At 69.1% G+C, this 56,387-nt stretch carries 49 protein-coding genes (1 of these 49 cut by a window edge); 21 read left to right on the top strand and 28 right to left on the bottom strand.

Features of this window, described 5'->3' with window-relative positions; all coding sequences use genetic code 11:
• Positions 1 to 488, top strand: the 3' portion of a protein-coding gene (locus EV147_RS21865) for a DUF1439 domain-containing protein (protein WP_130393304.1). The gene continues 76 nt to the left of window position 1, outside the view; 488 of the gene's 564 nt are visible here — the last part of the coding sequence; its start codon lies beyond the left edge, outside the window; its stop codon occupies positions 486 to 488.
• Here the strand turns inward: EV147_RS21865 and EV147_RS21860 are convergent.
• Complete coding sequence (locus EV147_RS21860) at positions 475 to 1,350, bottom strand: NAD-dependent protein deacetylase (protein ID WP_235844905.1); 876 nt, start codon at positions 1,348 to 1,350, stop codon at positions 475 to 477. The two genes, EV147_RS21865 and EV147_RS21860, sit on opposite strands and share 14 nt — an antisense overlap.
• Positions 1,347 to 1,544, bottom strand: a complete 198-nt coding sequence (locus EV147_RS21855) for an oxidoreductase-like domain-containing protein (protein ID WP_198680322.1) — start codon at positions 1,542 to 1,544, stop codon at positions 1,347 to 1,349. The genes EV147_RS21860 and EV147_RS21855 overlap by 4 nt, the downstream gene beginning before the upstream one ends.
• Positions 1,545 to 1,759: 215 nt before the next feature.
• Between EV147_RS21855 and EV147_RS21850 the strand changes: the two genes are divergently transcribed.
• Together EV147_RS21850 and EV147_RS21845 are read left to right on the top strand one after the other, a co-directional pair.
• Complete coding sequence (locus EV147_RS21850; protein WP_130393303.1) at positions 1,760 to 4,090, top strand: patatin-like phospholipase family protein; 2,331 nt, start codon at positions 1,760 to 1,762, stop codon at positions 4,088 to 4,090.
• 241 nt (positions 4,091 to 4,331) lie between these two features.
• Entirely contained in the window at positions 4,332 to 5,180 is an 849-nt protein-coding gene (locus EV147_RS21845; RefSeq protein ID WP_130393332.1) for an IclR family transcriptional regulator domain-containing protein, read from the top strand.
• 24 nt (positions 5,181 to 5,204) lie between these two features.
• Here the strand turns inward: EV147_RS21845 and EV147_RS21840 are convergent, their stop codons facing one another.
• The 3 genes from EV147_RS21840 to EV147_RS21830 form a co-directional block, all read right to left on the bottom strand.
• Complete coding sequence (locus EV147_RS21840; protein WP_130393302.1) at positions 5,205 to 5,999, bottom strand: flagellar brake protein; 795 nt, start codon at positions 5,997 to 5,999, stop codon at positions 5,205 to 5,207.
• A 239-nt stretch (positions 6,000 to 6,238) separates the two neighbouring features.
• Positions 6,239 to 6,727: a methylated-DNA--[protein]-cysteine S-methyltransferase gene (locus tag EV147_RS21835; protein ID WP_130393301.1), complete on the bottom strand. Its 489-nt coding sequence runs from the start codon at positions 6,725 to 6,727 to the stop codon at positions 6,239 to 6,241.
• Complete coding sequence (locus tag EV147_RS21830) at positions 6,724 to 8,241, bottom strand: Ada metal-binding domain-containing protein (protein WP_130393300.1); 1,518 nt, start codon at positions 8,239 to 8,241, stop codon at positions 6,724 to 6,726. Before EV147_RS21830 ends, EV147_RS21835 begins: the two co-directional genes overlap by 4 nt.
• 232 nt (positions 8,242 to 8,473) lie before the next feature.
• On the opposite strand from EV147_RS21830, the gene EV147_RS21825 reads away from it, so the two are divergent.
• A complete protein-coding gene (locus EV147_RS21825; RefSeq protein ID WP_130393299.1) occupies positions 8,474 to 11,365 on the top strand; it encodes a M16 family metallopeptidase in 2,892 nt (963 codons plus the stop codon).
• Positions 11,366 to 11,444: 79 nt separating this feature from the next.
• Complete coding sequence (locus tag EV147_RS21820; protein ID WP_130393298.1) at positions 11,445 to 11,816, top strand: PHA-granule associated protein 4; 372 nt, start codon at positions 11,445 to 11,447, stop codon at positions 11,814 to 11,816.
• Between the two features lie 8 nt (positions 11,817 to 11,824).
• Here EV147_RS21820 and EV147_RS21815 read toward each other — a convergent pair whose 3' ends face one another.
• From EV147_RS21815 to EV147_RS21805, 3 genes are all read right to left on the bottom strand, one after another.
• Positions 11,825 to 12,373, bottom strand: a complete 549-nt coding sequence (locus EV147_RS21815; RefSeq protein WP_130393297.1) for a hypothetical protein — start codon at positions 12,371 to 12,373, stop codon at positions 11,825 to 11,827.
• 51 nt (positions 12,374 to 12,424) lie between these two features.
• On the bottom strand, positions 12,425 to 13,582 hold the full coding sequence (locus tag EV147_RS21810) for an acyl-CoA dehydrogenase family protein (protein WP_130393296.1): 1,158 nt from the start codon (positions 13,580 to 13,582) through the stop codon (positions 12,425 to 12,427).
• Between the two features lie 126 nt (positions 13,583 to 13,708).
• Positions 13,709 to 14,026, bottom strand: coding sequence for a hypothetical protein (locus EV147_RS21805; protein WP_130393295.1), 318 nt, complete (start codon positions 14,024 to 14,026; stop codon positions 13,709 to 13,711).
• 381 nt (positions 14,027 to 14,407) lie between these two features.
• Between EV147_RS21805 and EV147_RS21800 the strand changes: the two genes are divergently transcribed.
• Positions 14,408 to 15,721, top strand: coding sequence for an MFS family transporter (locus EV147_RS21800; RefSeq protein ID WP_130393294.1), 1,314 nt, complete (start codon positions 14,408 to 14,410; stop codon positions 15,719 to 15,721).
• 83 nt (positions 15,722 to 15,804) lie between these two features.
• Positions 15,805 to 16,749 carry a LysR family transcriptional regulator gene (locus EV147_RS21795; protein WP_130393293.1) on the top strand — a complete coding sequence of 315 codons (945 nt, stop codon included), beginning with the start codon at positions 15,805 to 15,807 and terminating at the stop codon, positions 16,747 to 16,749.
• Here EV147_RS21795 and eutC read toward each other — a convergent pair.
• Positions 16,746 to 17,510 (bottom strand): ethanolamine ammonia-lyase subunit EutC, encoded by a 765-nt coding sequence (gene eutC, locus EV147_RS21790; protein ID WP_130393292.1) that lies wholly within the window; start codon positions 17,508 to 17,510, stop codon positions 16,746 to 16,748. The two genes, EV147_RS21795 and eutC, sit on opposite strands and share 4 nt — an antisense overlap.
• A 27-nt stretch (positions 17,511 to 17,537) precedes the next feature.
• Complete coding sequence (locus EV147_RS21785) at positions 17,538 to 18,920, bottom strand: ethanolamine ammonia-lyase subunit EutB (protein WP_130393291.1); 1,383 nt, start codon at positions 18,918 to 18,920, stop codon at positions 17,538 to 17,540.
• A 330-nt stretch (positions 18,921 to 19,250) separates the two neighbouring features.
• Here EV147_RS21785 and EV147_RS21780 point away from each other — a divergent pair, with 330 nt between their 5' ends.
• Positions 19,251 to 20,201 carry an AI-2E family transporter gene (locus tag EV147_RS21780; RefSeq protein ID WP_235844910.1) on the top strand — a complete coding sequence of 317 codons (951 nt, stop codon included), beginning with the start codon at positions 19,251 to 19,253 and terminating at the stop codon, positions 20,199 to 20,201.
• Between the two features lie 72 nt (positions 20,202 to 20,273).
• Here the strand turns inward: EV147_RS21780 and EV147_RS21775 are convergent, their stop codons facing one another.
• Positions 20,274 to 20,942, bottom strand: coding sequence for a FadR/GntR family transcriptional regulator (locus EV147_RS21775; RefSeq protein WP_130393331.1), 669 nt, complete (start codon positions 20,940 to 20,942; stop codon positions 20,274 to 20,276).
• Positions 20,943 to 21,127: 185 nt separating this feature from the next.
• Between EV147_RS21775 and EV147_RS21770 the strand changes: the two genes are divergently transcribed.
• The 4 genes from EV147_RS21770 to EV147_RS21755 are packed head-to-tail and all read left to right on the top strand — an operon-like array spanning position 21,128 to position 25,829.
• Entirely contained in the window at positions 21,128 to 21,901 is a 774-nt protein-coding gene (locus EV147_RS21770) for a (Fe-S)-binding protein (RefSeq protein WP_130393289.1), read from the top strand.
• Positions 21,898 to 22,614: a LutC/YkgG family protein gene (locus tag EV147_RS21765; RefSeq protein WP_130393288.1), complete on the top strand. Its 717-nt coding sequence runs from the start codon at positions 21,898 to 21,900 to the stop codon at positions 22,612 to 22,614. Before EV147_RS21770 ends, EV147_RS21765 begins: the two co-directional genes overlap by 4 nt.
• The gene (locus tag EV147_RS21760; RefSeq protein WP_130393287.1) at positions 22,611 to 24,056 is read left to right on the top strand and encodes a LutB/LldF family L-lactate oxidation iron-sulfur protein; all 1,446 of its coding nucleotides are present in this window, start codon (positions 22,611 to 22,613) and stop codon (positions 24,054 to 24,056) included. The genes EV147_RS21765 and EV147_RS21760 overlap by 4 nt, the downstream gene beginning before the upstream one ends.
• Before the next feature lie 60 nt (positions 24,057 to 24,116).
• On the top strand, positions 24,117 to 25,829 hold the full coding sequence (locus tag EV147_RS21755) for a lactate permease LctP family transporter (protein ID WP_130393286.1): 1,713 nt from the start codon (positions 24,117 to 24,119) through the stop codon (positions 25,827 to 25,829).
• A gap of 67 nt (positions 25,830 to 25,896) precedes the next feature.
• Here EV147_RS21755 and EV147_RS21750 read toward each other — a convergent pair whose 3' ends face one another.
• Genes EV147_RS21750 through EV147_RS21740 form a run of 3 tightly spaced genes read right to left on the bottom strand, consistent with a single transcriptional unit; the run spans position 25,897 to position 29,889 of the window.
• Entirely contained in the window at positions 25,897 to 27,036 is a 1,140-nt protein-coding gene (locus tag EV147_RS21750) for a CaiB/BaiF CoA transferase family protein (protein WP_130393285.1), read from the bottom strand.
• A 25-nt stretch (positions 27,037 to 27,061) separates the two neighbouring features.
• Entirely contained in the window at positions 27,062 to 28,051 is a 990-nt protein-coding gene (locus EV147_RS21745) for a Bug family tripartite tricarboxylate transporter substrate binding protein (protein ID WP_130393284.1), read from the bottom strand.
• A gap of 47 nt (positions 28,052 to 28,098) precedes the next feature.
• Positions 28,099 to 29,889 carry an acyl-CoA dehydrogenase family protein gene (locus tag EV147_RS21740; RefSeq protein ID WP_130393283.1) on the bottom strand — a complete coding sequence of 597 codons (1,791 nt, stop codon included), beginning with the start codon at positions 29,887 to 29,889 and terminating at the stop codon, positions 28,099 to 28,101.
• Between the two features lie 132 nt (positions 29,890 to 30,021).
• Here EV147_RS21740 and EV147_RS21735 point away from each other — a divergent pair, with 132 nt between their 5' ends.
• The 4 genes from EV147_RS21735 (at position 30,022) to EV147_RS21720 (ending at position 33,899) form a co-directional block, all read left to right on the top strand.
• A complete protein-coding gene (locus EV147_RS21735) occupies positions 30,022 to 30,933 on the top strand; it encodes a LysR substrate-binding domain-containing protein (protein WP_130393282.1) in 912 nt (303 codons plus the stop codon).
• Between the two features lie 392 nt (positions 30,934 to 31,325).
• Positions 31,326 to 31,628 (top strand): FeoA family protein, encoded by a 303-nt coding sequence (locus EV147_RS21730; protein WP_130393281.1) that lies wholly within the window; start codon positions 31,326 to 31,328, stop codon positions 31,626 to 31,628.
• Between the two features lie 50 nt (positions 31,629 to 31,678).
• Positions 31,679 to 33,538, top strand: a complete 1,860-nt coding sequence (feoB, locus tag EV147_RS21725) for a ferrous iron transport protein B (RefSeq protein ID WP_130393280.1) — start codon at positions 31,679 to 31,681, stop codon at positions 33,536 to 33,538.
• 37 nt (positions 33,539 to 33,575) lie between these two features.
• Positions 33,576 to 33,899, top strand: coding sequence for a DUF6587 family protein (locus EV147_RS21720; protein ID WP_130393279.1), 324 nt, complete (start codon positions 33,576 to 33,578; stop codon positions 33,897 to 33,899).
• 172 nt (positions 33,900 to 34,071) lie between these two features.
• Here EV147_RS21720 and EV147_RS21715 read toward each other — a convergent pair whose 3' ends face one another.
• Positions 34,072 to 35,460 carry a hypothetical protein gene (locus EV147_RS21715; protein WP_235844902.1) on the bottom strand — a complete coding sequence of 463 codons (1,389 nt, stop codon included), beginning with the start codon at positions 35,458 to 35,460 and terminating at the stop codon, positions 34,072 to 34,074.
• Positions 35,461 to 35,957: 497 nt separating this feature from the next.
• Between EV147_RS21715 and leuA the strand changes: the two genes are divergently transcribed.
• Both leuA and EV147_RS21700 read left to right on the top strand, forming a co-directional pair.
• On the top strand, positions 35,958 to 37,646 hold the full coding sequence (gene leuA, locus EV147_RS21705) for a 2-isopropylmalate synthase (protein ID WP_198680327.1): 1,689 nt from the start codon (positions 35,958 to 35,960) through the stop codon (positions 37,644 to 37,646).
• 348 nt (positions 37,647 to 37,994) lie between these two features.
• A complete protein-coding gene (locus EV147_RS21700) occupies positions 37,995 to 38,660 on the top strand; it encodes an OmpW/AlkL family protein (RefSeq protein WP_198680321.1) in 666 nt (221 codons plus the stop codon).
• A gap of 110 nt (positions 38,661 to 38,770) precedes the next feature.
• On the opposite strand, the gene EV147_RS21695 is transcribed toward EV147_RS21700, so the two are convergent.
• On the bottom strand, positions 38,771 to 40,261 hold the full coding sequence (locus EV147_RS21695; RefSeq protein ID WP_130393276.1) for an AMP nucleosidase: 1,491 nt from the start codon (positions 40,259 to 40,261) through the stop codon (positions 38,771 to 38,773).
• A 236-nt stretch (positions 40,262 to 40,497) separates the two neighbouring features.
• Between EV147_RS21695 and EV147_RS21690 the strand changes: the two genes are divergently transcribed.
• On the top strand, positions 40,498 to 40,884 hold the full coding sequence (locus tag EV147_RS21690) for a GNAT family N-acetyltransferase (RefSeq protein WP_130393275.1): 387 nt from the start codon (positions 40,498 to 40,500) through the stop codon (positions 40,882 to 40,884).
• 32 nt (positions 40,885 to 40,916) lie between these two features.
• Here EV147_RS21690 and EV147_RS21685 read toward each other — a convergent pair whose 3' ends face one another.
• A complete protein-coding gene (locus EV147_RS21685) occupies positions 40,917 to 41,678 on the bottom strand; it encodes an NADPH-dependent F420 reductase (protein WP_130393274.1) in 762 nt (253 codons plus the stop codon).
• 157 nt (positions 41,679 to 41,835) lie between these two features.
• Between EV147_RS21685 and EV147_RS21680 the strand changes: the two genes are divergently transcribed.
• On the top strand, positions 41,836 to 43,944 hold the full coding sequence (locus EV147_RS21680; RefSeq protein ID WP_130393273.1) for a ParB/Srx family N-terminal domain-containing protein: 2,109 nt from the start codon (positions 41,836 to 41,838) through the stop codon (positions 43,942 to 43,944).
• 91 nt (positions 43,945 to 44,035) lie between these two features.
• Here the strand turns inward: EV147_RS21680 and EV147_RS21675 are convergent, their stop codons facing one another.
• From EV147_RS21675 to EV147_RS21665, 3 genes are read right to left on the bottom strand one after another with little or no spacing between them, the layout of a single operon-like run.
• Positions 44,036 to 45,007: a Bug family tripartite tricarboxylate transporter substrate binding protein gene (locus EV147_RS21675; RefSeq protein ID WP_130393272.1), complete on the bottom strand. Its 972-nt coding sequence runs from the start codon at positions 45,005 to 45,007 to the stop codon at positions 44,036 to 44,038.
• 50 nt (positions 45,008 to 45,057) lie between these two features.
• On the bottom strand, positions 45,058 to 45,423 hold the full coding sequence (locus EV147_RS21670; protein ID WP_130393271.1) for an AtuA-related protein: 366 nt from the start codon (positions 45,421 to 45,423) through the stop codon (positions 45,058 to 45,060).
• A 12-nt stretch (positions 45,424 to 45,435) separates the two neighbouring features.
• The gene (locus tag EV147_RS21665) at positions 45,436 to 46,797 is read right to left on the bottom strand and encodes an acyclic terpene utilization AtuA family protein (RefSeq protein ID WP_130393270.1); all 1,362 of its coding nucleotides are present in this window, start codon (positions 46,795 to 46,797) and stop codon (positions 45,436 to 45,438) included.
• Positions 46,798 to 46,930: 133 nt separating this feature from the next.
• Between EV147_RS21665 and EV147_RS21660 the strand changes: the two genes are divergently transcribed.
• On the top strand, positions 46,931 to 47,884 hold the full coding sequence (locus EV147_RS21660; protein ID WP_130393269.1) for a LysR family transcriptional regulator: 954 nt from the start codon (positions 46,931 to 46,933) through the stop codon (positions 47,882 to 47,884).
• Here EV147_RS21660 and EV147_RS21655 read toward each other — a convergent pair.
• The 8 genes from EV147_RS21655 to EV147_RS21620 form a co-directional block, all read right to left on the bottom strand.
• Positions 47,835 to 48,632: an SDR family oxidoreductase gene (locus EV147_RS21655; RefSeq protein WP_130393268.1), complete on the bottom strand. Its 798-nt coding sequence runs from the start codon at positions 48,630 to 48,632 to the stop codon at positions 47,835 to 47,837. The genes EV147_RS21660 and EV147_RS21655 overlap by 50 nt on opposite strands.
• 56 nt (positions 48,633 to 48,688) lie before the next feature.
• Complete coding sequence (locus tag EV147_RS21650) at positions 48,689 to 49,831, bottom strand: ABC transporter substrate-binding protein (protein ID WP_130393267.1); 1,143 nt, start codon at positions 49,829 to 49,831, stop codon at positions 48,689 to 48,691.
• Between the two features lie 238 nt (positions 49,832 to 50,069).
• Entirely contained in the window at positions 50,070 to 50,582 is a 513-nt protein-coding gene (locus tag EV147_RS21645; protein ID WP_130393266.1) for a DUF1269 domain-containing protein, read from the bottom strand.
• 166 nt (positions 50,583 to 50,748) lie between these two features.
• Complete coding sequence (locus EV147_RS21640; protein ID WP_130393265.1) at positions 50,749 to 52,185, bottom strand: acetate kinase; 1,437 nt, start codon at positions 52,183 to 52,185, stop codon at positions 50,749 to 50,751.
• A gap of 71 nt (positions 52,186 to 52,256) precedes the next feature.
• On the bottom strand, positions 52,257 to 53,432 hold the full coding sequence (locus tag EV147_RS21635; RefSeq protein ID WP_130393264.1) for a hypothetical protein: 1,176 nt from the start codon (positions 53,430 to 53,432) through the stop codon (positions 52,257 to 52,259).
• A gap of 13 nt (positions 53,433 to 53,445) precedes the next feature.
• The gene (locus EV147_RS21630) at positions 53,446 to 54,144 is read right to left on the bottom strand and encodes a C39 family peptidase (RefSeq protein WP_130393263.1); all 699 of its coding nucleotides are present in this window, start codon (positions 54,142 to 54,144) and stop codon (positions 53,446 to 53,448) included.
• On the bottom strand, positions 54,141 to 54,533 hold the full coding sequence (locus EV147_RS21625; RefSeq protein WP_130393262.1) for a hypothetical protein: 393 nt from the start codon (positions 54,531 to 54,533) through the stop codon (positions 54,141 to 54,143). Before EV147_RS21625 ends, EV147_RS21630 begins: the two co-directional genes overlap by 4 nt.
• 174 nt (positions 54,534 to 54,707) lie before the next feature.
• Complete coding sequence (locus EV147_RS21620; RefSeq protein WP_130393261.1) at positions 54,708 to 56,249, bottom strand: hypothetical protein; 1,542 nt, start codon at positions 56,247 to 56,249, stop codon at positions 54,708 to 54,710.
• Between the last annotated feature and the right edge of the window lie 138 nt (positions 56,250 to 56,387).

Raw genomic sequence — 56,387 nt, 5'->3', positions numbered from 1 at the left:
GCTACAACGTCTGGACCGGCGAATACACATTCAGCAAGGCCGAACTGCAGAGCGCCGTGGAGAAGAAATTCCCGACCACGCTGCGCTATGGCGAACTGGTCAGCGTGAAGCTCTCGCGCCCACGCCTGGTGCTCGACGAGGCCGGCAACCGCATCACCACGCAGATGGATGCCGTGATGACCAACACGGTCATCCCCACGCCGCCTGTCAACGGCACGATGTCGCTGAACAGCGGCGTGCGCTACGACGCCACCCAGCGCGCCGTGCTGCTCGACAAACCCACGGTGCAGGATGTGCAGGTGCAGGGCATGGCCCAGTACGGCCAGCAGCTCAACGCCATCGGCGCCGTGGTGGCCGAGCAGTTGCTCAAGGATTACCCACTCTATACGTTCAAGCCCGAGGAACTGCGCTTCAACGGCAAGGAAGTGGAGCCCGGCGCCATCACCGTGGCGCCCGAGGAAGTGCGCGTCCAGCTCAACCTGAAGTAGCCCCGCCGTCGCCCAGCCCGAGCGCATCGGCCACGGCGGCCAGCGCCGGCCCGATGGGCGCGGACACTTTCAGGTCCAGCAGCGCGTCGGCGCGCGTGGTGCCGAGGTTCAGCGCCGCCAGCGGCAGCCCGCGTTCGCTGGCCCACAGGCAGAAGCGGTAGCCCGAGAACACGGTCAGCGACGAGCCGATGACGAGCATCGCGTCGGCGGACTCCAGCGCCGCCCGCCCGGCCGCCACGCGCTCGCGCGGCACCGACTCGCCGAAAAACACCACATCGGGTTTGAGCACGCCCTCGCAGCGCTCGCAGACCGGCACGGCGAAGTTGTCGAACAGCGGCGATTCGAGGTGGGCGTCGCCATCGGCGGCGGGCAGCGCGCTGATGTCGCGGAAGTCGGGGTTGTGTTGCCAGAGCCGGCGCTGCACCTCGGCGCGCGGATAGTGCGTAGCGCATGAGAGGCAAACCACCTCGCCGATGCTGCCGTGCAGCTCGATCACCGCGCGGCTGCCGGCACGCTGGTGCAGGCCATCCACATTCTGCGTGACCAGCCCGGCGATGCGGCCGGCGTCTCCGAGCCGGGCCACCACGCGATGGCTGACATTCGGCCGGGCCGCGGCGGCCACGGGCCAGCCCACCATGCTGCGCGCCCAGTAGCGCTGCCGCTCGGCATGCCCGCTCATGAACCGGCTGATCGTCATGGGCGCGGAGCGCTGCCAGCGGCCGTGCTCGTCGCGGTAGCCGGGGATGCCGGAATCGGTGCTGATGCCGGCGCCGGTCAGCACGAACAGGCGCGGGTGCCGGGCAACGAAATCCGCCAGCCGCTCGTCCCGCGCGCCCGGTGCGCCCGGCCCGGTATCGCTCACGGATCGACCTTCACGCGGCCAGCCTGCCGCGCTTCCCACGCCCGCAACTCCTGCCGGTAGCGCTCCATCTCGTCGTTGTAGAAATCGAACACGCAGGGGTCGCAGCCGCTCTGGCAGCACTCGTTGTCGCCGGGACGGTCCGGCGGCAGCGGCTTGGGGTCTTCGGGAAGCGGGAAGGAATCGTCGGCGGACACGGCACGGCAGCAGGGAAGCGGGAACCGCGCCAGTATAAGTCGGCCACGCCGGTGCGGTTCGCACCGTCACGGCGCCGGGCTGCGCCGCATCAATCTCTGCGAACGCCGTTATGCACGAATCCGCGCCCATGTTGAATTGTTTCGACTGCACGGCGCGCGGCGCGGCGCTGCTGCTAGTGTTGCGCGGAGCCGATTCCCGGCACGGTCCCCGACCCATGGTTCCTGCCCCGCGTTTCTTCGTCCGGGCCCTCCGACTGCTGGCCCCTTTGTCCGCGCTGCTGTGCGCGCAGCCGGCGCTCGCGTCCGAAGCCGGCGGCCAGTTGCTGCCGCGGCCGGACCCCGCACCGGTGGCGCCGCCCGTGCTGGCGCCCGCCACGCCGGCCAGCACGGTGGGCCCCACGGCGCTGCCGCCACTGGGCCGGCCCCGCGTCTGCCTGGTGCTCTCCGGCGGCGGCGCGCGTGGCGCGGCGCATATCGGCGTGCTCAAGGTGCTGGAGGAACTGCGCGTGCCGGTGGACTGCATCGCCGGCACCAGCATGGGCTCGCTCGTGGGCGGCGCCTACGCCACGGGCATGAGCACGGCCGACATGGAGAAGCTCGTCGCCGGGCTCAGTACCGAGGTGCTGTTCAAGGAACGGCCGCCGCGCCAGGACCTGGCCATCCGCCGCAAGATCGAGGACCACACCAACCTGGTCACGCCCGAGATCGGCGTGCGCCGCGACGGCCTGCTGCTGCCCAAGGGCGTGGTGTCGGGCGTCCAGCTCGAAACCGTGCTGCGCAAGCTGGCCAACGCGCCCGGCTATCGCGACTTCGACCTGCTGCCCATTCCGTACCGGGCCGTGGCCACGGACCTCGTGGCGGGAACGCCCGTGGTGTTCAGCCGGGGCGAGCTGGCCAACGTGATGCGCGCCAGCATGTCGGTGCCCGGGGCGGTGGCGCCCACCGAGTACGAGGGCAAGCTGCTCGTCGACGGCGGGCTGACCGACAACCTGCCCGTGGACGTGGCACGCCGGATGGGCGCCGATATCGTGATCGCCGTGAACCTCGGCACGCCGCTGATGAAGCGCGAGGAACTGACCTCGCTGATTGGCGTGACGGGCCAGATGCTCAACATCCTGACCGAGCAGAACGTGCGGACGTCGCTCGGCATGCTGCGGCCCACCGACATCCTGATCCTGCCCGAACTGGGCGATTTCTCGGCGGGCAATTTCGACGACCTGCCGCGCACGATACCGATCGGCGAGGCCGCCGCGCGGCGCGAAGCCAGTCGGCTGGCCGCGCTGGCGCTGCCGCCCGAACAGTACGCCCAGTTGCGTACCGCCCAGCGGGCACTCCCGCCGCCTGACCTGCGCCCAGTCGACGAGATCCGCTTCGCACCGCTGGAGCGCGTGAACCCGGGCTTTGCGGCGGCCACGATGGAGACGCGTCCCGGCGAGCCGATCACCCAGGCCACGCTCGACCGCGACATGCGGCGGCTGTTCGGCACCGGCGACTTCGAACACGTCAATTACCGCTTCCTCGAAGAGCCGGGCAAGCGCATTCTGGGCGTCAGCGCGGTGGAGAAGACCTACGGCCCCGACTACCTGCGCTTCGGGCTGGGCCTGAGTTCCGACTTCCGCGGCAATGCCTATTTCAACCTGCTGGGCAGCTACCGGCGCAGCTGGATCAATGCACTGGGCGCCGAGTGGCGCACTGACGTGCAGGTGGGACAGACATCGAGCCTGGTCAGCGAGTTCTACCAGCCGCTCGACACCCGCCAGTTCTTCTTCGTGGCGCCGCGCGTGGAACTGGAGCGCCGGCCCGTGAACGTCTTCAGCGGCACGACCAAGATCGCCGAGTACGACCTGCGCCGCACCGACCTGGCGCTCGATATCGGCAGCCAGTTCACCAAGTACGGCGAGGCGCGGCTCGGGGTGGTGATCGGCCACCAGAACATTTCGCTGGCCACCGGCTCCGTGGCGCAGCTACCCCCGGTGCCTGACGGCGGCATCGAACGGCGTGCGATAGCGGCCCGGCTGCTGGTCGACCAGCTCGACAGCACCAACTTTCCGCGCTACGGCTACGGCGCAACGCTGAACGTGTTCTCGTCGCAGGCCGCCATGGGCGCCACCAACACCTATCTGAAGGGCGAATTCAGCGCCACGGGCGCCTACTCGTTCGGCAACCATACGCTCAGCGCCAGCGTGCGGGCCGGCAGCAACCTGGGCGGGCCGGCCCTGCCCGACTACGACCTGTTCCAGTGGGGCGGCTTCCTGCAGCAATCCGGCTTCAACACCGGCCAGCTGATCGGCGGCAATGTGCAGTTCGGGCGGCTGGTCTACTACAACAAGGTGGTGCATCACACCTTCCTCGACGGGGTGTACGTGGGCGGCTCGCTCGAAGCGGGCCGGGTCGGTGCGCCGCTGGTGGCCGGCAGTCCCACGGGACTGCTCAAGTCCGCGTCGGTGTTCCTCGGCGTGGACAGCCCCATCGGGCCGCTCTACCTCGGCTATGGCCGCGCCTCGGGGGGCCAGTACGCGTTCTACTTCTTCCTCGGCAAACCCTGACCCGACCCGGCTCGGGCGGCGCCGCGCGCACTATCAGTGCACCACCCGAAACCCCACGGAAGCTGTATGTCATGCCTTTGTGCCGGTATCTATACTTGAACCGTCGCGAGAGACCCCTCTTGAACGACCCCTTGCCCCGTCGCCGACCCCGGCGACATTTTTTTGCCCCGAGATTGGCCAGCAGGCGGGTCGGAGCGTTAAGATGCGCGATTATCGAACGCGCAACGCCCCATTACGCTTCATGGACGCCCCCAGCCCCATCACGATCAAGCCGGCCCAGGCCGATACCGTACGCGCCGCGCATCCGCCGGCCGACATCCTCAACAGCTTCGCCGGCGATCCCAATTTCATGCTGTCGCTGGCGCGCGGCCTGACGGTGCTGGAGGCATTCTCCGAGCGCAAGCGCCCGCTGACCATCTCGCAGGTGGCGCAGCGTACGCAGTTATCGCGCGCCTCGGTGCGGCGCTGCCTCTATACGCTGGAGCAGCTTGGCTACGTGAGCCAGCAGGACGGACACTTCGCGCTGCGCCCGCGCGTGCTGCATCTGGGCCACGCCTATTTCTCGTCGACTTCGCTGGTCTCGCTTGCGCAGCCGATCCTCGACACGCTCAGCGACCGCGTGCACGAAACCTCGGCGCTGGCCATCCTCGACGGCATCGACATCCTGTACCTGGTGCGCTCCGAAGTGCAGCGCGTGCTCACGCATGCGCTGGGCATGGGCAGCCGGCTACCGGCCTACTGCACCTCCACCGGCCGCCTGCTGCTGGCGCACCAGCCCGAGGCGGTGCTCGAAGCGTTCTTCGAGCACGCCGAACTGCGCCCGCGCACGCTGCTGACCAAGGTATCGCGGCCCGAGCTGGAAACGGCTTTCCAGCGCGCACGCGAGCTGGACTATGTGTTGATCGACGAGGAACTGGAGCCCGGGCTGCGCGCGATTGCGGTGCCGGTGCGCTCCCAGGCGGGCGTGGTGGTGGCCGCCATCAGCGTCAGCGTGAAAGCCAACAAGGTATCGGAATCTGAAATGATCGCGCGGCTGCTCAGCCCCATGCGCGAGGCGGCAGCCGCGATCGGCAAGCTGGTCGGCACCTGAGCGGTGCCGGGCCGGGGTGTGGCGTCAGCCCCGGTGCGCCAGTTCCAGCTGGAACACCAGCCGCTGCAGGAAGTTCTCCATGCGGCCATCCGGGTTCAGGAACGCGCAGCCGTAGTGGTGCACGGTCTTGTCGTCGAAGCCCACCAGCCAGTGGCCCACCACCTGCATATCCACTTCGAGCCGGCCGAGTTCGCCGAAATCGAGCCGGCAACGCTTGATCGTGGTGCCGACCGGCAGTTGCTCGGCGCCCACCGCACGCGAGCGCAGGCCCACGCCGGACAGCGACAGATCGGCGATATCGAGCTGCATCACCGTCTTGTCGGCCGAATCGGGCAGCTGCACCTCGCAGCGGTAGCCCTTGGTCAGCAGCGTGCGCGCACGGAAGTGGCGGCGGCGCTGGAAGTGATAGAGCTTTTCCGGGAAATCGGCGATGAAGGCCGGCCCCCCCTCGAAGCGGGTGGCGCCGGGCGCACCGATCGTGAAATTCACGGGCACGCCGCGCAGCAGGCCCGAGAAGGCGTTTTGCTCCGACGACATCAGCGCCTGCCGCTCGCCATCGGCGCGGCACCAGTCGAAGATGAACGTGCGGTTGGCCGGATCGACGTGCAGGATCGACGTCACGATTTCCGAGCCCGAGCGCGAGCGCACGTTCAGCAGGCACTTCTGCCAGGCCATGTCGCGCAGCACGGTGCCGATCTGCGAGCTATGCGTCAGGCGGTAGCGCTCGTCGGAACGTCCTGAACCATGGTCGTCCGGCTCGCCCTCGACCTGGGATGGGGATCGGCCTGCCTGCGGCCCGCGGGGATCTTGAAGACTCATGGAAATACGCACTTCGAATGGTGGGTTGCGCCGCGCTCGCCGTGGCTACCCACGCGTTCCGGCTGAAATTGGGTCGGCGGCCAGCGCCGCATGGTAAGCGCGCCGTCAGGGCCGCGCAAGCGTATGCATGGCCTTCGGCAAAATATTACGCAACTTTAGCGACAGCACTTCAGTGGGGTAGCGTCCGCTAGGCTTTCAGCGCTGAAAACTTCACTCGAAGGGCGTGGACGGAGCGGCGTCTACAGCACGCCTTCGAGCGTGAGCAGGGTCCGCTTGCGGTCGACGCCGCCCGCGTAGCCGGTCAGCGCGCCCGAGGCCCCGACGATACGGTGGCACGGCACGATCACCGACAGCGGGTTGCGCCCCACTGCCCCGCCCACCGCGCGGGAATGGCTCGACGGTAGTCCCATGCCCAGCGCGAGCTGACCGTACGTAGCCGTTTCGCCAAATCCGATGTCGCAGAGCGCCTGCCAGATCCGTTGCTGGAAGGGGCTGCCGGCAAAGCGGAACGGCACCGTGAAGCGCCGCAGCGTGCCGTCGAAATAGGCGCGCAGTTGCTCGGTGGCCTGCGTCAGTACCCGCCCCTCGGTGCCTGACTCCGAAAACCCGGCGCCATCCTGCGCCGGGTAGTACTTCTGGCCCGCGAAGAAGACGCCCGTCAGCGCGCCGGCCTCGGCACGCAGCAGGATGTTGCCCAGTGGGCTGTCGATGATGCGATGTTGTGTCATGCCAACTCCTCTTGTCCGATATCGGCACCGCCCTGCACCGGCGCCTGCTTGAGCGCCTCGTAGCGGTGCCAGAGATGAATGGCCGCGTAGGCGCGCCACGGCGCCCATTGCGCGGTGCTGGCCTGCATCGCGCGGACCGTGCTGACGCCGAGCACCTTGCGCAGCGCGTAGTCGGTGCCGGGGAACGCGTCGGGCCAGCCCAGTGCACGCATCGCCACGTATTGCGCGGTCCAGTCGCCAATGCCCTCCACCGCGCGCAGCTTCGCCACGGTGTCATCGGGCGCCGCGTGCGGATCGAGCCGGATCTCGCCGGCCGCTACCAGACGCGCCAGCGCGCGGATCGTGCGGGTCTTGGCCATCGGCACGCCAGCCGCCTGATAGTCGGCATCGGGCAGCGCGGCCAGTGCCTGGGCCGTGGGAAACGCATGGGTCAGCGGCGCGGCGTGCGGCGCCGCTGCCAGCCCGGCCAGCGCGTCCCCGGGCAACGCCGCGCCGGCGATCTGCACCAGCCGCGCCAGGATACGCCGCGCCTGCACCACCGAAATGACCTGTCCGACGATGGCGCGCACGGCAATCTCCAGGCCATCGAACGCACCGGGCAGCCGGACCCCCGGCGTATCGGCGGCCAGATCGCCGAGGTGTGCATCGACGATATCGGGCCGGCAGCCAAGATCGCAGAGCCGCCGCACCTTGCCCAGCGCCTGTGGAATCACACACGCGAGCGACGCCGACAAGGTGACGCGCACCACGGTACGCTTCGGCACATGTTCGAGCCGCACCCAGCCAAGGTGCCGCCGGCCGTCGGCGTCGATGCCGAGCGTGCGCGTGTAGGCGCCGCCATGGCATTGCTCGATGCCGTCCACGACCCGCACGCCCAGGAATCCGAGCCATTGGTCCCACGCCAGGGGCGGCCGGTAGCCCAGTTCGAAGACGAGCCGGTCCGCCATGCCTTCGGCGGCACGCCGTCGCATCGCCAGCGGGGTCAGGCCGTAGCGCTCCTTGAGCACGTCGTTGAAGCGCCGCACGCTGCCGAAGCCGGCCGCCAGCGCCACCTGCGTGACCGGCAGCGTGGTGTCGGTCAATAGCCGTTTCGCCAGAAGGAGCTTCTGCGTCTGCGCGTACTCGTGCACCGAGACGCCAAACTCGGCATCGAACAGCCGGCGCAGGTGCCGCTCGGTCACGCCGATGCGCGCGGCCAGTTGCGCCACGCCGGCTTCGGCCATGAAGCCCTCGTCGATCAGCGTGGCCGCCGCCTGCGCCAGCCGCCCCGAGATATCGGCCAGCCCGTGGCCGGGCGCCAGTTCGGGACGGCAGCGCAGGCAGGGGCGGAAGCCGTGCTTCTCGGCGGCAGCGGCCGACTCGTAGAACGTGCAGTTCTCGCGCCGGGGGGTGCGCACCGCGCAGATCGGCCGGCAGTACACGCCCGTCGACGACACGCCCACGAAGAAGCGTCCGTCGAAACGGCGGTCATGCGAGGCGATGGCCTTGTAGCAGGTGTCGGGATCGAGTTCCATGCCGAGCATCGTACGCCTTTGCCGCCGATCAAATGCGCTGGAATCGGACATGCGCCTGAGCGCCCCCGCCGACGGCAGCGAGCCCTTGTCCAGCCTGGGCTGGCACCGATTCTCAAAGCCTCCGCGAAAAATGTCCCGAATTCTGAAAGTGCGTCCGCGCTCGTTTCACGGGGCAAGTCAGCGGCTAGAATCTGCTCGTTCGCGGCGCCCCGACGCCGCCCCTGGAGTCTGCATGTTCGGTACCCTCCTTTCCCTCGTTTCCCGCACTTCCCGCACTTCGCGCACCGCATGCGCCCTGCTGGCCGCGCTGGCGGCGCTGGCCGCATCCGCCGCCCAGGCCGCGAAGCCAGCCCCTGCGATGCCGGCCGCGCCGCTGGCCCGCGCCGCGCTGGTCACCACGGTCGAGGGCATCAGCGAGTACCGCCTGCCGAACGGCCTGCGCATCCTGCTGGCACCCGACGACGCGCAGCCGACCACCACGGTGAACATCACGTACCTGGTAGGCAGCCGGCACGAGAACTACGGCGAGACGGGCATGGCCCACCTGCTCGAACACCTGCTGTTCAAGGGCACGCCGTCGCTGCCGGGCCGCACGATTCCCACCGAGTTCGCGCGGCGCGGCATGCAGTACAACGGCACGACCAACCAGGACCGCACCAACTACTTCCAGACCTTCGCGGCCAGTGACGACAACCTCGACTGGGCGCTGCGCATGGAGGCCGACCGCATGGTCAACAGCTTCGTGGCGCGCCCCGACCTCGACAGCGAAATGACGGTGGTCCGCAACGAGATGGAGATCGGCGAGAACAATCCGATGCGGATGCTCCAGCAGCAGATGTACGCCGCCGCCTACCGCTGGCACAACTACGGCAAGGCCGTGATCGGCGCGCGCAGCGATGTGGAGCGCGTGGGCATCGACAACCTGCGGGCGTTCTACCGGCGCTACTACCAGCCCGACAATGCCGTGCTGGTGGTGACGGGCCAGTTCGACCCGGCGCGCACGCTGACCCGCATCGAGCAGGCGTTCGGGCCGATCCCGCGCCCCACCCGCGTGCTGCCGGCCGAGTACACCGTGGAGCCGCCGCAGGAGGGCACGCGCGAGGTGTCGCTGACCCGCTCGGGCGACAGCCGCATCGTGGCCGCGATGTACCACGTGGGCCCGGGTGCGCACCCCGACATGACCGCGCTCGACATGCTGTCGGTCATCCTCGCCGACACGCCCGGCGGGCGGCTCGAACGGGCGCTCGTGGATACGCGCAAGGCGGCCTGGCAGGGTTCGTATTTCTCGACGATGAAGGACCCCGGCGTGATCGTGTTTGCCGCCGGCACCAGCAAGGACCGCCCGATCGAGCCGGTGCGCGACGCGCTGATCGCCGCCGTTGAAAGCCTCGCCACGCAGCCCGTGACGCAGGAAGAGGTGGAGCGCGCGCGCATCCGGCTGCGCAACGGGTTCGAGAAGACGCTCAACGATCCGGCGGCCTATGGCGTGGCGCTGTCGGGCGCCATCGCCAAGGGCGACTGGCGCCTGTTCTTCATCTACCGCGACCGCGTGGAATCGACCACGCTGGCCGACGTGCAGCGCGTGGCCGAGAACTATTTCCGGCCCGCCAACCGCACGGTCGGCCAGTTCATTCCGGGGGACCGGCCGCAACTGGCCAGCATCCCGGCCGCGCCGGACGTGGCCGCGCTGACCCAGGGCTACGCCGGCAAGCCGGCGGCGCAGGCCGTGGCCGCCTTCGACCCGGCGCCGGCCAATATCGACGCCCACACCCGGCGCCAGACGCTGCCCAATGGCATGCAGCTGGCCCTGCTGCCCAAGCCGAGCCGGGGCGGCGCGGTCAACGGCACGCTGATCCTGCGCGTGGGCAACCTGGAAGCGCTGCAGGGCAAGTCGGCGACCGGTTCGCTGACGGCGGCCATGCTCGACCGCGGCGCCGGTGCCTTCAGCCGCCAGCAGATTGCCGACCGGCTCGAAGCCCTGAAAGCCAACGTGGCGATCTCGGGCAACGCCGAACGGCTGTCGGTGCGCTTCGAGACGCGCCGCGAGCATCTGCCGGAGCTGATGGCGCTGCTGCGCACGGTGCTGCGCATGCCGACCTTCCCGGCCAACGAACTCGAAACGCTGCGCGCCAGCAGCATCGCGGGCATCGAGAGCCAGCGCAACCAGCCGGGCGCGCTGGCCCCCAACGTGCTGGGGCGCCATGGCAACCCGTACCGCGACGGCGATCCGCGCTACACCCCCACGTTCGACGAAAGCCTGGCCGAGCTGCGCACGGTCACGCTCGACGACCTGCGCGACTTCCACGCGCGGTTCTACGGCGCCGGCCACGCCCAGCTTGCCCTCGTCGGCGATTTCGACGCGGACGACGCCGCACGGCAGGCGGCCTACCTGTTCGGCGACTGGCGGGCAGCGGTGCCCTTCGAACGGGTGGACCGGCCCTTCGTGGAGATTCCCGGCTCGCAGTTCACGCTCAACACGGCCGGCAAGGCCAATGCCGTGTTCGTGGCCTCGCAGCCGATCGACCTCGTCAGCGACTCCCCGGACTACCCGCTGATGCTGATCGCCAGCCGCGTGTTCGGCGGCACCGGCATGCGCAGCCGCCTGGCGGACCGGCTGCGCCAGCGCGACGGCATCAGCTATGGGGTGTCGAGTTCGGTCAACGTCGGCGCGCTGGATCGCGCCGGGCGCTTCGGCCTGTGGGCGATGTACGCGCCGCACAACCTGCCCCGGCTGCGCCGCGCCGTGGACGAGGAAATGGCGCGCTTCGTCCGCGACGGCATCACGGCGGAGGAACTGGCCGAAGCATCCAATGGCCTGCTGGAACAGGGAAAGATCAGCCGCACCCGTGACGGAGCGCTGGCCGGCGCGCTGGCCAACCAGGCGTACCTGGGCCGCACCATGGCCCATACCGCCGGGATCGAGGCGCGTATCCGCACAGCCACGCCGGAGGCGGTCAACGCCGCGATCCGCCGCTACCTGGGTCCGGCCATGCTGTCGCAGGCATTTGCCGGCGATTTCGATAACGCGGCCGCTGGCCAGCCGGCAGCCCCGGCCGGCGCGCAGGCCGCTTCGGCGCCCGCCGCGCAGGGCCCGGCCTCGGCCAGTCCTTCCGGCACGCCCTGAAGCCGACCGGCGCGAGAGCCTTGAGACAATCCACCGAACACTGTATATTCATACAGTGTTTTTGAGACTTGAGGTGGGGATGTCCATCGTGCGAGCAGGCAGCAAGGCAGAGGCGCTCAGGCTTCTGGGCGCGAGTCAGGGGCTTGCGCTGGAGCTGGATTACGAAACGGGATGGCAGGATGCCGTCGAACTCGGCCGGCTCGGCGAAAAGCGTGGGATCAGGGTGCAATACCGCGGGCAGGAAAGCATCGCGGTGCGGTCACGCGACGCCCTGCTGGAAGGGCTGGCCAGGCCCAAGACCACGTTCCGGCAACGCAATCTCTATTGCCAGTTCGATCTTGGGCTGCTGGCCGGCCTCGAACTGGAACAGCTCGAAGCCAAGGCGACGCGCCTCGGTGACTACATCCTCGCGGGCCACCTGCTGCGCGACGCCGATACCATCTGGTCCTGACCGGACTGCTACTGCCAGACCCGCGTGGCGCCCGCCCAGCGGGCGGCCGCCGAGCGGTGCATCATGGCGCAGCCCGCCTCGGTCGCGGCGCTCGACGCATGGTCGGTGCCGTCGATCGAGGTAGCGCACAGTACGGCCGTGACCAGCGTCTTGATATCGCCGCGCCCTGACGCCGCCAGTTCGGCCAGACGCTCGTGCCCGTCGAGCACGATCAGGCTGTCGCCGGCTGCGGGGCGCAGTTCCAGCGCGTAGAGGTGGTCGCATTCGCAACGCATGCGACCGCCCGACACCGCCACGACGATGGCGCTCGGCAGGGCCAGGCCGGAGTCGCGCACGGCATCGCGCAAGCGGTCCAGATGGGCCTGGGCGCGGTAGTCGCGGGCCGAATGGGCCGGCGCCGGGCCGTTGGTCAGCGCCGTCATTTCGTCGGCCGATACCACCAGCGTGTACGCCTGCACCGTGGTGCGGTACGTGGCCACCACGGCGCGCAGCCGGTGCACGGCCTCGCCATCGGCCACTGCCAGCCCTTGCGGGGTCGTTGCCTGGATCTTGCTCATCCTGTCTCCTGTCGCCGGTCCGATGTCCCGGTCTGTCGGGCTGGCTCGCGCTCAGTCGCGCAGCAGTTGCTTGGCGATGATCAGTTGCTGGATCTGCGTGGTGCCTTCGTACAGGCGCAGCAGGCGCACGTCGCGGTAGAAACGTTCGGCCTTGTACTCGGCGATATAGCCGGCGCCGCCGTGGATCTGCACCGCGCGGTCAGCCACGCGGCCCACCATTTCCGTACAGAACATCTTCGTGCACGATGCCAGCATGCTGACCTCGGGGTCGCTCTTGCCGGCCGGCTTGGCGTCGTAGCGCTGCGCGCAGTCGCGCACCATCGACAGGCCCGCGTACAGCTCGGCCTGGCTGTCGGCCAGCATGGCCTGGATCAGCTGGAAGTCGCCGATCGGCTTGCCAAACTGCTTGCGCTCCCTGGCGTACGCCACGGCATCGGTGATCAGGCGGTGCGCCATGCCGCAGGCCAGCGCCGAGATATGCAGGCGGCCGCGGTCCAGCACCTTCATGGCCGTCTTGAAGCCCACGCCCGGGACCCCGCCGATGATGTTGGCGGCCGGCACGCGCACGTTTTCGAGCACGACGTCGCAGGTCTTGGTGCCGCGCTGGCCCATCTTCTTGTCGGGCTTGCCCAGCGAGATACCCGGGGTGTCGGCCGGGATGATGAACGACGAGATGCCCGAGGCGCCCTGGCCGCCGGTGCGGGCCATCAGCGTGAACGCGCCGGCACGCGGGGCGTTGGTGATGAAGCGCTTGGTGCCGTTGATGACGTAGTGGTCGCCGTCGAGTTCGGCGCGGGTTTGCAGCGATGCGGCGTCGGAGCCGGCGTTCGGCTCGGTCAGCGCGAACGAGATCACCAGCTCGCCGCTGGCGATCTTCGGCAGGTATTGCTGCTTCTGCGCTTCGGTGCCGTCCATCAGGATGCCCTGCGAGCCGATGCCCACGTTGGTGCCGAACACCGAGCGGAACGCGAACGCCGTATGGCCGAGGTCATAGACCACATCACATTCCTGCGACATCGACAGGCCGATACCGCCGTACTCCTCGGGAATCGAGATCCCGAACAGGCCCATTTCCTTCATGTCGGCCACGATATCGGCCGGCACGTCGTCGGTCTCTTCGAGCGTGTCCTCGGCCGGCTTCAGCCGTTCGTCGATAAAGCGCTGCACGGCGGCGCGCAACAGGTCAAAGGATTCGGCGTCGAGGGCCATGGCAAATCTCCGGGTAAGGCGGTGCAACCACAATGGGCGTCCATACTACGCGGGCCGTGCTTTTTGACAATCCCCGGCAAGTTGGACAGAACCGACAGGAAAATTTGACAATCGATCTGGTGATACCTATCCGTCGCATTTGCGGCGGGCGAGCGATTCACGTGTGTAGCCATGCTTGACGCGCAGCTGGTGCTCGATGGCATCGGCCTGGTCGAGACAGGCAAACACCAGATCGTCCCTGAACTTCTGGGTCACGCCCTTGAGCCGGGGTGCCTCGTACGAAATCTGGCGGGCGCGGCATCGCATGGCGAGCAGGTGATCTTCCGAGGCGGTCCGCAGGTGTGCCTGGTCCACGCGGTCGCACTGCACGAGGTCAGGCTCGGCCAGGGCCAGTGCCGGCAGCCAGAGCAGCGGAAGGCTTAGGAGCAATCGGAACGGAAACATGTGACAAGGGAAATGAAAGGCTCGCCATGCAGAATCGACCTGCATGATTGCCCAGCCGGGCAGCCCGGCGCAAGTTATCCGGATGACGGCGCGCAGGACAGTGAAAGTTTTCGTGGCCGGCGCCGGTTGCAGGAAACTCTTTCCACCAGGCGGAACAATTCCTTGCAAAGCCCCGCCTGGCAAGGCCCCTGAAAAACCGCCAGCCTGCCACGCGACCCCGGCCCCTTGGGCGCCGCCCCGATCCGCGCTAGGCTAGCTGCGCAGACGGGCCCGGCCCGGAAGGCGCCCCCTCGCCCCGGTATCCGGGGCCGGCCACACGCCTTGCCCCCGCGCCCGTTCCCATTCAGCGGCACCCCCGCGCCGCCAAGTACAGAAGGTCCTATGACAGACATCGCCTCCCCCGCCCTCTCCGGCACGGCACCATCTCCCGAGGAAACCAGAAAGCGCGTCTTCGCCATCGTCGCCGCGTCGTCGGGCAACCTGGTCGAATGGTTCGACTTCTATATCTATGCGTTCTGCGCGATCTACTTCGCGCCGTCGTTCTTCCCCAAGGCCGATCCCACGGCGCAGTTGCTGAACACCGCCGGCGTGTTCGCGGCGGGCTTCCTGATGCGCCCGATCGGCGGCTGGCTGTTCGGCCGCATCGCCGACCGCAACGGCCGCAAGAACTCGATGCTGATCTCCGTGATCATGATGTGCTTCGGCTCGCTGCTGATTGCCTGCCTGCCCACCTATGAGACCATCGGCAACTGGGCACCGGCGCTGCTGCTGGCCGCGCGGCTGCTGCAGGGGCTGTCCGTGGGCGGCGAGTACGGCACCACGGCCACCTACATGAGCGAAGTGGCGCTCAAGGGCCGGCGCGGGTTCTTCTCGTCGTTCCAGTACGTCACGCTGATCGGCGGCCAACTGCTGGCGGTGCTGGTGGTGGTGGTCCTCGAACAACTGCTGACCGAGGCAGACCTCAAGGCCTGGGGCTGGCGCATCCCGTTCGTGGTGGGCGCCATCACGGCGGTGGTGGCACTGCTGCTGCGCCGCACGCTGCACGAGACCACCACGGCCCAGCAACGCAACAGCAAGGAAGCCGGCAGCGTGGCCGAGATCTTCCGCCACCACAAGGCCGCGTTCTTCACGGTGCTGGGCTACACGGCCGGCGGCTCGCTGATCTTCTACACGTTCACCACGTACATGCAGAAGTTCCTGGTCAACACGGCGGGCCTGCCGATCAAGACCACGAGCTACGTGATGACCGGCTGCCTGTTCCTCTACATGTGCATGCAGCCGCTCTTCGGCGCCCTGTCGGACCGCATTGGCCGCCGCAACAACATGCTGCTGTTCGGCGCGCTGGGCGCCCTGGCCACGGTGCCGATCCTGACCGCGCTGAAGACCGTCTCCAGCCCCGGGCTGGCCGGCCTGCTGATCTGCGTGGCACTGGCCATCGTCAGCTTCTACACCTCGATCAGCGGCATCGTGAAGGCCGAGATGTTCCCGCCGGAAGTGCGCGCGCTGGGCGTGGGCCTGGCCTACGCGGTGGCCAACGCCATCTTCGGCGGCACCGCCGAGTACGTGGCCCTGGGCCTGAAGTCGATGGGCCACGAGAACGCGTTCTACTGGTACGTCACCGGCATGATGGTGCTGGCCTTCCTGGTCAGCCTGCGCCTGCCACGCCAGGCGAAGTACCTGCATCACGAGCACTGAGCCGTACGGCTCCATGGCAAACTGAGGGGCCTTCGGGCCCCTTTGTCGTTTTCTGCCCGCCAACCTGCCGCGCCCGTCTTCTCATGGATCTCAACGCCCTGCGCCTGTTCGTCGATATCGTCGATGCCGGGAACCTCAGCGCCGCCGCGCGCAAGCTCAAGATGACGCGCGCCAATGTCAGCTACCACCTCAAGGCGCTGGAGGAGGAGCTGGGGGTGCAGTTGCTGCGGCGGACCACGCGGCACGTGGAGCCCACGCCGGTGGGGGCCGGGCTCTACGAGCACGGGCGCAATATCCTGGGCGAGGTGGCGGCTGCCAACGCGCTGATCAGCAGCATGGGCAAGAGCCTGCAGGGGCATGTGCGGCTGTCGGTGCCCACGGGGCTGGGCCACGCGATGCTGTCGCCGCTGCTGGTGCAGTTCAAGCAGCGCTATCCCGACATCACGCTCGACGTGGTGTTCGACAACCGCATCCATAACCTCGTCTCGGAGGATGTCGAGGTGGCGCTGCGTATCATCTCCACGCCGCCCGACTCGGTCGTGGCTACCGAAATCGGCACCGTGGACTGGGTCGTCTGCGCCGCGCCGTCGTATCTGGCCGGGCGCACGCCGCCCGTGGCGCTGGCGGACCTGACCGGGCACGACATCGTCTGCGCATCGCCGATTGGCCAGAAACTGAAGGCGTCGGGCTTGCGCGAGGGCGGCGCGGAGCGCGAGCAGGTGGTGCTCGATCCCACGCTGAGTTCGGAGAACTTCGCCTTCCTGAAGGACGCCGTCGTGAGCGGGCTCGGCATCGGCATCTTCCCGCTCTACGCCGTGGGGGCGGATCTCGCCACCGGCGCGCTGGTTCCGCTGCTGGCCGACTACCGCATCAGCGTCTTCGGCAGCAAGCTCTACATGCTGACCATGCCCAACCGTTACCAGACCATGGCCACGCGCTACCTGCTGACCTTCCTGAAGACCGAGCTGCAGGCAATCTGGCCCCGCGCCCACGCCGGCAGTGCGGTCAGCGAGAGCACCGGGGACTAGCCGGCCGGAAGCGCCGCCTCCGGCCCGGCGCTGTCATCCTTGAGGTCCACGCCCGAGCGGCCCAGCGCCGCCGCGCCGCGCAGCAGGAACACGAGCCGGTCCGCCGCCTGCGCGTACGGCAGCCCTTCCGGGCGCACGTTCGAGATGCAGTTGCGCTGCGCGTCGGTGCGCCCCACGCGCGGATCGAAAGTCAGGTAGATGCCGAGGCTGTCCGGCGAGCTGAGTCCGGGCCGCTCGCCGATCAGCATCACTACCTGCCGCGCCCGCAGGCGCTCGCCGATCTCGTCGCCCAGCGCCACGCGCGCCTGCTGCGCCACCACCACCGGGCCGATGCGCCATTGCCGCAGCCGTGCCAGCACCGCCTGCAGCAGCGGCACGCCGTGGCGCTGCGCCGCCAGCGCCGACAGGCCATCGGCGATCACGAACACCACGTCGAACGCGTGCGCGCCTGGCTGCAGCAGGGCGGCGCCGGCGGCGTCGAGGCGCCGCCCGAGGTCCGGCCGGCGCAGGTAGGTGTCGCGGTCGGGCGCGGCGCTGTGCACGTGCAGCACCGTCTGCCCCGCCTCGCGCAAGGCCAGTTCCACGGCACGGGTGTCGAGCGGCAGGTGCACGGCGTCGCGCGCCTGGGCGTGGGCCAGGCCGAACGCGAGCACCGTGTCGGTGGTCTGCGCATGGCCGGTGCGGCCGATCGCCACCCGGGCGCGCGTGAACTGGCGCAGGCGAGTCCAGGGATCGGCGGCGGCAGTGGGTTCCTGGGGCATCGGCAGCCTCCCGAATGGTTGCGTGGTTCAGATCGAGCCGGCCAGCGCGAGCAGGGGCTGCCGCGCCGCCGGCTCCAGCAGCCGCCCGGTGTCGTCGAGGATGCCCATGCCCTGGAGCCAGGCCTCGAACTCGGGCGCCGGGCGCAGGCCCATGGTCTCGCGCAGGTACAGCGCGTCGTGGAAGGCGGTGCTCTGGTAGTTCAGCATGATGTCGTCGGCGCCCGGCACGCCCATGATGAAGTTGATGCCCGCCGTGCCGAACAAGGTCAGCAACGTATCCATGTCGTCCTGGTCGGCCTCGGCATGGTTCGTGTAGCAGACGTCGCAGCCCATCGGCACGCCCAGCAGCTTGCCGCAGAAGTGGTCTTCCAGCCCGGCGCGGATGATCTGCTTGCCGTCATACAGGTACTCGGGCCCGATAAAGCCGACCACCGTGTTGACCAGCAGCGGCTCGAAGCGGCGCGCCACGGCGTAGGCGCGTGCCTCCATGGTCTGCTGGTCCACGCCGTGGTGCGCGTTGGCCGACAGCGCGCTGCCCTGGCCGGTCTCGAAATACATCACGTTCCGGCCCACCGTGCCGCGCTGCAGCGCCAGCGCCGCCTGCCGCGCCTCGTCGAGCAGCGCCAGCGAGATGCCGAACGCCTCGTTGGCGGCCTGGCTGCCGGCCACGGACTGGAACACCAGGTCCACCGGCGCGCCCTGCCCGATGGCGCGCAGCGTGTTGGTGACGTGGGTCAGCACGCAGGACTGCGTCGGCACGTCGTAGCGGGTGCGGATGTCGTCCACGAGCCGGAGCAGCGCCACGATGGCGCCCAGGTTGTCGCTGGCCGGGTTGATGCCGATCGTGGCGTCGCCGCAGCCATAGAGCAGGCCGTCGACAATCGATGCCGCGATACCGCGCGGATCGTCGGTCGGGTGGTTCGGCTGCAGGCGCACCGACAGCCGTCCCGGCAGCCCGATCGTGTTGCGCAGACGCGTCACCACGCGGCACTTGCGCGCCACGGCGATCAGGTCCTGGTTGCGCATCAGCTTGCTGACGGCAGCCGCCATCTCGGGGGTGATGCCGGGTGCCACGCGGGCCAGCGTGGCGCTGTCGGTCTCGTGGCGCAGCAGCCAGTTGCGCAAGCCGCCCACGGTCAGGCTGGCGATCTCGGCAAAGGCCCCGGCATCATGGCTGTCGACGATCAGGCGCGTGACCTCGTCGTCCTCGTACGGCACCACGGCTTCTTCCAGGCAGTGCGCCAGCGGCATGTCGGCCAGCGCCATGCGGGCGGCCATGCGCTGCTCCTCGCTGTCGGCGGCCAGGCCGGCCAGCGCATCGCCCGAGCGGGCCGGGCTGGCGCGGGCCAGCAGCGTGCGCAGGTCGGCAAAGACGTGCCGGCGGGCGCCGACGGTATGGGCAAAGGCCATGGCGAGGGGTCTCCCGGTGATTTGCGCCGTCCTTTCCACTTCAATATAGGTCACGGGCGACGCAAGGTTCACGCCCGGCGCCGGCCGCTGCCGCCGGCTTGTCCGGTCATCCTGACTTGCCATTGTTACGCGCCCACTCGACAATCAGCGCCTGTCGAAACCTTTTTTGCGCAACGCTTGCGACGCAGAATCCGCACAAATATGTCCCGGCTGGACCCAGAACACCCGCAAGACCGCGCCGAAACCGGCGTCCCCACCTTTTCGACCGCCGCGCCGGGGCCCCAGGGGGCGGCCCGCTGGTTCCATGTCACGGTGGTCTCCTACGTGCTGATGGCCGCTGCGCTGCTGCTGGTGATGCAGGCCAACCTCGTGGCCGCGCTGCTCTCGGGCCTGCTGCTGTACTCGCTGGTGGACGTGCTGGCGCCGCGCCTGACGCACTCCCGGCGCGACGCGATCGCCGTGGCCATCCTGTCGGCCATCATCCTGCTGGCGCTGACCGCCGGCATCTGGGCGCTGATCCGGTTCCTGAACGTCGACAGCGTCACGATCAACCGGCTGCTCGACCATGCGGCCGACATCATCGACCAGTCCCGGGCGCAACTGCCAGCCTGGATCAGCGACTACCTGCCCAACGGCGTCGAGGAACTGGCCACCGCGCTGATCTCCGCGCTGCGCGAGCACGCCCAGATGGCCCAGCGGCTCGGCACCGACATCCTGCGCACGCTGCTCCATATCGTGCTGGGGCTCGTGATCGGGGCGATGGTGGCGCTCTACCGCGCCATCGCGCGGCCCAACCGCCGGCCGCTGGCCGCCGCGCTGATCGACCGCTCCCGCACGCTGCAGCAGTCGTTTGCCCAGTTCATCTTCGCGCAGATCCAGATCTCGCTGATCAACACCACGCTGACGGCGGTCTACCTGCTGGTGGTGCTGCCACTGTTCGGCCAGCACCTGCCGCTGTCGAAGACGCTGGTGGTCATCACGTTCGTGGCCGGCCTGCTGCCGGTGCTCGGCAACCTGATCTCGAACACGGCCATCGTGGTGGCCTCGCTGTCGGTCTCGCTGCCGATTGCCATCGTGTCGCTGCTCTACCTCGTCATCATCCACAAGCTCGAATACTTCCTGAACGCGCGGATCATCGGCGCGCGTATACAGGCGGCCGCCTGGGAACTGCTGACGGTGATGCTGGTGATGGAAACGATCTACGGCATCCCGGGCGTGATTGCCGGGCCCATTTTCTACGCCTATCTCAAGCGCGAACTGGTGACGTCCGAGCTGGTGTAGCCGCCGGCAAGTGGTTGATTCCATTGGCTTGCCGTACGCAGCAATTGGTACGACCAATTTCGGACGGTACGCTCAGCTGTCGCCCTCGACGCGGCTGCGCACGAAATCGATGTGGGTCTGCATGGCCGTGCGGGCTTCCTCCGGCCGGCGCCCGAGAATGGCGTCGCACAGTGTCCGGTGCTGGAGCAGCAGCAGGTCCGACGACCCCGCGTCGGCCTCGCGCAGCCCGGTGCCATTGATCGTGATGTGCTCGCGCAGCATGCCGATCACGCTGGTGTGCAGGTGCAGGAACATCGTGTTGTGGGATGCCTGGGCGATGGCGTCGTGCAACTGGGCGTCGGCTTCGGCCTCGGCCGTCTTGTCATCTTCCTGCCGCGAGCGTTCGAGCGCCTTCATCAGCGCCCGGATCCGCTTCAGGTCGCCCGCGTCGGCGCGCAGCGCGGCGAAGTAGGCGGTGGCGCCCTCCAGCACACGGCGGAACTCCAGGATGTCATCGCGCAGCGCGGGATGGTCCGCCACGAGCTGCCCCCACGGCGACGCAATGCCGCTGCGGAGCTGGTCGGTGACATAGACCCCCGCGCCCCGCCGGCTCTGCAACAGCCCGCGCGCCGCCAGCCGCTGGATGGCCTCGCGCACCGTGTTGCGCGCCACGCCGTACTGGTCGGCCAGCACGCGCTCGGCGGGCAGGCGCGTGCCTGCCGCCCAGGTGCCGTCGAGCAGCGCGGTCTCGATCCTGCGCATGATGTCTTCCACGCGGTTGCGTGCGCCAGCCGTCTTCACCTCTTTTTCCCTCGATGTGGGCTTCCACCGCGCGATTGGTCCAACCAATTTGTGCTCCGGCGCGGGAGCGGGAATTATGCCTCCAAAAATGACGCCGCGCCCGGCCACCCTCCGGTGCGCGCAGCGCCGCCATCCGGAGGCAGACAATGCAATCCAGGCAGTACCCCACATCCGTCCCGTCCCAGGTGTATCTGTTCGGCACCTGCCTGGTCGACCTGTTCGTCCCGCAAGCCGGCCTCGACGCCGTGCGCCTGCTGGAGCGCGAAGGGCTGACGGTCCACTTCCCGCGCGGGCAGAGCTGCTGCGGCCAGCCGGCCTATAGCAGCGGCAACCCCGGGCAGGCCCGCAAGGTAGCACGCGCCCAACTGGAACTGTTCCGCGAGCCCTGGCCCGTGATCGTGCCGTCCGGCTCGTGCGGCGGCATGATGCGCCACCACTGGCCGACGCTGTTTGCCGATGACGCCAATGCCGCGCTGCTGGCCAGCGACATCGCCAGCCGCACCTACGAACTGGCCGAATTCCTGCTCAATGTGCTGCACGTGCGCTTCGACGACCTGCCGGCGGGCGACCACGAGCGTGTGGTGCTGCACACCTCGTGCGCGGCCCGCCGCGAAATGGGTACGCGCGGCCACGGTGTGGCGCTGGTCGATGCGCTGCCCGGCGTGACCCGCGTGGAGCACGAGCGCGAATCCGAGTGTTGTGGCTTTGGCGGCACATTTTCGCTGAAGCATGCCGACATCTCGGGCGCGATGGTGCGCGACAAGGTGGCCTCGGCCTGCGCCACCGGCTGCGACCGGCTGGTCTCCGCCGACTGCGGCTGCCTGCTCAACATCGGCCATGCGGCGGCCCATGCCGGCGCGCCGCTGCCCGTGGAACATCTGGCGTCGTTCCTGTGGCGCCGTACCGGAGGTGCGGCATGACCGCGATGAGCGCCCGCGAGCGCATGCTTGGCCGGCTGCGCGCCGCCGTGCCGACCTCGGGCAAGACGCTCGGCGCCGACACCGCCGCGCTGGACCGCCGCATCGACACGCATTTCGATACCCGGCGTGGCGACCCGCCGTCCATCCCGGCGATGGTGGCGGCGCTGGAGGCCAATCTGACCGCCTGCCATGCCGACGTGATCCGCGCCGATGCCGTCAGCTGGCCCGCCCTGGTTGCCGGGCGACTGGCCGCAGCGGGCGTCCGGCGCCTGCTGCTCGACACCGCGCGCCCCGAGGGCGCCGCACTGGCCGCCGCGCTGCCGCCCGGCACGGCCGCCATCACCTTCGGGCGCCCCATCGATGCCTGGAAGGCCGAGCTGTTCGATACCGTCGACGCCGGCTTTACCGTGGCCCGCTCGGGGCTGGCCGCCACCGGCACGCTGGTCGTGGCGCCGGACCCCGGCTCGCCGCGCACGATGTCGCTGGTGCCGCCGATCCATATCGCGCTGGTCCACGCCGCGACGCTGCATCCTGACCTGCACAGCGCGGTGCGCGCCGAACAGTGGGGCGGCGGCATGCCGACCAACCTCGTGATGATTTCCGGCCCGTCCAAGACTTCCGACATCCAGCAGACGCTGGCGTACGGCGCTCACGGACCGCGCCAGCTCTGGGTGGTGATCGTCACCGCCCCTGCCGGGGAGGCCGCGCAATGAGCCAGCAGACCCTGCATTTCGTCCCGTCGGCGGATTTCCGTGCCCGCGCCCGCGAGGCGCTCGACGACCCCAAGCTGCGCAAGAGCTTTCGCGGCGCGATGGATTTCCTGCAGCACAAGCGTGCCGTGCAGTTTCCCGATGGCGACGAGCTGGAGCACCTGCGCGATCTCGGCGAGGCGGTGCGCCAGCACGCGCTGGCGAACCTGCCCGACCTGCTGACCGAACTCGAAGCCAACCTGACCCGCGCCGGCGTGCAGGTGCACTGGGCCGAGACGGCCGGGGAAGCCAACGCGATCATCCACGGTATCGCCCAGCGCCACGCGGCAAAGCGCGTGATCAAGGGCAAGTCGATGGCCAGCGAGGAAATGGAACTGAACCATTACCTGGCCGAGCGCGGCATCGACTGCATCGAGTCCGACATGGGCGAGTACATCGTGCAGATGGCCGGCGAGAAGCCGTCGCACATCGTCATGCCGGCCATCCACAAGACCAGGGCCGACATCGCCACGCTGTTCGAGCGCAACATTCCGGACACGCCCTACACCGAGGACGTCGACGCGCTGATCCAGACCGGCCGCCGCGCGCTGCGGCAGGCGTTCGTGGAGGCCGACATCGGCCTGTCGGGCGTCAACTTTGCCGCCGCCGACACCGGCACGCTGTGGCTCGTGGAGAACGAGGGCAACGGCCGGCTGTCGACCACCGTTCCCGCCGTGCACGTGGCCGTCATGGGCATGGAAAAGGTGGTGGCGAAGCTCGCGCACATCGTGCCGCTGTCGAGCCTGCTGACGCGCTCGGCCACGGGCCAGCCGATCACCACCTATTTCAACCTGATTTCCAGCCCGCGCAAGCCCGGCGAGCAGGATGGCCCGCGCGAAGTGCACCTCGTGCTGCTCGACAACGGCCGCAGCCAGGCCTACGCCGACGCGCAACTGCGGGCCACGCTGCAGTGCATCCGCTGCGGCGCCTGCATGAACCACTGCCCGGTGTACACGCGCATCGGCGGGCACGCCTACGGCACCACGTATCCGGGGCCGATCGGCAAGATCATCTCGCCCCACCTGCTGGGCCTCGACGCCACGGCCGACCTCGCCACCGCATCGAGCCTGTGCGGCGCGTGCGGCGAGGTGTGCCCGGTGCGCATCCCGATTCCGCAACTGCTGGTGCGGCTGCGCACCGAATCGAATCGCAACCCCGGGGAAGCCGTGCCGCATCCACTCAAGGGACAAGGCGCGAAGTTCAGCCGGCGCGAGCATCTGGTCTGGCGCTTCTGGAGCGGCGCGTTCGCCCATCCGGCCGCCTACCGCGTGTTCCGCTGGGCCGCCACGCGGCTGCGGGCGCTGACGCCAGGCAGGCAGATGGGCTGGACGCAGCATCGCAAGCCGCTCACGCCAGCGCCGAAGAGCCTGTCGGACCTGCTTGCCGAGCGCAACCAGCCCGAATAGCAGGGCGCCCGGCCCACGCGGCCACACAAGAATTCGTACACCACATCAAGGAGACAACCCGTGCAAGCCTGGACCCAGATCTATACGCCGCTCGGCAGCCTGTGGCTGTCCGCGCTCGCGGCGGCCATCCCCATCATCTTCTTCTTCATCGCGCTGGCCGTGCTGCGCATGAAGGGCCACGTCGCGGCAGCCATCACGCTGGCACTGGCGCTGGCCGTGGCGATCCTTGCCTACGGCATGCCGGCCCCGCAGGCGCTGGCCGCGGCTGGCTTCGGCTTTGCCTACGGGCTGTGGCCGATCGCGTGGATCATCGTCACGGCGGTGTTCCTCTACAAGATCGTCGTCAAGACGGGCCAGTTCGACGTGATCCGCGCCTCGGTGCTGTCGATCACCGACGACCAGCGCCTGCAGATGCTGCTGATCGGCTTCGCGTTCGGGGCATTCCTGGAAGGCGCGGCGGGCTTCGGCGCGCCGGTGGCCATCACGGCGGCGCTGCTGGTGGGCCTGGGCTTCAACCCGCTCTACGCGGCCGGCCTCTGCCTGATCGCCAACACGGCGCCCGTGGCGTTCGGCGCGATGGGCATCCCGATCATCGTGGCCGGGCAGGTGACCGGGCTCGACCCGATGCACATCGGCGCGATGGCCGGGCGCCAGTTGCCGCTGCTGTCGCTGGCGGTGCCGTTCTGGCTCGTGTTCATGATGGATGGCTGGAAGGGCGTGCGCGAGACGTGGCCTGCCGCGTTCGTGGTGGGCGGCAGCTTTGCCGTGACGCAATACTTCACGTCCAACCATATCGGCCCCGAACTGCCGGACATCACCTCGGCGCTGGTCAGCCTGGTGTCGCTGGCGGGATTCCTGCGGGTCTGGCAGCCGCGCTCCGCGTCGCGGACGGCCGGTGGTTCGGTCGGGGCTGGCGGCACCATCGCCATGGCCGGCATGGGTGGCGGCATGGGTGGCGGCATGGGTGAGCCGTCGCGCCGCAAGGCCTCGCCGTACACGTTCGGCCAGACCGTGCGCGCCTGGGCGCCGTTCGGCATCCTGACGGCCATCGTCACGGTGTGGAGCCTGCCTTCGTTCAAGGCGCTGTTCGCCGCCAACGGCGCGATGGCCGGCACGGTGCTGAAGTTCAAGGTGCCGATGCTCGACCAGCTCGTGATCAAGGCCGCGCCGATCGTGGCCTCGCCCAAGCCCTACGAGGCGGTGATGAAGCTGGACCTGCTCTCGGCCGTGGGCACGGCGATCCTGCTGACGTCGATCATCTCGGTGATCCTGCTGCGCATGAAGCCGCGCGATGCCATCGCCACGTTTGGCGAAACGCTGCTCGAACTGCGCCGCCCGATCCTGTCGATCGGCCTGGTGCTGGCATTCGCGTTCGTGGCGAACTACTCGGGGATGTCGTCGACGCTGGCGCTGCTGCTGGCCGGCACGGGCGCCGCCTTCCCGTTCTTCTCGCCGCTGCTGGGCTGGCTCGGGGTGTTCCTGACCGGTTCGGATACCTCGTCCAACGCGCTGTTCTGCTCGCTGCAGCACACCACGGCCCACCAGATCGGCGTCTCGGACACGCTGCTGGTGGCCGCCAACACCACGGGCGGCGTCACCGGCAAGATGATCTCGCCGCAATCGATCGCGGTGGCCTGCGCGGCAACCGGGCTGGTGGGCAAGGAATCGGAGCTGTTCCGCTTTACGGTCAAGCACAGCCTGCTGTTCGCGTTCATCGTGGGCGTGATCACGATGGTGCAGGCGTACTGGCTGACGGGGATGATTCCGGGCTAAGCCTCTCCCGAATGTTTGCTCCCCTCTCCCATGAAGTGGGAGAGGGGAGACAACCAGCGGGTATCAACTAGTCGTTCGCCGCCTCTCTCGGCAGGAACGCATTCCCTTCCGTCAGCGGCGCGTACCGGTACGTTGCCGGCGTGCGGCTCAGCTTGACCGGGGCGCCCAGCCCCTTGTAGCCGCCCGCCATCTCCACCACCATCTCCCGATGCGCCGTGTGCGGATGGTTCAATGCGTCCGGCACCGACAGCACCGGGGCGCATGGCACACCGGCCGCGGCCAGTTCATCGGCCAGCGCCTTGCCGTCCCAGGTGGCCATCCTCGATTCCAGCGTGCCCTTGAGCATCGCCCGGTTCACCGAGCGCGCGCCAGCCGTGGCAAAGCGCTCGTCGTCGGCCAGTTCGGGCACGCCGATGTGCGCGCACAGGATACGGAACTGGCGGTCGTTGCCCACGGCCAGGAAGATCGGATCGGTGGCCGTGGCCACCGTGTCGTACGGATAGATGTTCGGATGGGCGTTGCCGGTGCGGCCCGGCGTCTTGCCGCTCATGAACCAGTTGGCCGCGTGCGGATGCAGCAGCGACAAACCCGAATCGTAGAGCGCCGCCTCGACGAACTGTCCGCGCCCGCTGCGCTCGCGCTCCTGCAACGCCAGCAGCACGCCCAGCGCCGCGTTCAGGCCGGTCACCATGTCCACCACGGGCAGCCCCACGCGCAGCGGATCGCCCTCGGGCTCGCCGTTGATGCTCATGATGCCGGCCATTGCCTGGATGGCCGCGTCGTAGCCCGGCAGGCCGCCCAGCGGACCATCGGCGCCAAAGCCCGACACGCGGCAGTGCACCAGGCGCGGAAAGCGCTGCGACAGCGCGTCGTAGCCGATGCCCCATTTCTCCATCGTGCCGGTCTTGAAGTTCTCCACCAGCACATCGGCCTCGGCCAGCAGTGCCATCAGCACCTCGCGGTCGGCATCGGCGGTCAGGTCGAGCTTCATCACGCGCTTGTTGCGGTTCAGCCCGAAGTAGTACGACGCCACGCCCTCGCGGAACGGGGGGCCCCAGGTGCGGGTGTCGTCGCCCTGCGGCGGCTCGATCTTGAGCACGTCGGCACCATGGTCGCCGAGGATCTGGCCGCAGAACGGGCCGCCCAGGATGCGCGACAGGTCCACTACGCGGATGCCGGCCAGCGCGCCGGTGGGGGTTGGCGTCATGTCTCTTCCTTGTAATTGTTGGCGATCAGTCCAGCTGCGCGCCGGACTTCTGCACCACGGCGCGCCACTTGCCCACCTCGGCCTTCACAAAGCTGCCAAGCTGTTCGGGCGACGTGGACGGCGCCATTTCCAGCCCCTGCGCCAGCAGCGTCTTGCGGACTTCAGGCTGCTGCAGCGCGTCGGCGAACGCACGGTTGAGCTTGCCGATCACGGCCGGCGGCGTGCCCGCCGGGGCCACCACACCGAAGAATACCGAAACGTCGAAGCCGGCAACACCCTGCTCGGCCACGGTCGGCACCTCGGGCAACGCCTGCGAGCGGCCCCTGGTGGTCACGCCCAGCGCGCGCACCTTGCCGCTCTTGATGAACGGCAGCGCGGTCAGCACGTCGGTGAACGTCATGCTGACCTGTCCGCCGAGCAGGTCGTTCAGCGCCGGGCCGGTGCCCTTGTACGGCACGTGCTGGAAATCGGTGCCGGCCAGGTTGTTGAACAGCACGCCGGCCAGGTGCGACGATGCGCCATTGCCCGACGAGGCATAGGTCAGCTTGCCCGGATGGGCGCGGCCATAGGCGATCAGCTCCTGCACGTTCTTCGCCGGCACGCTGGGGTTCACCACCAGCACGTTGGGCAGATGGCCGATCTGGATCACGGGCGCGAAGCTCTTGACCGGGTCGTAGTTGATCTTGCGGTACAGGCTCACGTTGATGGCCAGCGGCGCCGACGTGCCGAACATCAGCGTATAGCCGTCCGGCTCGGCGCGCGCTACCACCTCGGCGCCGATGTTGCCGCCGGCGCCGGCGCGGTTCTCCACCACCACGGGCTGGCCCAGGCTGTTCTTGAGCGCGGCGGCCAGCGTGCGGGCCATGGCGTCGGTGGGGCCGCCGGGCGGGTAGGTCACCACGAGCATGATCGGCTTGCTCGGGAAATCCTTCTGGGCGAAGGCGGGGGTGGCGGTGGCGCAGAGCGCGCAGGCGGCGAGCGCGGCGAGGGCCGCGCGGCGGTGCCATTGGGGCATGGTTGTCTCCGGGTGGGTCTGGTTTTATTGGGTTGGCTCGGGGGCGTTCAGAACACGTTGATCTGGTCGACGCGCTCCGCCGCCCGGACCGCGCCATCGGGCGGCGGCGCCACGGTCTCGGCCAGCCAGTCGGGTTCGGCGCCACCGGCCAGCGGATCCTGCGGCAGCACCCGGTGCGCCAGCACCAGTTGCGCCAGCCGCATGCGCCGGGCCGAGCCGATGCGGCCGGCTTCCCACGCCATCGCCACGGCGCTGGTCACGTGGTACAGCCCCGAGGCGGCCTGGCGCGCCAGCACGTCGCCATCGGCGCCAGCTTCCGCGGCGCGCGATGCCAGCGCGGCCGCGTTGGCGATGGCCAGTTCGAACGTGGCGCGCGCCCGGGCATCGAGCGGCGTGTCGGCCAGCAGACCCGCCAGATGCGCCTGCAGCACCGGCAGCGAGCCCTCGCGGCGGACCGCGCGCAGCACGTCGAGCGCCACGATGTTGCTGGTGCCCTCCCAGATCGACCCGAGGTGCGCGTCGCGCACCAGGCGCGGATCGCTCCATTCCTCGATGTAGCCACAGCCGCCGCGTATCTCCATCGCGTCGCCGGTCACCTTGCGGGCGTCGCGGCAGGCGCGGAACTTGATCAGCGGCGTCAGGATGCGCATCAGCGGATAGGCGCCAGCCTCGCCCGCATCGGCGCGGCGCAGTGCCTCGGCGGTCTGGAAGACCATCGTGCGCGCCTGCTCGGTGGGCAATGTCAGCTTGAGCAACTGGCGGCGCATCAGCGGCATGTCGGTCAGCCGCTTGCCGAACGCGCGGCGCTCGCGGGCGATGAACTGGCCCTCGGTCAGCGCGCGGCGCATCAGCCCGGCCGCCCGCACCCCGTTCGACAGCCGCGAGTTGTTGATCATGTCCGCCATCTGCACGAAGCCCCGGCCCGGCTCGCCCACCAGATGCGCGTGGGCGCCTTCGAGCCGGATCTCGCCGCTGGCCATCGAGCGCGTGCCGAGCTTGTCCTTGAGCCGGATGATGCGGTAGTGGTTGGCGCTGCCATCGGCCAGCGTGCGCGGCAGCAGGAACAGCGACACGCCCTTGATGCCAGCGACGCTCGTGCCATCGGCCTCCTCCATGCGCGCCAGCACCATGGCCAGCGCCGCGTCGGGATTCGAGCAGAACCACTTGTCTCCCACCAGCCGCCAGCCGCCCTCGGCCTGCGGGTCGCGGATGGCCCGGGTGGCCGTGGCAGCCACGTCGGAGCCGGCGCCCTGCTCGGTCATGAACATCGCGCCCTGGTAGAGATCGTCGAACACCTGCGTGGTCAGGTTCGGCAGGAAGCGCTCGACCAGCGCCGGCTCGCCGAACTTGCGCAGCGTGCGCGTCAGCGAATCGGTCATCGACAACGGGCAGCACAGCCCGAACTCGGCCTGCACGAACAGGTAGGTCAGCGCGTACTTGGCCGCCGGCGGCATCGGCTTGCTCCAGCCGAGCACACCGCCCCGGTGCGACGCGGCGGCCAGCCCGAACTCGGCAAACGCCACGCGCTCCAGTTCCACGTAAGACGGATGCTTGTGGATCTGCTGCGCGTCCAGCCCGCTGCGGGTGCGGTGCGAAAGCGTGGGCGGCGCGTGGTCGGCCTCGTTCGCCAGAGTGTCTAGTACGCCACCTGCGAGCGCCCCCATGCGTTCGAGGTGCGGCAACAGGTGCGCGAACAGGTCAGCCGGCAGGTACAGCGGCAGCAGCGCCCGGAGGTCCGGGTCGGCGGCGAACAGGCTGGCGCCGTGGCGGTCGGGAACGGGATGGGCGGAGGGCTGGGGCGCGCGGATCTCGGCCGCGGCAGGCTGGGCGGGGGTCATGGCAATCGTCTCCGGGATTCCGCCTTATCTATATGTAGCAACGCAGGCGGGATGGTTTGGGCCATTATTCGACCGGCAACGATTCGCGTCCAATTCTAAAATTGGCTTGATCCATACAAAATTCATATCGCCATGGAATTTCGCCACCTCCGCTATTTCCTCGTGCTGGCCGAGGAACTGCACTTTGGCCGCGCCGCCCGGCGCCTGTCGATCTCCCAGCCGCCGCTGTCGCTGAACATCCAGCAACTCGAAGCGTCGGTGGGCGCACGGCTGTTCGAGCGCGACAGCCGCGGCGTGAGGCTGACGGCCGCAGGCCGGGCATTCCGCGAATCGGCCTCGGCGCTGCTGGCGCAGGCCGAATCGGCGCGGCTGCTGGCGCGCGAGATCGAGGCCGGCGCGGTAGGCCGGCTGCGCGTCGGCTTCGTCGGGTCGATGCTGTATCGCGGGCTGCCGCAGCGCCTGCAGGAGTTCCAGGCGCGCTACCCGGGCATCCATGTGGCGTTGACCGAACTTAACTCGCAGGAGCAGATCGATGCGCTGCTGCATGGCGAGCTGGACGCCGGCTTTGTCCATACCAGCCGGGTGCCCGACGAACTGGCCACCACGCTGGCCCATTCCGAGCCGTTCGTCTGCTGCATGCCCGCCGGGCACCCGCTGGCGGCGCGCGACGCGGTGGCGCTGTCGGATCTGCGCGGCGAGCCGTTCGTGCTGTTCTCGCGCAAGGCGTCGCCCGACTACTACAGCCGGATCTTCGACATGTGCGCGACGCACGGCTTCTACCCCCGCATCCAGCACGAGGTGCGGCACTGGCTGTCGGTGGTATCACTGGTGTCGCAGGGGATGGGCGTGGCCGTGGTGCCGGCCGCAATGGCGCGCTCGGGCATGGCCGGCGCGGCCTTCCGGCCGCTGCGCGATGCCACGGTGCCGTCCGAGGTCTACTGCCTGTGGAAGACGGCGCCCGACCATCCGGCCCGCGACCATTTCGTCGAAACCGTCCGGGCGGCCGCGGCGCAATCGGCGCTCCAGGGCCCGATCTGGATCTAGAATGTGACGCCAAGAAAAAAGCCACCGGTCCTGGGACCAGTGGCTGTGAAGTACGCGTGGAACGGGGTGTTCAGCGTTCGCGTAGCTTATGCCCGGCGCGGCGCCGGACCAATACCGCAAATGCGTTATTCGGTGGGAAAGTGGCGCGAATCGCGCCGATTGATGCACGGGGCGGAACGAACCGCCGCCTGCCGGCAGACCTGCATACAGGCGTTGCCGCCGCATGGCCCGGACATGAAAATTCTGTCATCTGCCGCCAAGGAATGGCTTACGAACGGCTTTCGGCGCGGATTTCGTGTGAATGCTATACAATCGAGAACGATTTTTATTTACCTGCACCTCCTTTGCGAGCGGCGGTTTTCGCGCCCTCCGCTGGACTGGAAAATCCCCTTATGCGGTTGTCTGAATTGCCCCGGCGCACTGCCGCCACAGTCAAATCGGTGGATGACACCACCCCGAACGACGCCGTGGCGCGCCGCCTGCGCGACCTGGGCTTCGTGCCCGGCGAGACCGTGCAGATCATTGCCTTCGGTCCGTTCGGCAAGGACCCCATCGTGGCGCAGGTGGGCTACACGCGCTTTGCCCTGCGCCGCGCGGAAGCGGCCCGCATCGCGGTGGAAGTGGCCAGCGCCACGGTCTCCAGCATCGCCCCTGCCAGCCAGGAATCTTCCGACCCGGCCCAGCGCATCGCCTGAACCCCGGCCATCCGACAGCCGGCACTGCCCGCCAGGATCTCTCGCCCATCATGTCTGCATCTCCGAATGCTTCGGCCCTGCGCATCGCGCTGGTCGGCAACCCCAACTGCGGCAAGACCGCACTGTTCAACCGCCTGACCGGCAGCCGCCAGAAGGTGGCCAACTACGCCGGCGTCACGGTGGAGCGCAAGGAAGGCACGTTCACGTCGCCGGCCGGCCGCACTGTCCGCATCCTCGACCTGCCGGGCGCCTACAGCCTGCACTCCGCCAGCCTCGACGAGGCCATCACGCGCGAAGTGTGCATGGGACAACGGCCCGGCGAGGCGCGCCCGGACCTGCTGGTCTCGGTGGTGGACGCCACCAACCTGCGCCTGCACCTGCGCTTCGTGCTCGAACTGCGCCGCCTGGGCCTGCCGATGGTCGTGGTGCTCAACATGAGCGATTCCGCCGCGCGCCGCGGCATCGTGATCGACCGTGACGCGCTGTCTCAGGCGCTGGGCGTGCCCGTGGTGCAGACCGTGGCGGTCAGGCGCGACGGCACCGCCGCCCTCGTGAGCCTGTTCGACGGTGCCCTGCCGCCCGCCCTGCCGGCGCAGCCGATCGACAGCGTGTCCGAGCTCGACACCCACGCCGAGGTCAAGCGCCTGCTGGACGCAGCCGTGACCATGCCCACGCGCACCGCCCGCATCGACGACGCGGTGGACCGCGTGGTGCTGCACCCGGTGTTCGGCCTGGTGATCCTGGCCGTGCTGCTGTTCTTCATGTTCCAGGCCGTGTTCTCGTGGGCCGAGCCGATGATGGACGGCATCGAGGGTGGCGTGCACTGGCTGGGCGAAGTGGTGGGCGGCCTGATGCCCGACGGCATGCTCAAGAGCCTGCTGGTGGACGGCCTGATCGCGGGCCTGGGCAGCGTGGTGGTGTTCCTGCCCCAGATCCTGATCCTGTTCCTGTTCATCCTGACCCTTGAGGAATCGGGCTACCTGCCGCGTGCCGCGTTCCTGCTGGACCGCCTGATGATGGGCGCCGGCCTGTCGGGCCGCTCGTTCATCCCGCTGCTGTCGAGCTTCGCCTGCGCGATTCCGGGCATCATGGCCACGCGCACGATCCAGGACCCGCGCGACCGGCTGACCACGATCCTGGTCGCGCCGCTGATGACCTGTTCGGCACGCCTGCCGGTCTATGCGCTGCTGATCGGCGCGTTCATCCCCGAGCGCACCGTGGCCGGCCTGTTCAACCTGCAGGGGCTGGTGCTGTTCGCGCTGTACGTGGCCGGTATCGTCAGCGCGCTGGTGGTGGCCTACATACTGAAGTGGTTCCGCCGCGACCGCACCGACCATCCGCTGCTGATGGAACTGCCGTCGTACCGCGTGCCGAATCCGCGCGACATCGCCATCGGCCTGTGGGAGCGCGCCCGCATCTTCCTGTCGCGCGTGGGCAAGGTGATCCTGACGCTGACCGTGCTGCTGTGGTTCCTGGCCACGTTCCCGTCGCCGCCGGACGGCGCCACGCAGCCGGCCATCGACTACAGCTTCGCCGGCATGATCGGCCGCGCGCTGGAGTATGTGTTCGCGCCGATCGGCTTCAACTGGCAGATCTGTATCGCGCTGGTGCCGGGTCTGGCCGCTCGCGAAGTGGCGGTTGGCGCACTGGCGACCGTCTACGCGCTGTCGGGCAGCGACGACGCTGTGGCCGTGCAACTGGCGCCGATGATTGCCGCGCAGTGGTCGCTGGCCACGGCGCTGTCTCTGCTGGCGTGGTACGTGTTTGCACCGCAATGCATTTCGACGCTGGCGGTGATCAAGCGCGAGACCAACTCGTGGAAGGTGATGGCGCTGTCCGCCGCCTACCTGACGGGGCTGGCCTACCTCGCCTCGTTCATCACTTACCGCGCCGCGCTGGCGTTCAGCTGACCGCTGAACCGCCATCGCCTAACCGGGTCAAACGGCCATGACGCTCTATCACGCCTTTGAAACCATCGTGGTGCCGCTGATCGTGCTGGCCTGTGCCGTGCACGTGGCCGGCCGGTACATGCCCCGCACACGCGAGCGCGCCAAGGCCAGCCTGGCCGCCACGCTGGGCGGCGCGGCGGCACCGGGCTGGCGCGGCTGGCTGGCGCGCCGCCTCTCGCCCACCCAGGCGGCAGGCTGCGCCACGGGATGCGATACCAACAGCGGCTGCAGTTCGTGCGGATCGAATACGTCGGGATCGTCGGGCGGCAGTGGCAGTCGTGCGGATGACGAGCAGGTGATCCGGTTCGTACGGAAGACCTGATTTTTCTGCCCCGGTTCAAGCGAATGGCGACCTGAAAGGTCGCCATTCTTGTTTCCGGGCGGCACATCTGTCACGCAGAAACGGGTACGCTCGCGCCGGTTTGCTCCCCTCTCCCGCGCGGGAGAGGGGAGCAAACACAGGGTCAACGCAAATACTGCGGGTTCTGACTCCCCTACTGCGCCGTCCCCGGAATCATCAGCGACACCGGCGTGTCCGTGCCGGCCGTGCACGTGGCCTTCAGCATGAACGGTCCTGATCCGGTCGGCACGATGGTCCGCGAGTTGTCGGTCAGCGCCGGCACCAGCGTCACGGGGCCGCTCACCACGCTCCAGGCCCAGGTGCCGTTGCAGTTCATGATGCCGTTGTCGAACCCGCGCTCCATGACATGGGCCGCCACCGGAATGCCGCCGCCGGGCACCACCAGCGGATCGGGGCCGTCATAGACCAGTGCCCACTTCGGCGTCTCGGTGACCAGCAGCGAGGCGCGCGGCTTGGCGGCCAGCGTCAGGCTGCCGGCCACCTGCGACAGCACACTCTGCAGCGGCAGCGATCCGTTGGGACGGCTCGTGGTCACCGTGGTCACGTGGGTCGTGCCGTTGTGCAGCGCCGCCAGCGAGGGCGAGGTCGTGGTGATGCTCCACAGGCCCGTGAAGTCGGGCGTGGCATCGCCGCCATCGTTGCGCACCACCTGCGAGTCGTACTTCTGCGGATAGCCGTTGAGCACGTTCAGCGCATTGATCTGCTGGCCGTACTGCGACAGCACCAGCCGGTACGTCTGCACGCTGCTCTTGAAGACCGAGACCAGGAAGGCGCCGGTCAGCGTGCTGCCGTCGGGCGTGGTCACCTGGACGCTGACCACCGACTGCGCCGCGTTGTCGCTGGTGTTGACGCCGGTCAGCGTGCCGACATTGGCCGCGCCCGTGACCGTCACCGCCACCGTGCTGCTGCGCCATGTCCAGCCGATGCCGGCGGCTGAGCGGTCGGCGCCGTCGCTGTCGATCAGCGACGCCGTGACCGGCAGCACCTGGCCGTTGGTCATCGACAGCACCGGGTACGGCATCGCCAGGCTGTAGGTCCTGACGCCGGCCGCCACCACGGTGATCGTGGCAGAGGTCAGCGGCAGCGTGGTGGTGGCGCCGTTGGCGCCGGTCACGGTAGCCAGCACGTTGATCGAGGCCGTGCCGGTGCCCACGCCGGTCACCACGACGCTGCCCGGCACCGTGCCGTTGGCCACGTTGGCAACACCGCCGTTCGTGCTCGACCAGACGAAGCTCGTCGAGCCTGTCACGTCATTGCCGAGATCGTCGACGACCGATGCCGTCAGCGAAATCGAATTGCCCACGCTGACCTGGCCCGAGGTCTGGCTCATGACCACGGTGTAGGACTTCGCCACCGGCGTGGTGGTCGTGCCGCCGCCGCTGCCGCCACCGCCCGCACCGCCGCCCGTGTCCGCCGGCGCGCCCGCGCTGCTGCCGGACCCGCCGCCTCCGCCGCCACAAGCCCCGAGCATCAATGCCGTCGCCATGCAGGCAAGCCAGCTCGTCCACGTGCGTGTACGCATGATTCGTCCCCTTCGTCGTTATCGGTCCCGTCCCATCTGCCCTCCAATCTAGGCGCGATGTGCGCCGCGCTGTACCGGCCAGAGGGCTGAGCGGCACCGTACAAAACGGGTGGAAATCATCCGTTGGGGGTAAGCCGAACGACGCCGCCCCGGTTGACGCGCCTAAGGGTTTTGCACTACGCTGTGGCGGTCGGCCGATCTTCGGGCCGATACCTGACCTCACCGCATGCAACCAGCCGCCCTCTCCCTCCGCCACGCCGCCGATGCCCCGCGCATCGATGCCGCCGTGCGCGCGGGCGCGACGGGCCTGCTGCCGGTCCGCCTGCCGGGCGCCGCCTCGCTACTGCTAGACCTACCGATCGGTTGCCGGGCCTAGAGCCCGTGGCAAGCTCGGCAGCCCCTCGCCTCCTCTTCCGTCATTCCGTTTGATCCGGAACGCCCCGCACGACGGCCGCGTCCCGCCCTGACTTCCCCAGCGAGGGAGAAAACTCATGCCCATGTTGCGCAACCCCGCCTCCAAGTACCGTCCCGCCCCTGTCGTCGACCTGCCCGACCGCACCTGGCCTTCGCGCCAGATCACCCGCGCCCCGCGCTGGATGAGCACCGACCTGCGGGACGGCAACCAGGCGCTGATCGAGCCGATGAACGGCCCGCGCAAGCTCCGGTTCTTCGAACAACTGGTCAAGATCGGCATCAAGGAGATCGAGGTCGCGTTCCCGTCGGCCTCGCAGACCGATTTCGATTTCGTGCGCATGCTGATCGAGGAGAACCGCATTCCCGAGGACGTCACGATCGTCGTGCTGACGCAGGCGCGGGAAGACCTGATCCGCCGGACGGTGGAGTCCGTGCGCGGCGCCCGGCGCGCCACGGTCCACCTCTACAACCCGATCGCGCCGGCCTGGCGCCGCATCGTCTTCAACGCCTCGCGCGAGGAAATCAAGGAAGTGGCCGTCGCCGGCACGCGCCTGATCCGCGAACTGACCGACGCCATGCCCGGCACGGCCTGGTCGTACGAGTACTCGCCCGAGACCTTCAGCCTGGCCGAACTCGATTTCTCGCTCGAAGTTTCCGACGCTGTCTCGGCGGTCTGGCAGCCCGACGCCGCCCGGCCGATGATCCTGAACCTGCCCACCACGGTGGAATGCAGCACGCCCAATATCTTCGCGGACCAGATCGAGTGGATGCACCGCCGGCTGGCGCGCCGCGAGCACATCGTGCTCTCGGTGCACCCCCACAATGACCGCGGCACCGCCGTGGCCGCCGCCGAACTGGCCGTGATGGCCGGCGCGGACCGCGTGGAAGGCTGCCTGTTCGGCAACGGCGAGCGCACCGGCAACGTGGATCTGGTCACGCTGGGGCTCAACCTTTATACGCAGGGTGTCGACCCCGAACTGGACTTCTCCGATATCGACGAGGTCAGGCAGTGCGTCGAGCACTGCAACCAGCTGCCGGTGCACCCGCGCCACCCGTACGTGGGCGACCTCGTCTTCACGGCGTTCTCTGGCTCGCACCAGGACGCCATCCGCAAGGGCTTTGCCCAGCAGAAGCCCGACGCCATCTGGGAAGTGCCCTACCTGCCGATCGACCCGGCCGACCTGGGCCGCAGCTATGACGCGGTGATCCGCGTGAACAGCCAGTCGGGCAAGGGCGGCATGGCGTATCTGCTTGAACAGGTTCACGGCATCTTCATGCCGCGCCGGCTGCAGATCGAGTTCAGCCGCGCCGTGCAGGTCATGACGGACGAGACCGGGCTCGAAGCCAGCGCCGAGGATCTCTACGCGCTGTTCCGGCGCGAGTACCTCGACGTGGACGCGCCGCTGCGGCTGGCCTCGCACCGCATGGTGTCCACCGGCGACAGCACCGTGGAGATCGAGATGGAACTGGAGCGCGACGGCCAGCCGGTGCGTATCCGGGGCGCCGGCAACGGGCCGATCGACGCGGCCGTGGACGCCTTCGCGCGCGGCCTGGGCCTGACGGTGCGCGTGATGGACTACCACGAGCACGCCATGACCACCGGCGCCAACGCCAATGCGGCCTGCTACGTGGAAGTACGCGTCGGCGATTCGCCCACGGGCTTCGGCGCCGGCGTGGACAGCAGCATCGTCACGGCGTCGCTCAAGGCCGTGGTATCGGGCGTGAACCGGCACCTGGCGGCGCGCGGCGGCGAGCAGGCGCAGGCGGCCTGACCAGCGGCCCGGCGCACGCGCCGGGCAGAAAAACGGTGTGCCCTCCCCCCAGAGGGCACACCTGCAAAGACGTCCTCGCGGACGCCCACGACATGCGCGGTGCACAACCACCGTGCGCACAGCGTAAGGGCGGGCGGCGGCGCGCGCCACGAATAAATCCGCATGTGAATAGAAGCATCGGGGCGCAGGCGCAAGCCCCGGACAGGGCTTTCGGGCGATGGTGTCGCGTGCGGGCGACGCCTCGGCACGCCAAACGTGTCGGCTGCGCTCCACTTGTCCTGCATCAAGGTCCGGGCGATTGGCAACGCCCACACTGGTCACACTTTTTCGAAGTCGAGTGTTTGACCAATGACCACTACCTCCACTCCCCGCAGCACTCCCCGCAGCAAGACCATCGCTTCCTCGATCTGCCTGGCGCTCGCCGCCGCCACGTTCGGCAGCCTTTCAGCGCCGGCCTTCGCCGCCGATGACGCCCAGGGCAACTGGATGGTGCGCCTGCGCGGCACCTACCTGGACATGGCAAACAAGTCCGACCCCGTGGGCGGCGTCGGCGCCTCAGACCGCATCCACGTCAACAACAAGTGGATTCCGGAAATCGACGTCACGTACTTCATCGTGCCGCATATCGCCGCGGAACTCGTGCTGACGGTGCCGCAGAAGCAGAACGTCAGCCTCGACGGCAGCAAGATCGGCACGTTCAAGCACCTGCCGCCGAGCCTGCTGCTGCAGTACCACTTCGTGCCGAACGGCACGTTCCGCCCGTACGTGGGTGCCGGTGTCAACGTGACGCGCATCTACGGCGGCGACCTGGCCGGCGGGCTGGGCCTGGACCGCTGGAGCGTGGGTCCGGCACTGCAGATCGGCATGGACTACCGGATCAACAAGAACTGGTTCCTGAACGTCGACGCCAAGAAGGTCTGGATTTCGAGCAACGTCTATGCGGGCTCGACCAAGATCTCGACGGTCAAGCTCGATCCGTGGCTGTTCAGCGCGGGCGTGGGCTACCGCTTCTGATTTTTGCGTTGTCTCCGGAAGGGGTGCCGACCCGGCGCCCTTCTCCGTCTCCCTGCGCGCGGCAATCCCGCGCGCTTTTTTCGTTCCAGGGGCCGGGAGGCGGCGGCGACCTAGCGGAACGCCGGTTCGTCGAAGCTGCGCAACTTGCGGGAATGCAGTTGCTCCACGCCGTTCTCGCGCAGGATACGGATGGCTTCGAGCCCGATGGTCATGTGCTGGCTGACGCGCTGGCGATAGAACGCGTTGGCCATGCCGCGCAGCTTCAGCTCCCCATGCAGCGGCTTGTCGGAGACGCACAGCAGCGTGCCGTACGGCACGCGCAGCCGGAAGCCGTTGGCGGCCACGGCGGCGCTCTCCATGTCGATGGCGATGGCGCGCGACTGATTGAAGCGCGCGTAGAGCGCCTTGGACTTCAGCTCCCAGTTGCGGTCGTCGGTGGACACCACCGTGCCGGTCCGCATGCGCGTCTTCATCTCGGTGCCCGACAACCCCGTCACGCGCGCCACGGCCTCCTGCAGCGCGACCTGGATCTCGGCAATCGGCGGCACCGGCACCCACGGCGGCAAATCGTGGTCGAGCACGTGGTCGTCACGCACGTAGGCGTGGGCCAGCACGTAGTCACCCAGTTGCTGTGAACGGCGCAGGCCGCCGCAATGGCCCACCATCAGCCAGCAATGGGGCCGCAGCACCGCCAGGTGGTCGGTCATGGTCTTGGCGTTGGAAGGCCCCACGCCGATATTCACCAGCGTCACGCCCAGCCCGTCCTCGCGCACCAGGTGGTACGCCGGCATCTGCGGCAGTGCGCGCGGACGCGAGGCGTCCTCGGGCTCCACCGCGCCGAGCGGCTGCACCACGTCGCCGGGCTCGACGAAGCGGACATAGCCGTCGCCGCCGCCGCTGGCCATCAGTCCCCGGCCCAGCGTGACGAACTCGTCCACGTAGCGCTGGTAGTTGGTGAACAGCACGAAGCGCTGGAAGTGCTGCGGCGCGGTGCCCGTGTAGTGGTAAAGGCGCTGCAGTGCCAGATCGACGCGCTCGGCGGAGAACAGCGAGAGCGGCCAGGCCTCGCCCGGCGTGGGCTCGTAGGTGCCGTTGGCGATCGAATCGTCGATGCGGCTCAGTTCGGGCAGTACGAACGACGCTTCCAGCTCGCGCGCCTGCGTGTAGCTGATGTCGGTGGTCGACGCCTCGATCACGAACGGCAGCGGGATCGGCTGCCGGGACAGGCCCACCACGACCGGAACCCGGTGGTAGCGCATCAGGCGTTCGATCTGGTCGCGGTAGTAGTCGCACAGCAGGTCCGGCCGCGTCACGGTGGTGCCGTAGACGCCCGGATAGGCCACGGTGCCCCAGGACGGCCGGCTGTCGGTCACCATCGTCTCCAGGTTGACCGAGATGCCGAGGTAGGGGTAGCACGCGTGCGCCGCCGACGGCAGGGGCTTGCCCTGGGCGAAGGCGTCGAAGCGCGCCCGCACCGCCGCCACGGAACTGTCGTAGATCTCGCCGATGCGCGCGAGGGCGCTGTCGGCGTCGGTGAACTCGGCCAGCTGATCGGCCGGATGGGCGGAAGAGAAGATCGGTGCGTTCATGGCAGCCATCATACCGCCAGCGTCCGGCGGGTGACAGGGCTGCCGCGTGCGCGGCCGTACCGTGCGCGAGGCCGCACTGCGCGGACGAAGTAGTTTGACGCCGCCGCATCCGCTTCGCTACACTCTGTCGCCAAATCGGGCGGCATTGGCACGGCGTGCCGCGGGAAACGCGGCCCGGAGCGTTCCTGTGCCCCACTTTCGATGGGGATGCATGGCGCGGTGCCAGTATCAGGCAGGAGGAATCGTCGATGGAAGTTCGTAACCCGTTGCCCGCTGAAATCGAGGCGGCCAGGCTGCTCCTGGTTGCCAACGGCTGGGAACAGGTCAACAACCCCGAACGGTTCGCGCAGCTGATCGCCAACTCCCAGCGGGTGGCGGTGGCCGTGGAGGCCGGCGAGGTCATCGGCTTTGCCCGTGCGCTCTGCGACGACATTTCCAACGGCTACATCTCGATGGTGGCCGTGGCGCCCCAGCACCGGCGCCGTGGCATCGGCCGCGCCCTGCTGCGGCATGTCATGGGCAACGATCCCGATATCACCTGGGTCCTGCGCGCGGCGCGTTCGTCCGAAGCCGCGTTCTTCGGCCAGCTTGGCTTCACGCCCTCGATGGTGGCGATGGAGTGGCGCCGCCGCTAGGCGCCCCCTTGCCCCCTTCCGTCCGAATCTGACTATTCGGCCATCGCGCGCCGGAACTCCTCGGCCGTACCCGCCTGGCGGAACAGCTTGCCGCCCGGCGCAAAGCGGTCGGCCGTGGACAGCCCGCCCACCACCACGGGATCGAATCCCGCCTCCCTGACCAGCGCCGACGCCACCATCAGCGCCTCGGCATCGTTGCCGGCCAGCGGCACCGCCATCAGCGGCGGCTTGCGATGGCTTTCGCGGGCGAAATCGCCGGCACTGGTGAAGTTGAACGCGCGGACGACGCGCGCGCCGGGCAGGTACTTTGCCGTGGTCGCGCCGATACCGTTGGCCTTGACTTCGTCCACCACCGCGCCGTCGCGCCCGGCAATGGCATTGGTGGCGTCTAGCACGATCTTGCCCTTCCAGTTGTTCTGCTGGCCCACCTCGGGCACCGCGCCGTAGGGGACGGCCAGCAGCAGCACGTCGGCGAAGGCTACCGCCTGGGCCACGGTGCCGGCCTGCGCCAGCGGGCCCAGGCCGTCGACCAGCGGCTTGAGCGACTCGGGGTGGCGCGACGAGAACATCACCGGATGTCCGGCCCGGACCCACAGCCCGCCCACGGTGCCGCCAATCTTGCCCGAGCCGATCACGCCGATCCTCGACCTGCCTCCGTCCTTGCCCGAGTCCTTGCCCTTGCGGCCGGGCTGGGCGATGCCCGGCGTGACCGGCAGCGCCAGCAACACGCTCCACCCGCCTGCGATCAGCCATCTGCGGCGGCCCGACGGCCGTCCATGCGGACCATGCGCCATGACGCGGCTCCTGTGAGTGTCCTGTCCTCACTCTAGGCCAAAAACCGCCGGGTCAGCAGCCAGGCTGTCACGCGAGCGTCACGGCCCATGCCTAGACTGGCGCGCGGCAACGTGCCGCGCACGCCGCACCGGACCACACGACAAAAGGAAAAAAGACATGGGAAGCAGGTCGAGGAAGCCCGCCAGCCGGGTATCGCAGACGATTGGCGCCGCCACCATTCTGGCGCTGGCCGCCGCCCTGGCCGCCTGCGGCGGCAGCGATGACAACGGCAGCAGTGCCGGCAACGGCAACACCGGCAACGCCGGCAATGGCGGCACGGGCACCACGCCGGCCGCCGTCCAGCCGCTGTCGGGCGGCTCGCTCTACGTGGGCGCGGCCAGCTTTGGCGACACCGTCTCCGTGGCGCTCGACCAGCCCGCCGCCGGCCAGCTGACGCTGCGCTTCCTCGATTCCCGCTTCGGACTGGCCGGTACACTGGTGGGCCAGTACAAGGTCGAGGGCAACATGTATCGCGTCTCGAATCTGGCAGCCTCGGACAGCGACGTGCCGGCCGCGCTGGCGGCCGCGGCGGCTGCCATCACGTTCAGCTTCTCGGTGGACGACGGCCTGCTGTCCGGCGCCCTGGGCCAGGTGCCCAACGTGCTGGCCGGCAACGGCGCGCTGCTGCAGGGCTACGTCTCGGCCGCCAACCGTGGCGCGCAACTGGCCGACGTGGCCGGCACCTACAGCTACCTGCGCCAGGCGGGCGATGCGGCCAGCGCCGGCCAGCTTGCCATCGACGCCACCGGCGCCGTGCGCGTCTGCGCCGGCCAGGGCTACAGCGCCAGCTGCGCGGGCGGCCAGGCCGGGCAGCTCAGCGCCGACGCCGACCAGTCGCGCTACCCCGGCGCCTACACGCTGACGCTGGGCGGCAGCAAGGTGGGCCGCGTGTTCGTGGGCCGCCAGCAGGGCAGCGTGGCGCTGTTCGTCGACGAGACCGGCGCCAGCGCCAGTGCCGCCACCGGCAACTGGGTGGTGCGCCCGGCCACCGCGCTGGCCGCCAACGCCGTGGACGGCGACTGGATCTGCTCTGAACCCGAACTTGACGCCAGCAACGCCGTCACGGGCCGTACGCGCCGCAACATCGTCTCGGTGACCGGCGACGCGCTGGCGGCCGACAACATCCCGGTCGACGTGAGGCTGGCCTACAACAGCGTGGGCGGCGCCACGGCCAACGGCCTGCTGTCGGGCAACTGGCAGGAAACCGTGGCCAGCCAGCCACGCAGCGCCACGCTGACCTGGCTGCCGGTGAGCCGCAACCTGGCCTACCAGCTGCGCCAGGTGCCCGGCACCGAACGCCAGCTGCCGGCCGTCTGCGCGCCGCTGCCGGCGCCCACGCCCATTGCCACCTACCTGACTGCCGCCGCCGGCCAGAACGCGCTGGTGACCATGGCCGACCTGCGCCCGACGCAGCCGGCCATCGGCCGCGACCAGATCTATTACAAGCTCGGGCGCTACGCCGTCGAACCGCTCAAGAACTTCGACGACGCCTGCGAGAACAACGGCCAGAACAAGACAGCCAAGACCGGCGTCACGGCCACCTCGCGCATCGACGACCTGAGTTCGTTCACCTGCACCAAGGCCGTGGGCGAGAAGCCCGAGGACATGAAGACGCTGGTGGTGGGCCCGTTCGGCGAGCCGTACCTGACCGATGGCCACCACGCCTTCAGCACGGTCATGGAGGCGCCCACGGGCGGCCCGCAGGCGAAGATGTGGGTGCGGGTCCAGGACAACCTGTCCGGCCTGAACCGCGCCCAGTTCTTCCGCACGCTGCGCGAGCGCAAGCTGGTCTGGCTCAAGGATGGCGAGAACCGCCCGGTCTACCCGGCCGACCTGCCGCGCGCCGTGGGCCTGAACAACGGCCTGGGCAACGACCCGTACCGCTCGCTGGTCTACTTCACGCGCGACGTCGGCTACGCGCCGCCCTCGGGCGCCACGGAGTACACGGAGTTCTACTGGGGAGACTGGCTGCGTACGGTCGTTGACCTGAAGCAGGTCAACCTTGACGACACCGCCAGCTACCTCGCGGCCGTGCGCAAGGCTTCGGAAGCCATGGTGGCGCTGGCACCGGACGCCATCGTCAGCGGCGACAAGACCGCCGCCACGCTGGGCCGGCTTGACGCATTCGGGCAGACCGAGTTCGACAAGCTGTCGCAGCCGGTGGGCTCGGCATCGCCGGGCAAGCTGCCGTATGCGGTGGATTACCGGGGGAAGTTGAAGCCTTGAAGCTGGGGGTGCTAACCTCTCCCGCAACGCGGGAGAGGGGGGCTAAAACAGAAAGGGGGCGATCAAACCGTACCCGTTTCTGCGTCCCCCATCACTCCGGCTGGATGCCAGCGGACTTGATGATCCGCCCCCACTTCTCCGACTCCTGCGACTGGAATTTCGCCAGTTCGGCCGGGGAGCTCGTGAACACCTCGGTGCCGGTGGTCTTGTAGAACTGCGACGCCGTCTCGCTCTTTGCGGCCTTCACCAGCGCCTGGCTCAGCTTGGTCACCACCGCCGGCGGCGTGCCGGCCGGGGCGTAGGCGGCGAACCAGTAGCTCATCTCGTAGCCCTTCACGCCGGCCTCGTCGATGGTCGGGACTTCCGGCGCCAGCGGCGAACGGGCCTTGCCCGACACACCCAGCGCGCGCAGCTTGCCGGTCTTGACTTGCGGCAGGCCCGTGGCGGTATCCGTGATCATCATCTGGATCTGGTTGCCGAGCAGGTCGGTAATGGCCAGCGGGTTGCTCTTGTACGGCACATGCAGCAACTGCACATGCGCCATCTGCTGGAACAGTTCGCCGGCGATGCGCGACGACGAGCTGCCGCTGCCGAAGCTCAGCTTGCCCGGCTCCTTCCTGGCCAGTGCGATGAACTCGCCCACGGTCTTGGCCGGCACCTGCGGGTTGACCACCATGATCTGGCCGCCACGGCCCAGCGCGGTCAGCGGGGCGTAGTCCTTGACCGGGTCATACGGCAGCTTCTTGAACAGGTGTTCGTTGGCGGCGTGCGTGGTGTTGGTGGTGATCAGCACCGTGTAGCCATCGGGCGCGGCCTTGGCCACGTCACTGGCGGCGATGAAGCCATTGGCGCCGGGCTTGTTGTCCACCACCACGGTGACCTTGCTGTCCACGGTCATGGCCTGGCCGATGGCGCGGGCCAGCTGGTCGGTGGCGCTGCCGGCCGCGAACGGCACCACGAAGCGCACCGGCTTGTCGGGAAACTCTGCCCAGGCGCTGCCTGCGGGCAAGGCCAGGCACATCGCCCAGGCGGCAATCGCCAGCGGCTTGCGGAATCCGTACATCGTTGTCTCCTCTTTCTTGACTCGTTTTGACATGGGGAACGGCTCGGCGGTCATGCAGCGCCGCCGGCGAGCCGCGGCGGCAGGGGGATCGGCAGGCCCAGCAGCAGGAAGGCCAGCGCCTTGCCGTGGGTATCGAGATTGAGCGCATCGTTGACGCCGCCATCGAGCACGCCGTCGATGACGAAGTTCATCGCCTGGATCGACGCCACCACATGGCGCTTCACGGCCCGGGGCCGGCGGGCGGCGAACAGCGCGCGCACGGCGTCCTCGGTGACATGGGCCACGAGGTGGTCGAAATCGCGGGCATCGTAGGCGATCACGCTGATGTTGGAGCGGTCGCCCTTGTCGCCGGTGCGGCCATGGGCAAACTGGTAGAGCGGCGCGGTGGCGGCGGGCGCGGCGGTCGGGGGGGTCATCGCGGGCTCCGGTCAGGCAACGAAGGAATGGGTGACGGCCACGGCGTCGCGCGGCACCAGGCAGGACGTGGCGTTCAGCCGCGCACGCAGCGCGGTGCGCACGCCGCCGCCGCCGGCCGGGCCGCAGGTGTAGAGCGCGTTGACCTCGCGCAGCAGCGCCTGGGCAACCGCCTTGTCCTCGTGGGCCAGCGCCACGCGCATGCGCACGTCGCGCGCCCCGGCCTCGTGGGGCTGCGGCGCGGCCAGCATGGCGCCGCCGTCGTCGGCGAACACGCTCAGCACCCCGATCAGGTCGCAGCGGATCGGCGCCTCATGGCCCAGCCCCTGCATGCGCTTGCGGACGATGTCGGCAGCCAGGCGCGCCCGCGCGGCGGCGTTCGGGCCGGCGTAGGAGATCTCGCCCTCGGCGAACCAGCCGCCCTGGTGGAACAGGTTCGCCTTCAGCTCGGCCGGACGCGGATGGCCGCGCACATTGCCCACGGCCACGCGGTCCGGGCCAACCTGCTCGACCGTGACCGCGCCGATATCGGCCACCACGTCCGGCGTCAGGTAGGCGCTGGGGTCGTGTACCTCGTAGAGCAACTGTTCCTTCACGGTGCGCAGATCCACGCAGCCGCCGGTGTTGGCCGCCTTGAAGATCTCGATGCCGCCGCCGGCGTCGAGCCGGGCGATCGGGAAGCCCACGTCGTGCACGTCCGGCACGTCCTTCATGCCGGGGTCGGCAAAATAGCCGCCGCTGACCTGGGCGCCGCATTCGAGCAGATGGCCCGCCATGGTGGCCGCCGCCAGGCGGTCCCAGTCGTCCCAGGCCCAGCCGAAGTGCGCCATGGCCGGCCCGACCGCCAGCGCGGGGTCGGCCACGCGGCCGCAGACCACCACCTGGGCGCCCTCGCGCAGCGCGTCGGCAATCGCCCGCGCGCCGATATAGGCGTTGGCGCAGACGAAGCGCGCCTCGGGAAACGCCTCGCCGACGATGCCGCGCAGCATGGCGCGGCCGGCTTCGTGCGAGAGATCATCGCCCTCCACCACGGCCACGCGCGGCGCGGGCAGGCCCAGCTCGGCGGCCAGCGCCAGCACGCGGCGCGCGGCGGCGTGGGGATTGGCCGCGCCAAAGTTGCCGATGACCGGAATGCCGTGCCGCAGGCACAGGCCCAGCACCGGCGTCAGCAGCAGGTCGAGCAACGGCTCGTAGCCGTGTTCGGGATTCTCGCGCCGGGCCAGCTGGGCCAGCGCCAGCGTGCGCTCGGCGAGCGTCTCGAAGATCAGGGCGCCGGGGCCGCCCGCGGCGATCAGCGTGCGCACCACGGGCAGGGCGGCATCGGTACGGTCGCCGGAGAAGCCGGCTCCGGAGCCGATCAGCAGGGGGGCAGTCATGGGCGTTGGCAGGGTTCCAGTAGGCAGCGATTGCATTCTAGGCGCAGCCGGTTAACCTCGACAAACGGATGATTTGGATTAACCTATTGAGAAATTCGATGAATCACGTTCATATCATTTTCCGCCCCCGCCCATGCTCGCCAACCTCTCGGTCAAGCACCTGCGCGCGTTCGTCGCGCTGGCCACCCACCGCAACTTTACGCGCGCCGCGCAGGCGTGCCATCTCTCGCAATCGGCGTTCAGCACGCTGATCCAGACCATCGAGGAGCAAGCCGGCAGCCGCCTGTTCGAGCGCACCACGCGCCATGTGGACCTGAGCGCCGACGGCCGCCGCTTCGACGAGGCGGCGCGCCGGCTGCTGGCGGACTTCGAGAGTGTCTTCGAAGACCTGCGCGACCACGCCGAGCGCCGCAAGGGCCGCGTGTCGATTGCCGCGCTGCCTTCGCTGGCCGGCGGCGACCTGCCGCCGCTGATGGCCGACTTCCACCGGCGCTACCCCGGCATCGCGCTGGCCCTGCACGACCAGCTTGCCGACGGCTGCATCGACATGGTCCGGCGCGGCCAGGCCGATTTTGCGCTGGCGCCGGCGCCGGGCCAGGATACGGACCTGCGCGTCGAACCGCTGGTGCACGACAGCTTCTACCTGGTCTGCCCGGCCGACCACGCACTGGCCGCGAAGCGCCGCATCGCGCCCCAGGCGCTGGCCGGGCTGCCGTTCATCCAGCTGTCACGCACCAGCAGCGTGCGGCAGCATCTCGACGCGGCGCTGCATCCGCTGCGGCTCAACGGGGTGATGGAGGTGGAGCACCTGGCCACGGTGGCGGCGCTGGTCGAGGCGGGGCTGGGGGTATCGGTGGTGCCGGCGCTGGCGCTGTTCCAGTTCCGGCGCGAGGGGCTGGCTATCCGGCCGATGCAGATGCCCACGCTGCAGCGCGATATCTGCCTGGTGCGGCTGCGCGAGCGCAGCGATTCGGCAGCCGCCGCCGCGATGATCGACGCGCTGCGCGCACACTACGGCACGGCGGCGCCGGGCACGCTCAAAAATGGCCGAGGTAGCCGCCGTCCACGGCCAGCACCTGACCGCTGACGTACGACGCCGCCGGCGAGGCAAGGAAGACCACCGCGCCGGCCACTTCGGCAGGCTGGCCCCAGCGGCCCAGCGAGGTGCGGTTGCGCAGCCACTCGGCCACGCCGGCGTCCTCGACCATCGCCTGGTTCGGCCCGGTGGCGAAGTAGCCCGGCGCGATGGCGTTGACCGTGATGCCCTGCCGGCCCAGATCGGCGGCCATGGCGCGCGTCAGTGCGTCGAGACCGCCCTTGGTGGCCGGATACAGCACGTCGTTGGCGCGGGCGATCTGCCCGGCAATCGAACTGACATTGACGATGCGCCCGTAGCCGCCCTGCGCCATCAGCCGCGCCGCGTGGCGGCACAGCGCGTAGGGCGCCACGAGGTTGGTTTCGAGCATCGCGCGCAGGTCGTCGGCGTCGAGTTGCGCCATGCCGCTGCGGTTGCGTGCGCCCGCGTTGTTGACGAGGATATCGAGCCGGCCATGGTCTGCCTCGATCCGCCCGAACGCGGCGGCGGCGGCCGCTGCATCGTTGATGTCGAGCACCAGTGCCCCGGCGCTGGCGCCGCGCGCCTGCAGCTGCGCCACGGCATCGGCCACGCGCTGCGCATTGCGCGCGCAGACCAGCACGTGCGCGCCGGCATCGGCCAGGCCCGTGGCAATCGCCAGGCCCAGGCCCTGCGCGCCGCCGGTGACCAGCGCCACGCGGCCGGCGAGCGAGAAAGGATGGCGGGGGTGGTCGGGGTGGTCGGGGGCGGAGATCGGCATGGCGGGAACTATACCGCAGCGCCTCCGCCCGCCCTGTCCGCCTCCGCCTCGCCGCCTCAGCGGATCAGCTTGCCCGTGGACGAGACGATCGACATTTCGACAAACGACGAGCCAGTGTGCCGCGTGGCGCTGTAGCTGATCAGGATGCCGCCGAGGTCGTAGTCGCGCAGCCCTTCGAGCGCGTTCACCAGCTTCTCGCGGGTAGGCTCGGGGCCGGCGCGGCGCAGGCCCTCCACCAGCACCTTGGCCGACATGAACCCTTCCATGCCCGCGTTGCTGGCGTCCACGTTCTGCGCCTTGGCCATGCCGCGATACTCGCTGGCAATGCTCATCTGGCTCGAATTCATGCCCGGCACCACCTGGGTGATGATCAGGCCCTTGCCGTCGTCGCCCAGATCCCTGATGAACGAATCCGCCGCGTTGTTCGACAGCGTCACGAACTGCGCCTGGCTGCCGGCCTTCTTCATCTCGCGGATGATCTTCGCGGCCTCGGAGCCCGAGCCGATCACCATCACGGCCTGCGGGTTGGCCTTGTTGACGCTGGCCACGCCCTGCGCGATGTCGCCCATCGGCCGGTTGAACGATGCCGCGCCGGCCGGCTGCACGCCGCGCGCCTGCAGCGCCGTGTTGAACCCTTCGAAGACGTCTTGCCCGAAGCCGTCGTTGGCGTAGAAGATGGCGATCCGGCTCATGCCGGACGTGGCCAGGTGGTTGATCGCCCGCGCCACCTCGTCCTGGTATTTGGCGCGCACGTTGAACACGTAGCGGTTCACGGGCCGGTGCAGCGTGATGGCGCCGGTCAGCGGCGCCACCAGCGGCACCTTCTCGGCGGCGATGATCGGCAGGATGCTTTCGTTCTGCGGCGTGCCGCGCACCATGAACAGCGCGAACACCTTGTCTTCGCCGATCAGCTTGCGCACGTTGTCGGGGGTGCGTCTGGCGTCGAAGCCGTCGTCGTAGGTCAGCAGTTCGATGCGCCGCCCGCCCACGCCGCCGTTGGCGTTGACAGCGTTCAGGTAGACCTGCGCGCCGGCGATCTGCTCCTTGACCGAGCCCGCCACGGGGCCGCTGACACCGGCCGACTGGCCGATCCGGATGGTGGATTTGGTGATGCCGGGTTCGGCGTGCGCCGCCATGGGCGCGACGAATCCCAGCGTGGCGGCAAGCATGCCGCACGCAAACTGTCTTGCGTTCCTCATTGTGACCCCTCCTGAAGCGCTGGCTTTTTATGATCGACTGCAGCTGCTGCGCCGCGCGGTCTGCGCGCACCCGGAAGTGCGCCGCACGGCGGCTCAGGGAAGGTAACCCAACGGCGGTAATTGTTCAAACGAATGGACAGTCCGGGCGCGGATGACCCGAACGGGTGTTGCAGGCACAGGACAGCACACCCCGGGGATTACCCGGGGGTCATCCTTGCCACCGCCTGCGCCGGAGGGCTCAGGGGAAGGCCGGCACTGCCGGGTCGAGGCCGGCGAAACGGGCTTCGGGGTGGGTCTTCTGCAGCAGCGTCTCGATTTCCTCGACACGGCCGCGCGGCACGTCCACCATCAGCAGCAGCCTGCCCGCCTCGATGTCCTTCTCGAACGCGCGCAGCCGGCTGTTGGGGGCGGAGCTGCCGATCATGCTCGACGCCCAGGCGCCAAACACGGCGCCCAGCACCGCCAGCACGCCCACCAGGCCCCACTGCGGCGTGTCGCTGACGATCGGGAACATGGCCACCACCACACCGGCCACGATGCCCACGCCACCGCCGACCATGAGGCCCATTTCGGCCGCGTGGACGATGTCGGAAGTCTGGAACAGGTTGGCTTCGTGCAGCCCGGTCATGTCGGAGCCGTCGCGGCCGACAAAGTGGATGTGGCGATTCTCGATGCGGGCCAGCAGCAGGTCGTCCATGGTGCGGCGGGCGCTTGCCGTGTCGGGCAACAACCAGAAGATCCGTTTGCGCATGACTTGCCTCCTCTGTCAGGCCGCCCCGGAACATGGGTCTGGCGTCAGGGACGGTTTTGTCCGTTCTACTCTCTCCGGAGGGACAGCGCAAGGCGCCGGACGGACCCTCCGCGGGTGACGTGCGCGCGCGTGGCTTGCGCACGTCACCTCGCACTGCAGCACGCGGTCAGAATGTGATCGGCAGCCGCACCGTCACGGTCAGGTCGGGCGTGTCGCGCGTCAGGCCGGCGCCCACCGACAGGTTCAGCGTGTAGCGGTTGTTGAAGCGGTACGAGTAGCCCACCAGCAGCGTGCCCTGCGTAATGCGCACCGAGCCCGGCACGGTCTGGCCGTTCTGCTTGGTCGGCCAGATGATGCTCTGGTCGTAGCCGATACTGAACGACGCATGCTCGTTGAGCGACAGGCCCATGCCGAAGTTGAACTGGAAGATGTCCCCCGGCGAGATCTTGCCCAGGAACTCCTTCTCGCCGTTCAGCACCGTGCGGCTGATGTTGTCGCGGGCAAAGTTGTGCAGGTAGCTGAACGTGCCGAAGAACACGGCCGGATCGGTCGGCAGCAGCCATGTCACGCCGGGCTGGATCGCCTGGAAGCCGGTGCCGGTGGGCATGCCCAGCGGCAGCCCGGTGCCCGTGGTGTTGCTCACGCAGCGCGTCACGCAATCGGTCACCACCTCGAACGGGTCGCGGCCCGTGTTCGACTTGTAGCGCAGCCAGCCGATGAAGAACGGCATCTTCTCGTTGCCGTAGTTGAGCTGGTAGCGCAGCGTGGCCTCCACGTCGCCCAGCCCGCTGCCGCTGGAGTTGAACACGTTGTCCACCGCCGTGCCCGTGAACACCTCGCGGCTGACCGTATCGCTGCTGGTATGCACGTACGGCACCTTGGCTTCGATTTCCAGCCGCTTGGTCAGGCCGTAGCGGAACGCCATGGCGCCCACGTACGTGGAAGTCTTCACCTGGCGCACGTCCACCAGGCCGATCAGCACCGCCGGGATCACCGTGTAGCCCACCAGCGCCACGCGGTCGCTCGACGAATAGCCGTACTGGAAGCTCGGCTCCACCACGATCTTGCCGGCCGGGGTCAGCACGCCGGGCTGGTCGAAGATCGGCGCGATCTCGGGCGGGCGGGTCTCGCGCTCGGGCGGGCGGCCCACGGGCTCCTCCACGCCGGCGGCCTCGCCGGGCTGCGCGGCCTGGCCCTGCACCGTGTTGTCGGGCGGCGGCGCGGCAATCGGCGCCTGCTGCGCCTGCACGCCCTGCTGGGCCGTGTTGTTGATCTGCGTGGCACTGGCCGCCGCGCCAGCCGCCGCCGCGTTGGTGGCGGCGTTGCCGCCCGTGACGCCGGTGCCCTGCATGCCGCGCTTGCGGGCCAGGGTCTCGTTGTCCACGGTGGTGCGCAGCGCGCGGATGGTGGCCTCCTGATCGGCCAGCGCGCGCTTCATCGCGTCGAGTTGCCGGGCCTGCTCGGCCAGCTCCTTCTGCAATGATTCGAGTTGTCCGGACGCGGGTGGCCCCGCATCCGGAATGTTCTGTGCCTGGGCCATGCCGCCAAGCAACAGCATCGAGCATCCGGCATAGCGGATGCCCTGCAGCGAACGCTTCTTCATGACGTCTTCCTCCCCCGGGACGGCGGGCTTGACTTCAGGGCCCGCACCTGTTGTTCGTTCCTACACCGCGACTACCTCATTGCCGCCGACCTCTGGATCACGCTGTTCAGCGCAGTGTTGGCAAGCTGCGACCGGAAGGCCGCGAGCGTGTTCACGCTGGCGTTGAGCGTCATGAGGCTCTGAATGTTCTGGTTGTTGAGATTATTCTGAATGACCGTGCCCGGCATGTTCGCTGCCGCACCAAGATTGGCGACGTTGCCGGCACCATTCTGTACGACGGTCATCAGTCCGTTGGTGGCCACGATGCCGGCATTGGCAATGGCTTGCTGCGCCATGCCGGCCGCGCCCGCTGCCGTGGCTGTGGCGCCCGCGGCTGCCGCGCTGGCCGCCGTGGACGCCGCGCCTGCCGCGCCCTGCGCGGTGGCAACCGCGCCATTGGCTGCCGTGCCCGCGGCCTGGGCAGCCTGGCCCGCCGCGCCCTGCGCCGCCGCCGCGGCCGCCTGGGCCGCCGCCACCGCGGCGTTGGCCGCGTTGTTGGCTGCGCTCACCGCCACGGTGACCTGGCCCAGCGCCTGCTGCAACTGCGCGGCCTGCGCCGCCGTGATGGCGCGCACATCGGGAATCGTGATGCTGGTGGAGACCGCCAGCGCGCCGTTGACGAATACCGCGCGATCGATGCCGAAGCCGATCTGCAGCCCGCCGGCATCAAAGCCGCCGCGCGACTCTTCAAGCCGCGCCTGCGCCACCGGCTTCCACTTGGCCATGCCCTTGCGTGCCTCGGCCACCGGCGCCTCGGGGTCGCGCGTGGCCAGCGTCATGGCGCGGGCCACCGGATCTCCGGCGGGCTGGTGGCGGGCCACGGTGGCCTTGTTCACCGGTACGACTGGCGCAGGTGCTTCGGCAACGGTTTGCCCTGCATCGGGTGGATCGAAGCTCTCGGCCGGCGCGTGTCCGGCCAGTTCCGCCACGGCGGTTGCCACGGCAGTTGCCGCAACCGGTGCGCCGTCGCCCAGCGACGGCAGCTCCAGCGATACGGGCATCGCCGCGAGTTCCACCGCATAGGGCACCGCCAGGCTGGCACTGCCGACGGCGTCGGCGGCCAGCACGTCGGTTTCCGCGAACGCGTGGCCGGTACACGCCAGGCCCGCGCCCAGCAGCATGGCCGCCGTGGCCGGGCGCGCCGCGCGTACGGTGCGCCGCGGCACGCCGGATGCGCGTGGTGCGGATGAATCGGTTGTCTGAACCATGGTGCTCCCCTGCTCAGAAATCCGAGGCGCCATGCTTGGGCATGACGGTGAAATACAGGCTGTCGCGGTTGATCCCCATCGAATATGGCCCGGTTGGCGCGACTCGCCAATCCGACGCCAGATTGAAACGCGCGTTCTCCGTGCGGTTGTTGATCACGAACAGCAGTCCGCTGTCCCAGATCTTCTCGAAATACTCGCGTTCCAGCGCGCGCGTGCCGCGTGCGGGGTCGCCAATCAGCACGCGGTTGCCGTTGATGCCCTTGACGACGACGAAATGGTGGTAGCCGTTCTCGACGATCAGCACGATCGCCGGCACCTTGGCCTCCTGCAGCTTGGACAGCGGCAGCTCGTAGCCGTCGGCCTCGAACCCGCGCGACGCCAGGAAGCGCTTCATGTCGAGCAGCGAGAACCCTTCGGCGCGGATCTTGGCCTGGTCCCCGTTGACGTACATGTTGGCGAACACGGTCTGCTCGCTGGTGGGCATGTTGTACTGGTACGTCAGCAGCGTGGCCACCGCGGCCGAGCCGCAGCTGAAGTCGTACTGCTGGCGGATGGTGGTGCGAAAACGCGCCTCGCGCAGGCTGGTGACCGGCACGTAGTACGAATTGCCCTGGTCGCCGGGTACGCGGATCGTATCGGCGCGGGCGTCATGGATGCCGCCCAGTACCGCCGCCACGCAGGCGGCTGCCATCAGCAGGCTGCGCATGATCATTTGAACTGGACGTTGAGGATGGTCGCGTTCTGTATCAGGACGTTGTTGCCCGAATTCTGGATCACCGTCGGCAGCCCGGCCGAATTGGCGAAAGAGCCATCCGCGATGATGTTGTGGCCGGAATACGTATTGACCGCCGCGTTGTCGCCCACCACGCCGCGCAGCGTCATGTCGTTGACCACCGTTTCCGCGCCGCCGCGGATGCCGGCGAGCTTGTCCGTCGCCACCGCGCGCGATGCGCCGAACAGGCCGGCGGGGGCCGGGGTGCCGGTCACGCCAGTGGCTGACTCGGTAGCCGGGGCGTCAGGCGGACTTGCAACAGCCTGCGCGAATGGCCAGGCGAGCGTGGCTGTCGCCAGGGCCGTGACAACAGTGCGATGCGATCGCATGGTGCGTCTCCTCGTGTACCGGAGCCTGGCCGCGACGGCCGCGATTCCGGACCTGCAAGCGTCTGACGTTGCAGTGCATCCCGCGCACGAAGCCCGGGATGCCTGCGGCATGCCACATTGAACGCCGGGCGCTCCGGCCGCTCTGTTCGGAGCGGCACGGAGCGCGCCGTTGCCTTAACGGCCCACGTTCATGTTGGCCTGCACGTTGACGCTTTGCTGCACCAGCGAGGACAACCCGCTGTTCTGGTTGGCGATCATGATGCCGGCAGCCGACTGGCCCACGCTGGTCATGGCGTTGGACATGTTGAACGTGCCTGCATCGACGTAGTTGGTACCGCCGGCACCGCCAGCGCCACCCACTGCACCGTTGCCCGCACCGCCCACGCCGCCAGCGCCCGCACCACCGGCACCGCCCACACCGCCTGCGCCCGAGGAAGCACCCACCGCGCCGTTACCGGCCGTGGCGCTGCCATTGGTCGCCGAGGTGGAGGTAGCGCCAGCCGTGGCTGCGCCGCCGGCGCCGCCTGCACCAGCCATGCTGGTCTGCGCACCGCCCGAGCCGCTCGTGCCCGTTCCGGCGCCGCCCGTGGCTGCGCCCGACGTCGAGGTGGCCGCGCCGCCTGCACCGCCGGTGCCCGAGCCGGCGCCGGCCGTGGCCGTTGCCGTACCCGATGCGCCTGCCGCGCCTGCGCCGCCCATGCCCGTTCCGGCGCCGCCCGTGGCAGTGCCGGTACCGGTGCCGGTGCCGGTGCCTGCGCCGCCAGCCGCGGCCGTAGCCGTGCCGGTGCCGCCAGCGCCCGAGCCACGCTCGTTCGACGAGTTCGACGCGCCGCTGCTGCCGCCAGCGCCCAGGCCGCCGCCCAGGCCTGCGCCCAGTGCGCTGCCGCCGCTGCCCTTGCCCCAGCCGCCGTCACCGCCCGAGCCGCCACGGCCAGCCGATCCGGCGCTGCCGCCCAGACCTGCCGCCGAGCCGCCACGGCCGCCGGCACCCAGGCTGGCCGACAGTGCGCCGCCGCCGTAGCCGCGTGCATCGCCACCCGAGCCCGAGCTGCCGTTGGCGTTGCCGCCACGGCCGCCGTTGCCAGCCACTGCACCGGCGTTGTAAGCGTCACCGGCCGTTGCGCTGCCGTTCGTGGCGTTGCCGCCCGAGCCGCCCGCACCGCCGTTGCCGCTGGCACCGCCGTTGCCGCCGTCACCGCCCGTGCCACCGGCACCGCGACCACCATAGCCCGCGCCACCGGCGCCGCCCGTTGCACCAGCCGCGCTGCCACTGTTCGTGGCGTAGTTGCCGATGTTGCTGATCGAGTTGCCCGACACCGTGCCGCTCAGCTTGCTGATGGCCAGCGCCTTGCTGCTGTTGAACGCGTTGCTGAACGCGGCGGTGGCCGTGCCGCCGTTGGCGGCTGCGGCGTTACCGAATCCGCCCAGATCCTGGGTGGTACGGTTCTTCGAGTTCGTGGCAGTTTCGGTACGGGTCGACGTACGGGTCGACGTCAGGCTGGTGTTCTTGGTCTCCGTGTTGGTCCGGGTGCTGGTGCTGTTGTCCTGGTAAGCCTTCGAATATTCGTTCGCCGAAGCGCCTGACCCCTGCGTGGACGTTGCCGTCGCGGTATTCGTTGTATCGCCGTCGCCTACATTGTTGGTCGGGTTCGCCATTGCCTGACCAGCGAAGCCCATGGCAATGCCAACTGCCGACGCGAGTAAAGTCTTTTTCATACGAAGCTCCCAGGAAGTTTGTACTGCGGCTCAACCCTCCGGCCGGTGCTCTCGAGAACATCGGCTGGAGGTTCAGGTCCTGCTTGGATGCCGGACCGGGCCTCCCTTGCGCATATTCAGTGCCAGGCACACCGCGAT

It is taken from the genome of Cupriavidus agavae (genome assembly GCF_004217045.1).
GTDB classification, from domain to species: Bacteria; Pseudomonadota; Gammaproteobacteria; order Burkholderiales; family Burkholderiaceae; genus Cupriavidus; species Cupriavidus agavae.
This window is presented reverse-complemented; position numbering and strand designations above follow the sequence as displayed.

Bases quoted from the DNA above. Each gene is read 5' to 3' on its own strand.
- EV147_RS21765 (WP_130393288.1), top strand. From the start codon at position 21,898: ATGACCGCGATGAGCGCCCGCGAGCGCATGCTTGGCCGGCTGCGCGCC.
- EV147_RS21685 (WP_130393274.1), bottom strand. From the start codon at position 41,678: ATGGCGCATGGTCCGCATGGACGGCCGTCGGGCCGCCGCAGATGGCTG.
- EV147_RS21690 (WP_130393275.1), top strand. From the start codon at position 40,498: ATGGAAGTTCGTAACCCGTTGCCCGCTGAAATCGAGGCGGCCAGGCTG.
- EV147_RS21645 (WP_130393266.1), bottom strand. From the start codon at position 50,582: ATGCGCAAACGGATCTTCTGGTTGTTGCCCGACACGGCAAGCGCCCGC.
- EV147_RS21670 (WP_130393271.1), bottom strand. From the start codon at position 45,423: ATGACCCCCCCGACCGCCGCGCCCGCCGCCACCGCGCCGCTCTACCAG.
- EV147_RS21665 (WP_130393270.1), bottom strand. From the start codon at position 46,797: ATGACTGCCCCCCTGCTGATCGGCTCCGGAGCCGGCTTCTCCGGCGAC.
- EV147_RS21650 (WP_130393267.1), bottom strand. From the start codon at position 49,831: ATGAGGAACGCAAGACAGTTTGCGTGCGGCATGCTTGCCGCCACGCTG.
- EV147_RS21770 (WP_130393289.1), top strand. From the start codon at position 21,128: ATGCAATCCAGGCAGTACCCCACATCCGTCCCGTCCCAGGTGTATCTG.
- EV147_RS21760 (WP_130393287.1), top strand. From the start codon at position 22,611: ATGAGCCAGCAGACCCTGCATTTCGTCCCGTCGGCGGATTTCCGTGCC.
- leuA (WP_198680327.1), top strand. From the start codon at position 35,958: ATGTTGCGCAACCCCGCCTCCAAGTACCGTCCCGCCCCTGTCGTCGAC.
- feoB (WP_130393280.1), top strand. From the start codon at position 31,679: ATGTCTGCATCTCCGAATGCTTCGGCCCTGCGCATCGCGCTGGTCGGC.
- eutC (WP_130393292.1), bottom strand. From the start codon at position 17,510: ATGCCCCAGGAACCCACTGCCGCCGCCGATCCCTGGACTCGCCTGCGC.
- EV147_RS21795 (WP_130393293.1), top strand. From the start codon at position 15,805: ATGGATCTCAACGCCCTGCGCCTGTTCGTCGATATCGTCGATGCCGGG.
- EV147_RS21675 (WP_130393272.1), bottom strand. From the start codon at position 45,007: ATGTACGGATTCCGCAAGCCGCTGGCGATTGCCGCCTGGGCGATGTGC.
- EV147_RS21845 (WP_130393332.1), top strand. From the start codon at position 4,332: ATGGACGCCCCCAGCCCCATCACGATCAAGCCGGCCCAGGCCGATACC.
- EV147_RS21625 (WP_130393262.1), bottom strand. From the start codon at position 54,533: ATGCGATCGCATCGCACTGTTGTCACGGCCCTGGCGACAGCCACGCTC.
- EV147_RS21735 (WP_130393282.1), top strand. From the start codon at position 30,022: ATGGAATTTCGCCACCTCCGCTATTTCCTCGTGCTGGCCGAGGAACTG.
- EV147_RS21825 (WP_130393299.1), top strand. From the start codon at position 8,474: ATGTTCGGTACCCTCCTTTCCCTCGTTTCCCGCACTTCCCGCACTTCG.
- EV147_RS21745 (WP_130393284.1), bottom strand. From the start codon at position 28,051: ATGCCCCAATGGCACCGCCGCGCGGCCCTCGCCGCGCTCGCCGCCTGC.
- EV147_RS21620 (WP_130393261.1), bottom strand. From the start codon at position 56,249: ATGAAAAAGACTTTACTCGCGTCGGCAGTTGGCATTGCCATGGGCTTC.
- EV147_RS21635 (WP_130393264.1), bottom strand. From the start codon at position 53,432: ATGGTTCAGACAACCGATTCATCCGCACCACGCGCATCCGGCGTGCCG.
- EV147_RS21700 (WP_198680321.1), top strand. From the start codon at position 37,995: ATGACCACTACCTCCACTCCCCGCAGCACTCCCCGCAGCAAGACCATC.
- EV147_RS21785 (WP_130393291.1), bottom strand. From the start codon at position 18,920: ATGGCCTTTGCCCATACCGTCGGCGCCCGCCGGCACGTCTTTGCCGAC.
- EV147_RS21740 (WP_130393283.1), bottom strand. From the start codon at position 29,889: ATGACCCCCGCCCAGCCTGCCGCGGCCGAGATCCGCGCGCCCCAGCCC.
- EV147_RS21830 (WP_130393300.1), bottom strand. From the start codon at position 8,241: ATGGAACTCGATCCCGACACCTGCTACAAGGCCATCGCCTCGCATGAC.
- EV147_RS21840 (WP_130393302.1), bottom strand. From the start codon at position 5,999: ATGAGTCTTCAAGATCCCCGCGGGCCGCAGGCAGGCCGATCCCCATCC.
- EV147_RS21810 (WP_130393296.1), bottom strand. From the start codon at position 13,582: ATGGCCCTCGACGCCGAATCCTTTGACCTGTTGCGCGCCGCCGTGCAG.
- EV147_RS21720 (WP_130393279.1), top strand. From the start codon at position 33,576: ATGACGCTCTATCACGCCTTTGAAACCATCGTGGTGCCGCTGATCGTG.
- EV147_RS21660 (WP_130393269.1), top strand. From the start codon at position 46,931: ATGCTCGCCAACCTCTCGGTCAAGCACCTGCGCGCGTTCGTCGCGCTG.
- EV147_RS21805 (WP_130393295.1), bottom strand. From the start codon at position 14,026: ATGTTTCCGTTCCGATTGCTCCTAAGCCTTCCGCTGCTCTGGCTGCCG.
- EV147_RS21850 (WP_130393303.1), top strand. From the start codon at position 1,760: ATGGTTCCTGCCCCGCGTTTCTTCGTCCGGGCCCTCCGACTGCTGGCC.
- EV147_RS21780 (WP_235844910.1), top strand. From the start codon at position 19,251: ATGGCCGCTGCGCTGCTGCTGGTGATGCAGGCCAACCTCGTGGCCGCG.
- EV147_RS21750 (WP_130393285.1), bottom strand. From the start codon at position 27,036: ATGACGCCAACCCCCACCGGCGCGCTGGCCGGCATCCGCGTAGTGGAC.
- EV147_RS21640 (WP_130393265.1), bottom strand. From the start codon at position 52,185: ATGAAGAAGCGTTCGCTGCAGGGCATCCGCTATGCCGGATGCTCGATG.
- EV147_RS21695 (WP_130393276.1), bottom strand. From the start codon at position 40,261: ATGATGGCTGCCATGAACGCACCGATCTTCTCTTCCGCCCATCCGGCC.
- EV147_RS21800 (WP_130393294.1), top strand. From the start codon at position 14,408: ATGACAGACATCGCCTCCCCCGCCCTCTCCGGCACGGCACCATCTCCC.
- EV147_RS21715 (WP_235844902.1), bottom strand. From the start codon at position 35,460: ATGCGTACACGCACGTGGACGAGCTGGCTTGCCTGCATGGCGACGGCA.
- EV147_RS21815 (WP_130393297.1), bottom strand. From the start codon at position 12,373: ATGAGCAAGATCCAGGCAACGACCCCGCAAGGGCTGGCAGTGGCCGAT.
- EV147_RS21730 (WP_130393281.1), top strand. From the start codon at position 31,326: ATGCGGTTGTCTGAATTGCCCCGGCGCACTGCCGCCACAGTCAAATCG.
- EV147_RS21775 (WP_130393331.1), bottom strand. From the start codon at position 20,942: ATGCGCAGGATCGAGACCGCGCTGCTCGACGGCACCTGGGCGGCAGGC.
- EV147_RS21680 (WP_130393273.1), top strand. From the start codon at position 41,836: ATGGGAAGCAGGTCGAGGAAGCCCGCCAGCCGGGTATCGCAGACGATT.
- EV147_RS21655 (WP_130393268.1), bottom strand. From the start codon at position 48,632: ATGCCGATCTCCGCCCCCGACCACCCCGACCACCCCCGCCATCCTTTC.
- EV147_RS21820 (WP_130393298.1), top strand. From the start codon at position 11,445: ATGTCCATCGTGCGAGCAGGCAGCAAGGCAGAGGCGCTCAGGCTTCTG.
- EV147_RS21835 (WP_130393301.1), bottom strand. From the start codon at position 6,727: ATGACACAACATCGCATCATCGACAGCCCACTGGGCAACATCCTGCTG.
- EV147_RS21630 (WP_130393263.1), bottom strand. From the start codon at position 54,144: ATGATCATGCGCAGCCTGCTGATGGCAGCCGCCTGCGTGGCGGCGGTA.